At 63.7% G+C, this 47,935-nt stretch carries 45 protein-coding genes (1 of these 45 cut by a window edge); 23 read left to right on the forward strand and 22 right to left on the reverse strand.

Going from position 1 to position 47,935, the window contains the following annotated elements; genetic code table 11:
- The 9 genes from C7455_RS16345 to C7455_RS16385 all read right to left on the reverse strand — a co-directional run.
- Positions 1–109 carry the 5' end (the start) of an inositol monophosphatase family protein gene (locus tag C7455_RS16345; protein WP_109670039.1) on the reverse strand. The gene continues 701 nt to the left of window position 1, outside the view, so 109 of the gene's 810 nt are visible here — the first part of the coding sequence; the start codon lies at positions 107–109; its stop codon lies off the left edge, out of view.
- A gap of 12 nt (positions 110–121) precedes the next feature.
- Positions 122–1,135: an ABC transporter ATP-binding protein gene (locus tag C7455_RS16350; RefSeq protein ID WP_109670041.1), complete on the reverse strand. Its 1,014-nt coding sequence runs from the start codon at positions 1,133–1,135 to the stop codon at positions 122–124.
- Between the two features lie 10 nt (positions 1,136–1,145).
- Positions 1,146–3,332 (reverse strand): ABC transporter permease, encoded by a 2,187-nt coding sequence (locus C7455_RS16355; RefSeq protein WP_245904381.1) that lies wholly within the window; start codon positions 3,330–3,332, stop codon positions 1,146–1,148.
- Between the two features lie 16 nt (positions 3,333–3,348).
- On the reverse strand, positions 3,349–4,368 hold the full coding sequence (locus tag C7455_RS16360; protein WP_109670045.1) for an ABC transporter substrate-binding protein: 1,020 nt from the start codon (positions 4,366–4,368) through the stop codon (positions 3,349–3,351).
- A 132-nt stretch (positions 4,369–4,500) separates the two neighbouring features.
- Positions 4,501–5,313 (reverse strand): phosphonate ABC transporter, permease protein PhnE, encoded by an 813-nt coding sequence (gene phnE, locus C7455_RS16365; RefSeq protein WP_109670047.1) that lies wholly within the window; start codon positions 5,311–5,313, stop codon positions 4,501–4,503.
- On the reverse strand, positions 5,310–6,116 hold the full coding sequence (gene phnE, locus C7455_RS16370) for a phosphonate ABC transporter, permease protein PhnE (protein ID WP_109670049.1): 807 nt from the start codon (positions 6,114–6,116) through the stop codon (positions 5,310–5,312). The genes phnE (C7455_RS16365) and phnE (C7455_RS16370) overlap by 4 nt, the downstream gene beginning before the upstream one ends.
- The gene (gene phnC / locus C7455_RS16375; protein ID WP_109670051.1) at positions 6,113–6,934 is read right to left on the reverse strand and encodes a phosphonate ABC transporter ATP-binding protein; all 822 of its coding nucleotides are present in this window, start codon (positions 6,932–6,934) and stop codon (positions 6,113–6,115) included. Before phnC ends, phnE (C7455_RS16370) begins: the two co-directional genes overlap by 4 nt.
- 75 nt (positions 6,935–7,009) lie before the next feature.
- Positions 7,010–7,960 carry a phosphate/phosphite/phosphonate ABC transporter substrate-binding protein gene (phnD, locus tag C7455_RS16380; protein ID WP_109670053.1) on the reverse strand — a complete coding sequence of 317 codons (951 nt, stop codon included), beginning with the start codon at positions 7,958–7,960 and terminating at the stop codon, positions 7,010–7,012.
- A gap of 175 nt (positions 7,961–8,135) precedes the next feature.
- The gene (locus C7455_RS16385) at positions 8,136–9,032 is read right to left on the reverse strand and encodes a dihydrodipicolinate synthase family protein (RefSeq protein WP_109670055.1); all 897 of its coding nucleotides are present in this window, start codon (positions 9,030–9,032) and stop codon (positions 8,136–8,138) included.
- Positions 9,033–9,184: 152 nt separating this feature from the next.
- Between C7455_RS16385 and C7455_RS16390 the strand changes: the two genes are divergently transcribed.
- The 6 genes from C7455_RS16390 to C7455_RS16415 all read left to right on the forward strand — a co-directional run bounded on the left by C7455_RS16390 (position 9,185) and on the right by C7455_RS16415 (position 14,340).
- Positions 9,185–9,925, forward strand: coding sequence for an FCD domain-containing protein (locus tag C7455_RS16390; protein WP_245904382.1), 741 nt, complete (start codon positions 9,185–9,187; stop codon positions 9,923–9,925).
- Positions 9,926–9,971: 46 nt separating this feature from the next.
- Complete coding sequence (locus tag C7455_RS16395; protein ID WP_109670058.1) at positions 9,972–10,940, forward strand: sialic acid TRAP transporter substrate-binding protein SiaP; 969 nt, start codon at positions 9,972–9,974, stop codon at positions 10,938–10,940.
- 66 nt (positions 10,941–11,006) lie between these two features.
- Entirely contained in the window at positions 11,007–11,486 is a 480-nt protein-coding gene (locus C7455_RS16400; protein WP_109670060.1) for a TRAP transporter small permease, read from the forward strand.
- A complete protein-coding gene (locus C7455_RS16405) occupies positions 11,483–12,757 on the forward strand; it encodes a TRAP transporter large permease (RefSeq protein WP_109670062.1) in 1,275 nt (424 codons plus the stop codon). Before C7455_RS16400 ends, C7455_RS16405 begins: the two co-directional genes overlap by 4 nt.
- Complete coding sequence (locus tag C7455_RS16410; protein ID WP_109670064.1) at positions 12,754–13,434, forward strand: N-acetylmannosamine-6-phosphate 2-epimerase; 681 nt, start codon at positions 12,754–12,756, stop codon at positions 13,432–13,434. Before C7455_RS16405 ends, C7455_RS16410 begins: the two co-directional genes overlap by 4 nt.
- Positions 13,435–13,437: 3 nt before the next feature.
- Positions 13,438–14,340 (forward strand): ROK family protein, encoded by a 903-nt coding sequence (locus tag C7455_RS16415; RefSeq protein WP_109670066.1) that lies wholly within the window; start codon positions 13,438–13,440, stop codon positions 14,338–14,340.
- A gap of 6 nt (positions 14,341–14,346) precedes the next feature.
- Here C7455_RS16415 and C7455_RS16420 read toward each other — a convergent pair whose 3' ends face one another.
- On the reverse strand, positions 14,347–15,297 hold the full coding sequence (locus C7455_RS16420) for a LysR substrate-binding domain-containing protein (protein WP_109670068.1): 951 nt from the start codon (positions 15,295–15,297) through the stop codon (positions 14,347–14,349).
- Between the two features lie 155 nt (positions 15,298–15,452).
- On the opposite strand from C7455_RS16420, the gene C7455_RS16425 reads away from it, so the two are divergent.
- From C7455_RS16425 to C7455_RS16455, 7 genes are all read left to right on the forward strand, one after another.
- Positions 15,453–17,075 (forward strand): ABC transporter substrate-binding protein, encoded by a 1,623-nt coding sequence (locus C7455_RS16425; RefSeq protein ID WP_109670070.1) that lies wholly within the window; start codon positions 15,453–15,455, stop codon positions 17,073–17,075.
- Between the two features lie 93 nt (positions 17,076–17,168).
- Positions 17,169–18,146 carry an ABC transporter permease gene (locus tag C7455_RS16430; protein ID WP_109670072.1) on the forward strand — a complete coding sequence of 326 codons (978 nt, stop codon included), beginning with the start codon at positions 17,169–17,171 and terminating at the stop codon, positions 18,144–18,146.
- A complete protein-coding gene (locus C7455_RS16435; RefSeq protein ID WP_245904383.1) occupies positions 18,143–19,198 on the forward strand; it encodes an ABC transporter permease in 1,056 nt (351 codons plus the stop codon). The genes C7455_RS16430 and C7455_RS16435 overlap by 4 nt, the downstream gene beginning before the upstream one ends.
- Positions 19,195–20,175 carry an ABC transporter ATP-binding protein gene (locus C7455_RS16440; protein WP_109670074.1) on the forward strand — a complete coding sequence of 327 codons (981 nt, stop codon included), beginning with the start codon at positions 19,195–19,197 and terminating at the stop codon, positions 20,173–20,175. Before C7455_RS16435 ends, C7455_RS16440 begins: the two co-directional genes overlap by 4 nt.
- A complete protein-coding gene (locus C7455_RS16445; protein WP_109670075.1) occupies positions 20,172–21,170 on the forward strand; it encodes an ABC transporter ATP-binding protein in 999 nt (332 codons plus the stop codon). Before C7455_RS16440 ends, C7455_RS16445 begins: the two co-directional genes overlap by 4 nt.
- Positions 21,167–22,045, forward strand: a complete 879-nt coding sequence (locus C7455_RS16450; RefSeq protein ID WP_170119111.1) for an N-formylglutamate amidohydrolase — start codon at positions 21,167–21,169, stop codon at positions 22,043–22,045. Before C7455_RS16445 ends, C7455_RS16450 begins: the two co-directional genes overlap by 4 nt.
- On the forward strand, positions 22,042–23,034 hold the full coding sequence (locus C7455_RS16455) for a M14 family metallopeptidase (RefSeq protein WP_109670077.1): 993 nt from the start codon (positions 22,042–22,044) through the stop codon (positions 23,032–23,034). The genes C7455_RS16450 and C7455_RS16455 overlap by 4 nt, the downstream gene beginning before the upstream one ends.
- 69 nt (positions 23,035–23,103) lie before the next feature.
- Here C7455_RS16455 and C7455_RS16460 read toward each other — a convergent pair whose 3' ends face one another.
- From C7455_RS16460 to uxaC, 3 genes are read right to left on the reverse strand one after another with little or no spacing between them, the layout of a single operon-like run.
- A complete protein-coding gene (locus tag C7455_RS16460) occupies positions 23,104–24,546 on the reverse strand; it encodes a mannitol dehydrogenase family protein (RefSeq protein ID WP_425450653.1) in 1,443 nt (480 codons plus the stop codon).
- Entirely contained in the window at positions 24,536–24,739 is a 204-nt protein-coding gene (locus tag C7455_RS16465; RefSeq protein ID WP_109670081.1) for a hypothetical protein, read from the reverse strand. The genes C7455_RS16460 and C7455_RS16465 overlap by 11 nt, the downstream gene beginning before the upstream one ends.
- 19 nt (positions 24,740–24,758) lie before the next feature.
- Positions 24,759–26,165 carry a glucuronate isomerase gene (gene uxaC, locus C7455_RS16470; protein WP_109670083.1) on the reverse strand — a complete coding sequence of 469 codons (1,407 nt, stop codon included), beginning with the start codon at positions 26,163–26,165 and terminating at the stop codon, positions 24,759–24,761.
- 341 nt (positions 26,166–26,506) lie between these two features.
- Here uxaC and C7455_RS16480 point away from each other — a divergent pair, with 341 nt between their 5' ends.
- Positions 26,507–27,397, forward strand: coding sequence for a sugar kinase (locus tag C7455_RS16480; protein WP_109670086.1), 891 nt, complete (start codon positions 26,507–26,509; stop codon positions 27,395–27,397).
- 7 nt (positions 27,398–27,404) lie between these two features.
- Here C7455_RS16480 and C7455_RS16485 read toward each other — a convergent pair whose 3' ends face one another.
- The 8 genes from C7455_RS16485 to C7455_RS16520 form a co-directional block, all read right to left on the reverse strand.
- On the reverse strand, positions 27,405–28,331 hold the full coding sequence (locus C7455_RS16485) for a sugar phosphate nucleotidyltransferase (RefSeq protein WP_170119112.1): 927 nt from the start codon (positions 28,329–28,331) through the stop codon (positions 27,405–27,407).
- Between the two features lie 12 nt (positions 28,332–28,343).
- Positions 28,344–28,910 carry a DJ-1/PfpI family protein gene (locus tag C7455_RS16490; RefSeq protein WP_109670090.1) on the reverse strand — a complete coding sequence of 189 codons (567 nt, stop codon included), beginning with the start codon at positions 28,908–28,910 and terminating at the stop codon, positions 28,344–28,346.
- Positions 28,911–28,984: 74 nt separating this feature from the next.
- On the reverse strand, positions 28,985–31,120 hold the full coding sequence (locus C7455_RS16495) for an AGE family epimerase/isomerase (protein WP_109670092.1): 2,136 nt from the start codon (positions 31,118–31,120) through the stop codon (positions 28,985–28,987).
- Between the two features lie 29 nt (positions 31,121–31,149).
- Positions 31,150–33,285 (reverse strand): glycogen debranching protein GlgX, encoded by a 2,136-nt coding sequence (gene glgX / locus C7455_RS16500; RefSeq protein ID WP_109670093.1) that lies wholly within the window; start codon positions 33,283–33,285, stop codon positions 31,150–31,152.
- Positions 33,282–34,991 (reverse strand): thiamine pyrophosphate-binding protein, encoded by a 1,710-nt coding sequence (locus C7455_RS16505; protein ID WP_109670095.1) that lies wholly within the window; start codon positions 34,989–34,991, stop codon positions 33,282–33,284. The genes glgX and C7455_RS16505 overlap by 4 nt, the downstream gene beginning before the upstream one ends.
- Before the next feature lie 48 nt (positions 34,992–35,039).
- Positions 35,040–35,870 carry a type 1 glutamine amidotransferase domain-containing protein gene (locus C7455_RS16510; protein ID WP_109670097.1) on the reverse strand — a complete coding sequence of 277 codons (831 nt, stop codon included), beginning with the start codon at positions 35,868–35,870 and terminating at the stop codon, positions 35,040–35,042.
- Between the two features lie 59 nt (positions 35,871–35,929).
- Positions 35,930–36,823, reverse strand: coding sequence for an alpha/beta fold hydrolase (locus C7455_RS16515; RefSeq protein ID WP_109670099.1), 894 nt, complete (start codon positions 36,821–36,823; stop codon positions 35,930–35,932).
- Complete coding sequence (locus C7455_RS16520; protein ID WP_109670101.1) at positions 36,824–37,846, reverse strand: alpha/beta fold hydrolase; 1,023 nt, start codon at positions 37,844–37,846, stop codon at positions 36,824–36,826.
- A gap of 297 nt (positions 37,847–38,143) precedes the next feature.
- On the opposite strand from C7455_RS16520, the gene C7455_RS16525 reads away from it, so the two are divergent.
- The 8 genes from C7455_RS16525 to C7455_RS16560 all read left to right on the forward strand — a co-directional run bounded on the left by C7455_RS16525 (position 38,144) and on the right by C7455_RS16560 (position 46,279).
- Positions 38,144–38,893: an EthD domain-containing protein gene (locus C7455_RS16525; RefSeq protein ID WP_170119113.1), complete on the forward strand. Its 750-nt coding sequence runs from the start codon at positions 38,144–38,146 to the stop codon at positions 38,891–38,893.
- Between the two features lie 91 nt (positions 38,894–38,984).
- On the forward strand, positions 38,985–40,523 hold the full coding sequence (locus C7455_RS16530; RefSeq protein WP_211315506.1) for a GMC family oxidoreductase: 1,539 nt from the start codon (positions 38,985–38,987) through the stop codon (positions 40,521–40,523).
- The gene (locus tag C7455_RS16535) at positions 40,520–42,136 is read left to right on the forward strand and encodes a GMC family oxidoreductase (RefSeq protein ID WP_211315507.1); all 1,617 of its coding nucleotides are present in this window, start codon (positions 40,520–40,522) and stop codon (positions 42,134–42,136) included. The genes C7455_RS16530 and C7455_RS16535 overlap by 4 nt, the downstream gene beginning before the upstream one ends.
- Before the next feature lie 42 nt (positions 42,137–42,178).
- A complete protein-coding gene (locus C7455_RS16540) occupies positions 42,179–42,511 on the forward strand; it encodes a hypothetical protein (RefSeq protein ID WP_109670105.1) in 333 nt (110 codons plus the stop codon).
- Entirely contained in the window at positions 42,504–42,812 is a 309-nt protein-coding gene (locus C7455_RS16545) for a Nif11-like leader peptide family natural product precursor (RefSeq protein ID WP_109670107.1), read from the forward strand. The genes C7455_RS16540 and C7455_RS16545 overlap by 8 nt, the downstream gene beginning before the upstream one ends.
- Before the next feature lie 131 nt (positions 42,813–42,943).
- Positions 42,944–43,582, forward strand: a complete 639-nt coding sequence (locus tag C7455_RS16550) for a TMEM175 family protein (RefSeq protein ID WP_170119114.1) — start codon at positions 42,944–42,946, stop codon at positions 43,580–43,582.
- Positions 43,582–43,896, forward strand: coding sequence for a hypothetical protein (locus tag C7455_RS16555; RefSeq protein ID WP_109670111.1), 315 nt, complete (start codon positions 43,582–43,584; stop codon positions 43,894–43,896). The genes C7455_RS16550 and C7455_RS16555 overlap by 1 nt, the downstream gene beginning before the upstream one ends.
- A gap of 76 nt (positions 43,897–43,972) precedes the next feature.
- The gene (locus C7455_RS16560; RefSeq protein WP_109670113.1) at positions 43,973–46,279 is read left to right on the forward strand and encodes an Erv1/Alr family FAD-linked sulfhydryl oxidase; all 2,307 of its coding nucleotides are present in this window, start codon (positions 43,973–43,975) and stop codon (positions 46,277–46,279) included.
- Positions 46,280–46,396: 117 nt separating this feature from the next.
- Here C7455_RS16560 and C7455_RS20195 read toward each other — a convergent pair whose 3' ends face one another.
- On the reverse strand, positions 46,397–47,308 hold the full coding sequence (locus C7455_RS20195; RefSeq protein WP_281269422.1) for a hybrid sensor histidine kinase/response regulator: 912 nt from the start codon (positions 47,306–47,308) through the stop codon (positions 46,397–46,399).
- Between C7455_RS20195 and C7455_RS20200 the strand changes: the two genes are divergently transcribed.
- Entirely contained in the window at positions 47,297–47,797 is a 501-nt protein-coding gene (locus tag C7455_RS20200) for a hypothetical protein (protein WP_170119116.1), read from the forward strand. The two genes, C7455_RS20195 and C7455_RS20200, sit on opposite strands and share 12 nt — an antisense overlap.
- Positions 47,798–47,935 lie beyond the last annotated feature (138 nt).

Consider the following 47,935-nt stretch of genomic DNA (forward strand, 5'->3'; position numbering starts at 1 on the left):
TCTCGATCTCAAGACTGTCGCGGCGGCGATAATAGTCGAGCGCAATATGCCCGGCCCTTTGCGCAAGGTCAGAGGCAAGGGCCGCACGAGCGGCGATAGGGTCGGTCATGGAAAGGGTCTTTCAGCGGACAAGGACAAGGTCTGCGGGATCGATCTGCAGGTCGACGCTATCGCCTGCGGTCAGGCGCGGCTCGGAAATCGGGCGCGAGACGAGGAACTCAAGGTTTTCGTCCTGCACGACATATTCCATCCGGCTGCCCAGATAGCTGGCAGACCGGATCGTGGCGATGCCACCCTTTGCCAGCCGGATGCGTTCTGGCCGGATCGTGGCGGTGACGATGCCATCCGCGGCCCTGACCGGCAGGGCCAGATGGGCGGCATGGAAGGTTCCAGAGGAAACCTTTCCCTCGATCAGGTTCGCATCGCCGATGAAATCGGCAACAAAGGACGATGCAGGCTGTTCATAAAGCTCCGCCGGCGTGCCGATCTGGGCGATCTGGCCCATCTTCATCACCACGATGCGGTCGGAGACAGCCAGCGCTTCCTCCTGATCATGGGTGACATAGACGGCGGTCAGGCCGAAGCGCTGCTGCAACTCGCGGATCTCCGCCCGGACCTTGCGGCGCAGTTTGGCATCGACGTTGGAGAGCGGCTCGTCGAACAGAAGAACATCGGGCTGCTGCACGATGGCACGCGCGACCGCGACCCGCTGCTGCTGGCCGCCCGACAATTCCGAGGGCAAGCGCGCCTCGTAGCCCGCCAGCCCCACCTGATCGAGGATGGCGCGCGCGCGGTCGCGCGCCTCGGCCTTGGGAACGCCACGGATCGTGGGGCCGTAGGACACGTTGTCGAGCACACTCATATGCGGAAACAGCGCGTAGGATTGGAACACCATGCCGACGTTGCGTTCCGACGCAGGGTCGCGGCTGACGTCGCGGCCTGCGATCTTGACCTGCCCCTCGGTCGGCAGCTCCAACCCCGCGATCAGGCGCAGCGACGTAGTCTTGCCGCAGCCCGAGGGACCAAGAAAGGTCACAAGCTCCCCCTTGGCGATAGAAAAGCTCATCTTGTCGACCGCCACGGCACTGCCGTAGCGCTTGAGCACATTCACGAATTCGATCGCCGTTTCCGTCATGCCCTGTCCCTTATTCCGCGGGGTCCGCCGCCGGGCGGCCCTGCAATTCCTGTCTGCGCCCCAGCCTGCGCGTGCCCACCGCCAACTGGATCAGCGCGACGCAGCCGATCATCACGATCATCAGCACCGCCGAATAGGCGATGGCGAGCGCGTATTCCCCCGCCTCGACCCTGCCCATGATATAGGCCGTCGCCATGTTGTGCCGCGCCGAGACAAGGAAGATCACGGCAGAGACCGCCGTCATCGCCGTGACGAAGGAATAGACCAGCGCCGTGAAAACCGCAGGCCGGATCAGGGGCAGGACCACGCGGCGCAGCGTCGTGGCCCCGCCCGCGCCCATGGTCTGCGACGCCTCCTCCATCGACTTGTCGATCTGGGCCAGCGCCGCCAGTCCCGCCCGCATGCCCACCGGCATGTTGCGAAAGACAAAACAGATGATGAGGATGGCCGCCGTCCCGGTGATGTCGACCGGCGGCACGTTGAAAGCCGCGACATAGGACACACCCACCACGGTGCCGGGAACCGCAAAGGACAACATCGTGCCGAATTCAAAGGCACGGCGACCGGCAAAATCCTGCCGCGCGACCAGCCATGCGGTCAGGATGCCCACCAGCGTCGTCAAGGGCGCAGCCAGCCCTGCGACCCAGAGCGTGGTAATCATCGAATCCCAAGCCGAGCCATAAAGCTGAAGGCCGTTCTCGGCGATCTCGAAACGGAAGGCGGTGACCAGATGGCTCAGCGTCGGCGTCAGGTCCCAGCGCCCGATATCGGTGACGAAGCCGCCTGCCGCGATGATGATGTAGACCGCCAGCGTGAACAGGACCCAAGGCAGCACCACCGCAAACACCGCGATCTTGAGGATTGGCGGCAGCGGTGCGGTCAGGCCAGCGTCGGATTTGCCGGTGACCGTGACGTAGCTTTTCTTGCCCATCCAGCGCATCTGCAGCCAGAACGCGATCAGCGTCAGCGCCAGCAGGATCATCGCAAGTGTCGCAGCGTTGCCCAGATCGTAGCGCGCGCCGACCACGGCGAAGAAGATCTTGACCGACAGCACCTCGTAGCCACCACCCAGCACGATCGGGTTGCCAAAATCCGCAAGGCTTTCGATGAAGGCCAGCAGAAAGGCCGCCGCTAGACCAGGACGCAACAGTGGCCATGTGATCTTGCGGAAGGTGGTCATCGACCGCGCGCCAAGAGTGCGCGAAGCTTCCTCAAGCGTGGGATTGATCGCCTCGAGCGTGGACAGCAGCACAAGAAAGGTCACCGGCGCAAAGGCCAGAACCTGCGCGATCAAGATGCCGGGAAGGCCGTAGATCCAGCGGGTTGGCCGCACGTCCATCAGGTCGGCGACGAAGCTGGTGACCAGCCCGGTACGCCCGAAGAGCAAGATGATGGCGACGCCCACGACGAAGGGCGGGGTGATGATCGGCAGGATGGAAATGGCGCGAAGCGCCCGCTTCATCCGGAAATCGGTGCGGTTGACCAAAAGTGCCAGCGCAAGGCCCAGCGCGGTCGCAAACGAGGCCGACAGCACGCCCAGAACCACGGTGTTCACGACCACGCCACAGCGCCCCGCGCCTGCGAAACAGGCCACACCCCAAAGATCAGGCGCCGAGATCCGCGCCCAGAAGGTGCCCAGCGCCAGCGCGCCCGTCGGATCAACAAAAGCAGCAATGCCAAGGCGCAGGATGGGGAAAAAGACAAACAGCGTCAGCAACGCGACGATGGCCGTGATGCAGAAAGCCGGGAAGCGCTCACCCCGGCAGAAGCCGCGCGCGGCGAAAAGGTCGGACAACAGGCCCGTCAGCGCGATCCCGGCCAGAAACCCGCCCCAGCCTAGACCAGTCTGCCCGTCGGCCGCGCGTGGGAAGGCGGACCCGACCCAATCGGCGGAGGGGCCGCGCAAGCCAACGGCAAAACCTTGCCAGATCAGCAGCGCAAACGCCCCCAGCGTCAGGCCCAGCGCAAGATTGGACCTTTGCCAGCCGCGCGTCAGCGCGGCGATGGACAGGGCCGATGTCACCGCGATCATCGGCCAGAGCCAGCCGCGTCCAGCCAGCGCCTCGGTCAGGGCCGAAGCGGCAGGGCCGGCAAAAAGGTTGTTACCCTTGTACCAAGGCACAAGACCCAGCGCTGCGGCCAAAAGACCGAGCCAGGCAAGCCCGGCTCGGTCCGATGTCAGGGAAAAGCGACCCACGGGGATGCGCTGCCGGTTACTGCGGCAGCGACCCGATCTCGGCATCCCAGCGCTGCAGCAGGCGGGTGCGTTCCTCGCTCGACCCGTAGAGGGCAAAGTCGTAGTCGATCAGGTTAACATCCTCCAGCCGCGGGGCGGCATCGGGCGTGACCGAATTGACGTTCGACGGGATCTGGAAGCTGTTCGCCGTTGCGCCCAGTTCCTGCGCCGCAGGCGTCAGCGCCCAGTCGTAGAAAGCGCGCGCGGCATCCGGGTTCGGACCGCCCGCAATGATCGACATGGACCCCACCTCGTAGCCCGTGCCCTCGCAGGGGGCGACGGTCACGATGGGCGCGCCGGTCACGGTCTGGGCTACGGCGTCATGCATGAACACGATGCCGATGGCCGTTTCGCCGGTCGCCGCCGCCCGGATCGGGGCGGAGCCCGACTGGGTATACTGGCTGATGTTGCCATGAAGCTGGGTCAGATATTCGAAAGCCTCTTCCTCACCCATCAGCTGCACCAGCGTGGCCAGCATGGTGTAGGAGGTGCCCGAGGAGTTCGGGTTCGCTACCTGCACGTCATCCTCGAACCGCGCGTCCAGCAGGTCGGCCCAGCAGGCGGGCGGGTTCTCGGTCACGAGATCGGTGTTGTAGCCAAAGCCAAGGCCACCGGCGTAGATGCCGACGGTGCGGTAGCCCGAGGTTTCCGCCTGCTGCAGCGCCCAAGGCTGCAGTTCGGCCAGCATGTCCGAGCGGTATTCCTCGGTCAGCCCCTCTTGCGCAGCCTGCAGATGGGGGTCGCCGGTGCCGCCCCACCACACGTCGCCGCGCGGCTGGCCGCTTTCGGCAGCGATCTGGGCATAGGTCTCGCCCGAGGACCGGCGGGTCATCAGGACGTTGATCCCGGTTTCGCGCTGGAACGCCTCGGACATGGCACGGCACCATTCCTCCTGCACCGAGCAGTAGAGCACAAGCTCGTTGCCCTGCGCGCTGGCCGGAACGGCCGGTGCCAGCATGATGGCCGCCGCTGCCAGCAAAACGGATCTTTTGGTCATCTTTGTCTCTCTCCCTTTGGGTGTGTGGCGGTGCGTTGACCGTCCGGTGCAGGTTCGCCCGCATCCCGGCAGACGTTTGCCGATCCTTGGGCGGTCGTAAAGATATTTACGCAGCGAAGGGCCCTTGCTGCCTCAGATGATGGCATGGCGTACCCTCGCCGAGACCCATTCGCTCAGCACGACAGTGGCAAGGATCAGCAACAAGATCACTGAGACCTGGCTCCAGGCCAGCGTGTTGAGCGAGGCCTCCAGCTTGAGCCCGATGCCCCCCGCGCCCACAAGCCCCAAGATCGCGCTTTCGCGGATGTTGATGTCCCATCGAAACACGGTGATGCCCCAGAAGGCCGGCATGATCTGCGGTACGATCCCGTAAGACAGCACCTGCGCGCCGCTGGCCCCGGTGGCCTCGATCGCCTCGATCTGACTGGCGTCCGTCTCCTCGATCGCCTCGTAGAGCAGCTTGCCGATGAACCCGATGGAGCGCAGCGCGATGGCCACGATCCCCGCCAGCAGGCCCGGCCCGATGATCGCAACCAGCAAAAGCGCCCAGATCAGCGAGTTGATCGACCGCGAGGCGACGATGATGAAAAGCGCGACGGGCCGCAGGAAAAGGGCTGATGGCGTCGTGTTGCGCGCAGCAAGAAAGGCCACCGGCACCGCCATGATGACCCCGCCCAGCGTGCCCAGCGTCGCCATGTTGAGCGTGTCCCACAGCGGCACCCACAACTCGTTCAGGTAGGACCAGCGCGGCGGCACCATGCGTCCGCCGATATCGGCGGCTTGCCGGGGCGCATCGTAGACGAAGGCCCAAATGGTGCGCTCTGTCATGATCTGCCAGCACCAGACGAACAGCGCCACCAGAGCCAGCCAGCCGCCCCAGAGCAACAGGCGCCCGCGCGTCGTGCGGTAGGACCAGACCTGGCTGTAATGCGTGATCTCGGTCATTGCAGGAACTTCCGCAGGTAGCTGGAACTGTATTCGGCGACCATCACGATGGCGATGATGATGAGCAGGATCGCCCCCGCACTGTCATATTCGTAGCGGTCGATGGCGGTATTGAGCGTCGCCCCGATCCCGCCCGCGCCGACGATACCGATCACGGCGCTTTCGCGGAAATTGATGTCGAGCCGATAGAGCGACAGGCCGATCAGGCGCGGCATCACTTGCGGCTGCACGGCGTAATTCAGCAATTGCCCCCAAGATGCGCCGGTGGCGCGCACCGCCTCGGCCTGCGCCTCGTCGATTTCCTCGATGTCGTCGGCCAGCAGTTTGGCGATGAAGCCGATGGTGGCGAAGGACAGCGTCAGGAAACCGGCGAATGTGCCGAAGCCGAACATCGCCACGAAGAAGATCGCAATGATGACTTCTTGCAATGCCCGGCTGACGGCGATGATCCCGCGGCAGATGTAGTAGATCCAGCGCGGTGCGATATTGCGCGCGGCCCCGATGCCGATCGGGATGGAGATGGCCACGCCCACCACCGTCGAGGTCAGCGTCATGGTCAGGCTTTCGATCAGCCCGCGACTGATGTCACGCCAGCGCGTATCGAAATCAGGCTGCAGGAAGCCCAAGACGAAGCGCTGCCCGCGCTCCAGCCCGGTATAGACACGCGCCCAGTTCACCTCGACCGATCCGATGGCGAGGATCAGGTAGACCACGATGCCGATCTGGAACGCGATGCGCCAGCGCCGATCCCTGATGATCTGCGGTGGGCGGCGCCAGGTCGTGGGATAGTCGGGCGCGCTCATCTGGCCAGCGCCGCCATGCGGTCACGGGCGTCGGCTTCGGCGCGGGTCTGTTCCTCGTCGCCACGGCGCATCTCGTTCCAGTCTTCCGCGCCGTAGATCGCGGTCAGCGCCTCATGCGTCAGCTGTTCGGGCGTGCCGTCGAAGACCACGCGGCCCGCCCGCAACCCCACGATGCGCTGCATGAATTGCTGCGCCAAAGGCACGTCATGGATGTTGACGATGGCGGGGAGGCCGCGCTCGGCGCAGATTTCGGTCAGCAGGCGCATGATCTGGCGGCTGGTCTTGGGGTCGAGGCTGGCGGTCGGTTCATCGACCAGCAGCAGTTCGGGGTCCTGCGCAAGCGCGCGCGCGATGCCGACCCGCTGGCGCTGCCCGCCCGACAGCGCGTCGGCGCGCTTGTCGGCCTGTTCCATCAGCCCCACCCGGTCCAGAAGCTGATAGGCGCGCTGGATGTCGGCGGGGGGGTATTTACGCAGGAAACTGCGCCAGAAGGGCACGTAGCCCAGCCGGCCGGACAGGACGTTTTCCATCACGGTCAGCCGTTCGACCAGCGCATATTCCTGAAAGATCATCCCGATGCGGCGGCGCTGGCGGCGCAGGTCGGCCTTGCCCAGCCCCACGAGATCCACGTCTCCCAGAAGCACCTTGCCCCCGCTTGGCTCCACCAGCCGGTTGATGCAACGGATCAGCGTCGACTTGCCCGCGCCCGACGGCCCGATCAAGCCCATGATCTGCCCCTTGGGAACTGTCAGCGACACGTCGCGCAGCGCAGCGTCGCCGGTCTTGTAGGTCTTTGTCAGGCCTTCGAGAAAAAGCATCCGGGGGCACCCTCTCGTGCAAAAACCCACGGGCGGCGCGGGGCCGCCCGTGACGTCATCGTGAAAGATAAGGGCTCAATTGCACTCGTAGACGACGCCGGTCAGCTCGTCGATCGTGCGGATCACGGCCCAGTCTTCCTGGAAGGTGATGGGGATGAACTGCGCCTCGCCGGAGTTGGCAAATTCCGCCTCGAGCGCGCTGCCTTCCCACTCGAAGCTGAAGAAAGCTTCGCGGATCTGTTCTTGCAGTTCCGGGGTCAGGTTGTGCGCCGTGCCGTAGCCCGTGGTCGGGAAGGTCTGCGAGGTGTAGATCGTCACGACCTGATCGGACGTGATCACCTCGCGCTCGATCATGCGGGCCATGACGGAATTGGCGATGGCAGCCGCAGGGTAGTCGCGGTTGGCCACACCGAGGATGGAGGCGTCATGCGCGCCCGAGAACACCGGTTCGAAATCCGTGCCCGCGACCATGCCGAATTCGCCCTCGAGCAGGGCGGAGGGTGCCTTGAAGCCCGAGTTCGAGGTCTCGGAGGTGAAAGCCAGCTGGCTGCCACGCAGGTCTTCCACGGCAGCGATGCCGCTGTCGGGGAAGGTGATGATTTCCATCTCATAGCCGAACGACCCGTCCTCAGCCGCCATCATGGCGAAAGGACGGAAGCCTGCACAGGCCACGGCGAGCGGGTTCGACCCTGTGTTGAAGCCCGCGATGTGCAGCCGGCCTGCGCGCATGGCCTCGATCTGGGCGGCATTGGACTGGACCGGGAAGAACTGCACCTCGCGGCCGGTCACTTCGGCCATGTGATCAAGGAAACCCTGCCAGACCTCGGCGTAGACGGCGGGGTCTTCGACGGGGGTGTAGGCGAAGATCAGCGTGTCGGGATCGGCCAGCTGGGCCGGATCGGTCGGGATGTCGGCGATCAGGTCGCCATCGGCATCCGTGAAGCGCGTATCGAGCGCGAACTCGGCAAAGGCGGGCCCGGCCAGCAGCAGGGCGGCAACGGACGTGAGGGTCGTGAGCGTTTTCATGATGATCCCCGGAGTTGATATGTTCCGGAGCGCGATATGTTCCGTGCGTGACAGGTGCGTGACAGATGGATGAAAGACCCATGACAGTTTGGGCCGCGCACTCATTCGCGGGCCGCGATGACCACGCTGCGGCGGGCGTCATGCCCCTTGAACAGATTTCAGTCGGCCCGACGCCTCAGACCAGCCAGTCACGCACCGACGGGCGCGAGACAAGTTCGCGCATCCGCGCCTCGGCATCGGGAACGCGGGACGCAAGCGGCGCGCGGGTCGGGCCGCAGTCGATCCCGCAGGCGCGCAGCGCGGCCTTCATGCCGGGCAGCACGCCGACGTCGAGCAGGCCGGTGACGAACTCGGCCGACACGTCTTGCAACGCGCGGGCGCGGTCGAGGTCGCGCGCGCCCACCGCCTCGTGAAGGGCGGCATAAAGCCGGCCGAGGATGTTGTAGGTCGTGCCGATCCCGCCATCAGTGCCCAAAGCGGCGGCGGACAGGTAGATTTCGTCGAAGCCAAAGAAATAGGTGCTGTCCGGCCGCTTGACGCGCAGCATTGTCAGCTTGAACAGGTCGGTCGAGGTGAACTTGATCCCCGCCACATTGGGCAGGTCCAAAACATCGATCAGCAGCTCCAGCGGCAAGGGACGGCCGGTGCGGATCGGCACCTCGTAGACGATCAGGGGCAGGTCGGTCTCGGCGGCAAGACCCTTGTAGTAGCCAAGGATCTCACCGTCGCTGAACGGATAGGAATGGGGCGGCAGGGCCGAAAGCCCGTCGTACCCCAGAGACTTGGCGTTCCGCGCCAGCTTGCGCGCATCGGCCAGCGCGGGCACGCCCACATGGGCGATCAGCGTCGCGCCCGAGCCCTTGGCATCGCGGGCGACCACCGCCTGCTGCTCCAGAAGCGCCTCGGTTTCCATGAGGCCCGATTCCGCGCTGCTGCCGCCGACATAAAGCCCCGTCAGCCCCTGCCGCAGCACATAGGCGTTCAAGGCAGACTGCCGTTCAGGACTGAACGCGCCGTCATCGTCGAAGGCGGACATCAGAGCGGCATACATTCCGGACAGGGGTTTCGACATCGGCGCGGCCTTTGGGTTGGTCAGGGTTGTTTGACCAAATTCGTAATATGGCAGTTATTGTTTGTCCATCTGCTTAATCAGGTTTGACAATGGTCGATTCTGGTAATACCAAAAATTGGAAACCAAAGCTGTGGCCATTGGGGGGCCTTGTCTTGCGGGAAACGGATGTCATCGACGCGCCACGCAGCAGCAGCGACGCCATCGCCGAGGTGCTGATTGCCGACATCAAGGCGGGCCGTCAGCCCAAGGGAGAGCCGCTGCCGACCGAGCGCGAGTTGAGCGAACGCTTCGACGCCTCGCGCCCCACCGTGCGCGCTGCCTTGTCGCAGATGCAGATGCGCGGCTATCTTGAGGCGCAGCCCGGCCACCGCCCCCGCGCCAGCAGCCCTTCGCTTGACAGCATCCTGCGCGGGGCCGCCGACCATATCCGCGACATCCTTGGCGATGCCGAGGCGGGCGCGCATCTGGAACAGATGCGCCAGTTCATCGAGACTGGCGCGGCCCGCGCGGCCACCATGCGCGCCGATACCGTGCATCTGGCCAAGCTGAACGAGGCGCTGACCCGCAACGCAGAGGCCATCGGCACCCCTGATTTCGCGCAGACCGACATCGCCTTTCACCGCGCGCTGGTGTCGGTCGTGGGCAACCCCATCTTGCTGACTCTGCACGACATGTTTGTCAGCCGCTTGTTTGCCGACCGCCCGCCGGTCGCCGACCCCATCGCCAATGACCGCATCTCCCACGAGGAACACCGCGCGATCTATACCGCGATCCTCGATGGAGACGTTGCCGCGGCGACCGACGTGATGGAGGCGCATCTTGCCCGGTCACTGCGCCGACGACTCAAGGCCGCGGCGCTTGGGTCACAGGCCCCCGCTGCCCCACAGGCGTGAGGCCGGACCGGGCCGACCCGGACACATCATCAGGAGGAGGACCAAGATGAGACCCTTTACGACAACGATCCTTGCCGGAGGTCTGGCGCTGGCCATGGCCGCCCCGGCGCTGGCCGAACGCGAAGTGACGCTGGGCATGCAGGACAACGAGGTATCGAACCTCTTTGCCGGTGCGCAGGCGATGGCCGAAACACTGGCCGAGGTGTCGGGCGGCGAGATGACGCTGACGATCTTCCCGTCGTCACAGTTGGGCGATTTCCGCGCGATGGTTGCACAGGTGCAGGCGGGCGAGTTGGACATGGTCACCGTCGGCTACCCCGACATGAGCTATGTCATTCCCGAACTGAACCTGATCGGCGCGCCTTATGTGGCCGATGATTTCGCCCATCTGCAGGAAATCGTGGCGGGCGACTGGGGGCAGGAGATGTCGGCCCGGTTCGAGGAACAGGGCATCCGCATGCTCGACCTGTGGTATTATGGCACGCGCCAGACCACGTCGAACCGCCCCATCGAAAGCATGGCAGACATGGCTGGCCTCAGGATGCGCACCCCCAACGTGCCCTTCCTGATCGCCTATGCCGAAAACACCGGTGCAACCCCCGCGCCTGTCGCCTTCGCAGAGGTCTATCTGGCGCTCCAGACCAATCAGGTCGATGCGCAGGAAAACCCGCTGCCCACCATCGAGGCGATGCGCTTTTACGAGGTGCAGAGCCATGTGGCCATCACCAACCACTTCATCGCCTCCATCGCGATGATGATCTCGGACGAATTGTGGGGCAGCCTGTCGGAGGAAGAACAGGGCTGGATCGCCGCCGCCGTCGCCGCCGGCGGTGAGGAGAACAACAGCCGCACCAATGCCGCCGAAGCCGAACTGCTGTCGACCTTCGAGGGGCGCGGCCTGACCGTCACCCGGCCCGATCTCGCGCCCTTCCGCGCGGCGATGCAGCCCTATTACGACACGCTCGAGGCCGAATTCGGCGCAGGCGCCATCGCGCGCGTCCGTGGCGACAACTGAGCCCACACCCCGCGCGCGCCCGGCATGGTCCGGGCGCGCGTTTCCCAAGACCCAAGGACGGACCCCATGAGACCGAGCCGCAAGTACAGTCTCGAAGGGACCATCGCCGCGATCCTGTTCCTGATCCTGATCGCCATCGTCGCTGTGCAGATCCTCGGGCGCACGCCCGTGATGCGCGGCCCGGTCTGGACCGAAGAGGCCGCGCGCTGGGTCTGGGTCTGGATGGCCTTCATCGGCATCGCCGAAGTCGAACGCCAGAACCGCCACCTGCGCATGGGGTTCATAGGGGCGATGCTGCCGCGCCGTATCCGCACCGTCGTGTTCACAATCGTCGATCTCGCCTATCTCGGCGTCATGGCGCAGCTGTGCTGGATCGGCTGGAAAACGGTCGACCGCACATTGGCCGCGAGCTCGGTCACCCTGCCCTTTCCGACGGCGGCGCTTTATGCCTCGGCCTTCCTCTGTTCGATCCTCGTGATCCACCGCATCCTGCGCCGCATCCTTTCGGGGCGCAGCGGTGACATCGAAGGGACCGAGGCCCCATGACCCTCATCATCATCGGCGGCCTGTGGCTGCTTCTGGTTCTGGTCGGCGTGCCGATCGGGATCGCCATGATCTTCGTCTCGGTCGGCTATTTCTGGTATATGGATCGGGGCATGTTCCTCGCCGTGCAGCGCATGGTCGACGGGCTCGACAGCTTTCCGCTGCTGGCCGTGCCACTGTTCATCCTCGCCGCCGCGATCCTGAATTCCGCGGGCATCACGCATCACCTGTTCGGCTTTGCCCGCGCCCTTGTGGGCCATGTGCGCGGCGGGCTGGGTCATGTGAACGTGCTGGCCTCGCTCTTCTTCTCGGGCATGTCCGGATCGGCGCTGGCCGACGCCGGGGGCCTTGGCAAGATGGAGATCGAGGCCATGCGCGAGGCAGGCTATGACGATGATTTCTCGGGCGCCATCACCGCCGCCTCCTCGCTGATCGGGCCGCTGGTGCCGCCCTCGATCACCATGGTGCTCTACGGCGTCATCGCCAATGTCTCGATCGGGCAATTGTTTCTGGGCGGAATTGTGCCGGGTGTGCTGTGCGCCGTGGCGCTGATGGTCATGGTGTACATCGTGGCGGGGCGCAGGAACTACCCGCGCGACCCGCGCCAATCCCTGCCACAGATCACGCGCCTGTTCTGGCGGTCGCTGCCCGCGCTGCTGACGCCGCTGGTCATCATCGGCGGCATCTTCTCGGGCTATTTCTCACCTACGGAAGCCGCGGCGGTGACGGTGCTTTACGCCATCTTGATCGATCTCGTGTTCTACCGCGAACTGACATGGCAGAGGCTCTGGGATGCGGTCTACGAGACCTCGGTCACCTCGGCCTCCATCGCCACAATCGTGGCGGGCGTGTCGCTCTTCAGCTTCATCTTCGCCCGCGAACAGGCCCCGCAGCAGATCGCCGACATGTTCCTTGCCATCGCGGACAGCCCGTTGATGTTCCTGATCGCGGTCAACCTGATGATCTTTGTGCTGGGCTGCTTCATCGAGGCGTTGGTGATCTTGCTGGTGATCGTGCCGATCCTCGTGCCGGTCGCGACAGGCTTTGGCATCGACCCGGTGCATTTCGGCATCATCGTGATCTTGAACCTGATGATCTCGATCATGACGCCGCCGATGGGCATGGCGCTGTTCGTGGTCAGCCAGGTGGGCAACATCCCCTATCAGAAACTGGCTTGGGCGATCTTGCCGTGGCTGATCCCGCCCATCGTGGTGCTGATCTTGGTCTGCGCCTTTCCGGTGCTGGCGACGGGCTTGCCGGGGCTGATGCGATGACGGGCGTCCTGACGAGACTGAAAGGCGGGCTTGTCGTGTCCTGCCAGCCGGTGCCGGGCGGCCCGATGGACCGGCCCGAGATCGTCGCGGCGATGGCCGCCGCCGCCTTGGCCGGGGGCGCCTCCGGGGTGCGGATCGAAGGGATGGCGAACCTGCGCGCCACGCGCGCCGCCACAAGCGCGCCGATCATCGCCCTGATCAAGCACGACCTGACGGGCAGCCCGGTCCGCATCACACCCTTTGCGCACGATGTCCGCGATCTGGCTGATGCAGGCGCCGATCTGGTCGCGGTGGATGCGACCGACCGCGCCCGTCCCGAAGCACTGGCTGATCTTGCTGCTGCTGTCCGCGCGGCGGGTGTCCTCGGCATGGCCGATTGTGCGAGCGAGGCCGACGGGCTGCGTGCGCGCGACTTGGGCTTTGCTATCCTGGGGACAACACTTTCGGGCTATACCGAGGCTACCGCAACCGCAGGGGATGGCCCTGACCTGAACCTTGTCGCCCGGTTTCGCCAACTGGGCGGTTTCGTGATGGCCGAGGGGCGGTTCCACACCCCCGAGGCCGCCGCCGCCGCGATCCGGGCCGGGGCCGATGCGGTCACGGTCGGCACCGCGCTGACCCGGCTGGAGGTCATGACCGGCTGGTTTTGCGATGCCGTGACCGACCCGCGGGGCTGAGCGATGCTGGACCCGGACTATGCCCCTGACGGGTTCGCCGTCGATCTGGGCGGCACCAAGATTGCAGCCGCCCGCATCGTGCAGGGCCAGATCGTCGCGCGCGCGTCCTGTGCGACCGACGCGCATGCCCCCCCGGAGGCGCAAGTCGCCGTGATGGCAGAGCTTGCCCGGCAGGTCGGATACCAGACCGGCGCGGCTCTGGGCGTCGCCGTGGCCGGGCGCATCGACGACAGGGGGCATTGGCATGCCGTCAACACCGGCACGCTGAGCGCGATTGTGGAGGTTCCGCTGACCGATCTGATCACCCGCGCCTTGGGACCGGCCAACTGCATGAATGACGCCGCCGCCGCCGCGCTGGCCGAGGCGCGGCTGGGTGCGGGTCGAGGGCTGCGCAACTTTGGCTACCTGACCGTCTCGACAGGGGTTGGCGGGGGCTTCGTCCTCGGCGGACGGCTCCTCGAAAGCCGGTCGGGTCTTGCGGGCCATGTCGGCTTCACCACAGCGCCGGGTGCCGATGAGCCTTGTGGCAGCGGCAGGCGCGGCACCGTCGAAAGCCTGGCAGGCGGTCGGGCATTGGCCGAGGCCGCCCGGAGGGCGGGACAAGTTGCCGACGCCCGCACCATCTGCGACGCCGCGACCCAAGGCGAAGCTTGGGCCCTGCACATCGTCACTGTGTCCGCCCGTGCCATCGCCACACTGATTGCCGACCTGACCGCGACCCTCGGGCTTGATGCCGTCGCGATCGGCGGAAGCATCGGCTTGGCGGATGGGTATATCGACTTGGTTCGGGACGCCCTCGACGAAGCGCCCGCCGTGTTCCGCGTTCCGATCACGCCCGCCGCACTGGGCACAGACGCGCCGCTGTTCGGGGCTCTGCTGCGGACAACAGACAGGCAGGGCGCATGAAGGCCCTCAAGCGGCAGACCCGCTGGTCAGGACAGCCGAAGGGGTCGTCCGGACCGCAAGCTGCACATGCCGCATGAAGGCCCGCACCGGTTTCGACAACGGCCGCACTGTCGAAACCGCAAAGGACGCGCGATAGACGAATTCCGGCACAAAGGGACGGATCACCAGATCGGGATCGTGCTGGCGCAGCAGCGGGAAGGGGCAGATCACCGCGACGCCCACGCCCGCGCGCGCCAGCGTGATCGCGCTGACACCGGTCGCCACCTCGGCCACGGTCTTGGGCCGGACGCCCGCGCGGGCAAAGACCTGATCGAGACGCGTGCGCACCATGTGGCGCCGCATCAGCGCGATGTGGTCCTGCCCATGCAGGGTTTCAGGGGTGATGACCTCATGGCGGGCCAGCGGATGGTCGCGCGCCATGACGCAGACGGCCAGCGTCTGGTGAAACGGGATCAGTTCCATCGCCGAATGGGTCAGCTCGGCCAGCGTGAAGCCAAGGTCGATCGTGTCATCCACCAGCCGGCTGACCAGCCCGTTGGAGGTGCAGGTCTCGAGCGAGATCATCTGTCCCGGGTTCTGCTTCATGAAACTGGCCATCAGATTGGCGAGAAAGCGGTGGCCCAGCGTCGGCGGCGCGGCCAGCCGCAACGGCTGGCTGGCCGGGTCGGCGGGATCGGTTCCGTCCAGATAGGCCAGCGCGTCGAATAGTCGGTCGAGCTTGCCGTTGAGGCGAATGGCCTCGGCGGTCGGGCGCAGACGCCCACCGCGCCGTTCGAACAAGGTGACGCCGACGTTGGCCTCAAGCTGTGCCAACATGCGGCTGACGGCGGGTTGCGAGATAGCCAGACGATGCGCCGCTGCCGTCACCGAACCCGAGGTGATGACGGCGCGCAGAACCTCGTATTCGCGGATGGACGCGCGTGGCCGCATCGAAACAACCTCCCTTTCAGTGGTCATGTCATTTGGTCATGGGTCCATAACATTTGTGCATGCTGTTTCCAATTCCCGCGTGGCGCCCATCGGATACGGTGCCGATCGTCATAGGACAAAACGATACCGGACGCCGTGTCCTGCGCGACAAAGCCGGTGCGCCAACAGAGGAGTTACCAAAAATGTCCAGCCCCGTCTTCCGCGGCCTTGCCGTCGCGGCCCTTGCCGCCGCGATCCCGGCGCTGCCGCTCGCCGCGCAGGAGCTGCGGATCGGTTTTGCATCCGAACCATCCTCGGCCGATCCGCATTTCCACAATGTCGGCCCCAACAACCAAATGCGCCGTAATCTCTTCGAATCGCTCGTCGGCACGGACGAGGCGCAGCAACTTCTGCCGCTTCTGGCGACAAGCTGGGAACCGATCAGCGACACCGCCTGGCAGTTCAACCTGCGTCAGGACGTGACCTTTTCGGACGGATCGCCCTTTGATGCCCATGACGTGGTCTACACCGTCTGCCGCATCCCCGGCGTGCCGGATTCGCCCTCGCTCTTCACCACCTATACCGGCGGCATCGTCGACATGGAGGTGCCCGATCCCCATACCCTGATCGTGCACAGCGCCGAACCCTATCCGCTGATGCCGACCGAGTTTTCGACCTTCGGGATCATCTCTGCGCGCGCCAATGGCGTCGACGGCGCGGCAATCGAGTTCAGCCCCGACGGCTGCGGCGACCTGAACTATCCCGGGACGCAGGCCTTCAACGACGGCTCAGCCGCGATCGGCACGGGCCCCTTCCTGATGGAAAGCTTCCGCCGCGGCGAAGGCATCACGCTGGTGCGCAACCCCGATTACTGGGGCGAGCCCGCGGCCTGGGAAAGGGTGACCATGCTGCCGCTGACCTCGGCCGGGCCGCGTGTGGCCGCGCTCATCGCGGGCGACGTGGACCTGATCGAGAACCCGCCGCTGCAGGATCTGGAACGCCTGCGGTCCGATGACAGCCTGCGCGTGGTGCAGGGCATTTCCAACCGGGTGATCTACATCCATCTCGACCACGAACAGGTGCCTTCGCCGATGATCACCGGCACCGATGGCGTGAACCCGCTGCAAGACATCCGGGTGCGTGAGGCCCTCAGCATCGCCGTCAACCGCGACGCCATCGTGGAGCGTATCATGGGCGGCGTGGCCGTGTCGGCGGGCGAATTGCTGCCCCCGGGCATGTTTGGCGCGCATGAAGAGGGCGACCTGCCGCCGCAGGCCTTCGATGCGGAACGGGCGCAGGCTCTGTTGGCCGAAGCGGGCTATCCGAACGGGTTCGGTATCACGCTGGGCACCCCCAACGACCGCTACATCAACGACGCGCAGGTCTCTCAGGCTGTGGCGCAGATGTGGTCGCGGATCGGCGTGACGACCGAAATCGACGCCTCCACCGCCTCAACGTTCTTCTCGCGGCGGAACGCGCAGGAATTTTCGGCCTATCTTGCGGGCTGGGGTGCGGGCACGGGCGAGATGTCCTCGCCGCTCCGCGCGCTGCTGGCGACGCGCAACCCCGACACAGGCATGGGCGGCACCAATGCCGGGCGCTATGCCAACCCCGAGATGGACGCCATCTTGATGGAGGCGCTGCGCACCGTGGATGACGCCGCGCGCGAGCAACTGCTGCGTGACGCGTCGCGGATGGCGATGGAAGATTTCGCCATCATCCCTCTGCACTACGAGGTCAGCCCCTGGGCGATGGTCGCCACCGTGGACTACACCCCGCGCGCCGACCAGTACACCTTGCCCTATGACGTGCGCCCGGCACAGTAAGCGCTGAAAACCCTGTGCCCCGCGGGCCCCATCGCCCGCGGGGCACACCCTTTCGCCCTTCGCCTCACCCTTCGACACCGGGATGCACTGACGATGCTGGTTTTCCTGCTGCGACGCCTTGCGCAATCCGTCTTCGTGCTGATCGCGATGATGATCGTCGTGTTTTTCGGCGTCTACATGGTTGGCAACCCGGTCGACATCCTGATTTCGCCCGATGCCACGCCGCGCGAGATCGAAGAGACGATGGCGCGTTTCGGCTTTGACCAGCCGGTGCATATCCAGTTCCTGAGCTTTGTCGGCAACGCGCTGCAAGGCGATCTGGGCCGCAGCTTCGTGCATGGCGAAAGCGCCGTCTCGCTGATCCTGTCCTACATGCCCGCGACGCTGGAACTGGCGCTTTTGGGCCTGATCTTTTCGGTCCTGATCGGCGTGCCGCTGGGCGTCTATGCCGGCTACAAGGCCGACCGCTGGCAAGGCCGCGCGATCATGACCGGGTCGATCTTCGGCTTTTCGCTGCCCAACTTCTGGGTCGGCATGCTGTTCATCCTGATCTTTGCTGTAGAACTGCGCTGGTTGCCCTCCACGGGCCGTGGCGACACCGTCGAGGTGCTGGGCCTGCGCCTGTCGATCTTCACCGCCGATGGCTTGAGCCACATGATCCTGCCTGCCCTCACGCTTGCGCTCTACAAGGCGTCGCTGGTGACACGGCTGGCGCGCGCGGGCACGCAAGAGGCCTTGATGCAAGATTACGTCAAATTCGCCCGCGCCAAGGGCCTGTCGGAAACACGCATCCTTGTCGTGCATGTGCTGAAAAACATCATGATCCCGATCATCACCGTTCTGGGGCTGGAGCTTGGGTCGATGATCGCCTTCGCGGTTGTCACTGAAACCGTCTTCGCCTGGCCGGGCATGGGCAAGCTTTTGATCGACAGTATCCTGACGCTCGACCGGCCGGTGATCGTCGCCTACCTGATGCTGACGGTCATCATCTTCATCGTCATCAACCTGATCGTCGACGTGATCTACACGCTGCTCGATCCCCGTGTCCGGGTGAAGGGGGAAGCGGCATGAGCGTGACCGATCAACCCGTTGCAACCGCCATCGCCGTCGATCCCGGCAAACGCTGGCGCATCGCGCGGACCGTGGCGGGCGTGGCCGTTCTGGGCGCTCTGGCGCTGCTGTTCAGCGGGTTCGGCGTGGCCTCTTTCGCGGTGCGGGTCGTGCTGCTGGTCGGGCTGGTCGTTCTGGCCGCAGGCCTGTTGCAAGGCCGGATGCACAAGTTCTTTTCCAGCCCTTCCGCCTATGTCGCCACGGCCTGCCTGCTGCTGCTTGTGATTTTGGCGATTTTTGCCACCGAGATTTCGCCGCAGAACCCCTATGACCTGCGCCAACTCGACATCATGGATGGCCGCCAACCGCCGGGATCGACCAATTTCAGCGGCACGATGACCTATCACCTCGGCACCGACGAACAGGGGCGCGATATCTGGTCGGGCATCTTGTATGGGCTGCGCGTCTCGCTGTCGGTGTCCATCGTCGCCACGCTGATCGCCATGGCCATCGGGGTCGTCGTCGGAATTTACGCCGCATGGGCCGGCGGGCGGATCGAGGCGGTTCTGATGCGGATCGTCGATTTCCAGCTGTCCTTCCCCTCGATCCTTGTGGCGCTGATGCTGATGGCGGCCTTTGGGCGCGGCCTCGACAAGATCGTGATCGCGCTCGTCATCGTGCAATGGGCCTATTACGCCCGCACCGTGCGCGGCACCGCCCTGTCGGAGACGCGCAAGGAATACATCGATGCCGCGCGCGGTCTGGGCCTGCCCGATTGGCGGATCGTCTTCGGGCATTTGTTGCCCAACTGCATCCCGCCCTTGATCGTGATTTCCACTGTGCAGGTGGCCAACACCATTGTGCTGGAAAGCTCGCTGTCGTTTCTGGGCGTCGGCGTGCCGATCACCCAGCCCTCGCTCGGTCTGCTGATCGCCAATGGCTATGACTACATGCTGTCGGGCCAATACTGGATGAGCATGTATCCCGGCGTGGCCCTGCTGGCCATCGTCGCCTCGATCAACATGGTCGGCGACCGGCTGCGCGACACCCTGAACCCGAGGTTGACCCGATGAGCGTTCTGGATGTGCGCGATTTGCAAACGCATTTCTTCACCGATGCGGGCGTGGTCAAGGCGGTGGATGGCGTCAGCTTCTCGCTCGACGCGGGCGAAGTTCTGGGGCTGGTCGGCGAAAGCGGCTCGGGGAAATCCGTCACCGGGTTCTCCATCCTGCGCTTGGTCGATCCACCGGGGCGCGTGGTCGGCGGGCAGATCAACTTCAAGGGTCAGGATCTTGCGACGCTTTCGGCCCGCGAGATGCGGAGCTTGCGCGGCAACCGCATCGCGATGATCTTTCAGGACCCGATGATGACGCTGAACCCGGTGCTGCGGATCGAGACGCAGATGGTCGAGGCCGTCCGCGCCCATGACCGCGTCAGCCATGCCGCCGCGCGCGACCGCGCCATCAGGGCATTGTCCAAGGTCGGCATCCCCTCGCCCGCCGAACGGCTGGCCGCCTATCCGCACCAGTTTTCCGGCGGCATGCGCCAGCGCGTCGCCATCGCCATCGCATTGCTCAATGGCCCCGATCTGATCGTCGCCGATGAGCCGACAACCGCGCTGGACGTCACGATTCAGAGCCAGATCCTGGCCGAGGTTCAGGAACTGGCGCGCGAGACCGGCACGGCGCTGATCTGGATTACCCATGATCTGGCCGTGGTGGCAGGATTGGCCGACAAAATCTCCGTCATGTATGCAGGGCGGATCGTGGAAACCGGCCCGACCGATGCGGTGCTGACCGCGCCGGGGCACCCCTATACGGAGGGGCTCTTGGGCTCGATCCCCGGCCATGGGCGGCGGGGCGAGCGGTTGACGCAGATCCCCGGCATGGCGCCCAACATGGCGCGCCTGCCGCAAGGCTGCGCCTTTGCGCCGCGCTGCCCGCGCGTGAGCGATATCTGCCGCAAAGACGCGCCCGTGATCACCGACATCGGGCCGGGGCGCGGCTTGCGCTGTCACCATCCCACCTTGGCGGCGGAGGGTGTGGCATGACCGCGATGCTTGAGCTTGATGGCGTTTCCCGCCGGTTCGAAAAGAAGCTCGACGGGGTCGAACGCTTCGCCCGCCGTCTGGGTGCCGATCTGAAAGAGACCTGCGTCAACGCCGTCGACAGCGCCAGTTTCAGCATCGCGCGTGGCGAAGTGGTGGGACTGGTGGGCGAGTCGGGCTGCGGCAAGTCCACGCTGGGGCGCATGGTGGCGGGGCTTTTGCCGGTGTCGGATGGAACGATCCGGTTCGAAGGCACCGACGTGACCGATGCCAAAAGCGCACAGGCCCGCGACAAGCGGCTGCGCATCCAGATGATCTTTCAAGACCCGATGTCGTCGCTGAACCCGCGCATGAAGGTGGCCGATATCGTGGGCGAGGCTGCGGTCTATCACGGCCTGACCACGCGGGCCGGGGTGACGGGCTATGTCGATGCGCTGCTGGCCAAGGTCGGGCTCGATCCGGCCTTTGCGCATCGCTACCCGCACCAGATGTCGGGCGGCCAGCGTCAGCGCATCGGCATCGCCCGAGCGCTGGCGGTGCAGCCCGAATTCCTGATCTGCGACGAAAGCATCGCGGCGCTCGACGTGTCGATCCAGGCGCAGGTCATCAACCTGTTCCAGGACCTGCGGCGCGAGCTGGATCTGACCTATCTGTTCATCAGCCATGATCTGGGTGTGGTCGAACATATCGCCGACCGCGTGGTGGTGATGTATCTGGGCCGCGTCGTCGAGATTGCCCCGACCGAAGCGCTGTTCGATGCCCCCCGCCATCCCTACACCCAAGCGCTTCTCGATCAGGTGCCGCGTCTGGGCGCGGGGCGTCAGACCTTCCGCACGGTGAAGGGGGAAATCCCCTCGCCGCTCAACCCGCCGCCGGGCTGCCATTTTCACCCGCGCTGCCCGATGGCCGGCCCCCGCTGCTCGCGCGAAGTGCCGCGCACCATATCCCAAGGCGGCCATACCACCGCCTGCCACCTGCATGACGGGGGAACCGCATGAGAGAAACCATTGCCGGCGTCCTGAGCGTTGCGGGCGCGGACAGCCAGCGCCTGCCGCTGATCTTTGACAGCCCGCATTCCGGCACCGATTACCCCGAGGATTTCGGCCACATCGCCGACCCCTCGATCTTGCGCAATGCCGAGGATACGCATGTGGCCGACCTTTGGGCCGGGGCGGTGAATGCGGGGGCGCTGCTGCTCGAGGCGCATTTCCCCCGTTCCTACATCGACGCCAACCGCGCCCCCGACGACATGGACCCCGACCAGATCGACGGCGCCTATCCCGGCACGCTCAACCCAACGGTCAAAAGCCAGCTTGGCATCGGCCTGTGCTGGACCCGCGTGCCCCCCGAGGGAGGCCCGATGTATGACCGCCGCCTGACCGCCGATCAGGTTGCCGCCCGCATTGCGCGCTACCACCGCCCCTATCAATCGCGGCTACGCCAGCTTCTCGATGAGGCCCATGGCCGTTGGGGCGGGGTCTGGCACGTCAACTGCCATTCCATGCAGGAAGTGGCCTCTGCCATGTCGACGCAGGATCGCGGCACGCCACGGCCAGATTTCGTGCTGGGTGACCGGGATGGTGCCGCCTGCGAGGCGGGTTTTACCGAAACCGTGCGGGCCTTTCTGACCGCGCGGGGCTATTCGGTCGCCGTCAACGACCCTTACAAGGGGATGGAATTGATCCGCGCCAATGGCGACCCGGCCAACGCCCGCCACTCGATGCAGATCGAGGTCAACCGCAAGCTCTACATGGATGAGACGACGCGGGTGCCCAATGCCGGCTACGCGGACCTCAAGGCCTGTTTCACGGCACTCGCCGCGCATCTGGCAGATCACGTCGAAGCCCGGCTCGAAAGGACACCCGCACAATGACCCAATCGCGCAAAGGATCGGCCACCGGGCTGCCCAACCCGTTTCCGGTGGAACTGACGCCGCCCGACATCAGCGCCTATGCCAAGGGCACGGACGGCATCCCCTATATCTGGACCTTCGACAGCGGCCTGCCCGGCCCACATGTGGCGATCACCGCCATCGTGCATGGCAATGAGCCCTGTGGCGCGCTGACGCTGGATTGGCTGATGCGCCACGAGGCGCGCCCCGTTCAGGGCAAGCTCTCGCTCGCCTTCATGAATGTCGCCGCGCACGAAGCCTTTGACCCGGCCGTGCCTGACGCCTCGCGCTGGATCGACGAGGATCTCAACCGCCTCTGGTCGCCCGCCATGCTGGACGATGCCGACAAGCCCTTGACCGAGGAATTGCGCCGTGCGCGTGAGGTGCGGCCATGGCTCGACACGGTCGACATGCTGCTCGATATCCATTCGATGCAGAACCGCAACGCCCCCCTGACCATCGCGGGGCTTTTGCCAAAGGGCCGCGATCTGGCGCGCGGCGTGGGCTACCCCGATCTGGTCATCAATGACCACGGCCATGCCGAAGGGATGCGGATGCGCGATTATGGCGGGTTCTCGGACCCGGCATCGTCGCGCAACGCCATGCTGGTCGAATGCGGCCAGCATTGGGAGGCGGCGGCCGAGGCCGTGGCGATGGAAACCGCCATCCGCTTCTTGCGGTCGACAGGCGCCGTGGCCCCCGATTACGCCGCCGACTGGATGGCCGACCGCCCCGCGCCCGATCCGATACAGTTCTTTCAGGTCTCGCGCGCTGTCACCATCGAAACCGACGAGTTCCGCTTTGCCGAGAACTGGACCGGTCTGGAACGTCTGCCAGAGGGCACGTTGATCGGCCATGACGGCGCAACCGAGATCCGTGCGCCGCATCCGGTGACGGTTCTCATCATGCCCTCGCGGCGCTTGTGGCGCGGCAAGACGGCGGTGCGTCTGGCTGAACCCGTTACAGCCTGACGCCACGCGACGATGCGATCGCTGGGCTGAGGCAGAGCGAAGCACCGAAGCAAAAGGCCGCGCCGGGCGTCAGGTCTGGGTCAGGGTCTGCACCATGGCGCGCGCGCCACGTGCGCACAGCCCCTCGGTCGCTACGGTCAGCGCCTGTGACAGGCGCGGGTCACGGGCGAGGGCGGGGGCAAAGACCTTGTCGATGGCGAGAAAGGCGGCCACGCGACCACCGGCGCTGTCTGACCCGGCCCACGCAGCGGCGAGGCGCGGGGCCAGCGGATCGCGGACATCGATCGTGCCCCCCGCCTCGTCGGTGCCGCCCGTGTAGCGGAACCAGGCCGCAACGACGAGCGCGAGACCGGCGATCGGCCGGTTGGCGGCAAGCTGGTCAGCCACGGCGCCGAGCAGGCGCTGCGGCAGTTTCTGGCTGCCGTCCATGGCGATCTGCCATGTCCTGTGGCGAATGGCGGGGTTGGCGTAGCGTTCCAGCAGGGCGTCACAATAGGCAGGCAGATCCTCGCCCTCGGGTTGGGGCACGGTGGGAAGGATCTCATGGTGCCACAGGTGTCGGCAAAGCGCCGCGAAGGGTGGGTCGGCGACGCTGGCGGCGATGGTCTCGTGCCCGGCCAGATAGCCCAGATAGGCCAGCGCGGAATGGGTCCCGTTCAGGCAGCGCAGCTTCATCGTCTCGAAAGGGGCCACGTCGCGGACCAATTGCGCGCCCGCCAGATCCCACGCGGGGCGCGCGCCGCCAACGAAATCATCCTCGATCACCCATTGGCGAAAGGGTTCATGCACCACGCAGGCCGGGTCGTGATATCCTGTCGCGGCGGCCAGAGCCGCGACATCGGCGGGCGTGGTCGCAGGGGTGATGCGGTCCACCATGGTGGCGGGGAAGCGGCCGTTTATGGCGATCCAGTCGGCAAGCGTCGCGTCACGGGCGCGCGCCATCTCGAGCACGACGGCGCGCACAAGCTGACCGTTGTGAGGAAGGTTGTCGCAGGACATGACCGTGAAGGGGGCAAGGCCTGCGGAGCGACGGCGGGCCAGCGCCTCGACCAAAAAGCCCGGTGCCGTGATCGGGTTTCCCGGCGTGGCCAGATCGGCGAGAATGCCCGGATGATCGAGCCGTAGCCGCCCGGTGGCGGGTTCATGGCAATAGCCCTTCTCGGTCACGGTCAGCGAGACGATGCGCACCTCTGGCGCAGACATGGCATCCAGCACAGCCTGCGGGTTCTCGGGCGCGACCAGCACTTGCGCGACCGCGCCGATCACCCGATGAGACGGTCCATCGGGCGCCAGCGTAACCGAAGTATAGGCACAGCCTTGCGGCGCCAGTTGGTCGCGCACCGAGGCGCTGTTGAGCGAGACGGCGCAGATGCCCCAGTCGCCGCCTGCCGCCGCTACCGCGTCCTCGGTATAGGTGGCGTTGAAGGCGCGGAAAAACGCGCCGGGTCCAAGGTGGACCATGCCGACACGGGGCGCGGGTGTCTGGCGCGTCAGGCGCGGTTCAACGGGCAAGCAAGCCTCCATCGGCTTTGGCAACGGTAGATGCGACATGGCGCCGGCGAGCGAAGCGGGTCTTTAAAATCTTGTATATGATCTGCGGCACACTGGCGAATTCGATGAGGACGCCGGATCGCATCAGCCGGAAGCTCGGACCCTGCATGTCCCCGGTAGCGGCCAGCCCGGTTTTGAATGCAGATACGGTCATTGCTCCCCTCGATTTCGGTTCACAGGCGATAGGCCTCTTTTGCCAGCCGATGGGTGAGGTCATGCGCGACCTCGAACGCCTCGGCCTCCCTCAAACGGCCCGTGCCGACGAGAGTGGCCAGATAGGCACAATCGGACCGTCGCGCCACGTCATGGCGGGCGGGGATCGAACAGAAGGCACGGGTGTCGTCGTTGAAACCGGCGGTGTTGTAAAAGCCGCAGGTTTCCGTCGTCAGCTCACGGTAGCGCCGGATGCCCTCGTAGCTGTCGAAGAACCACCATGGGGGGCCGAGCCGCAGGGCGGGATAAGCCCCCGCCAGCGGCGCAAGCTCGCGGCCATAGGTGGTTTCGTCCAGTGTGAACAGGATGACGGTCAACTCGCGTTCCATGCCGACGGCATCAAGCAGCGGCTTGAGGTTGCCCACGAAATCCGTGCGGCGGGGGATATCGAAGCCCATGTCGCGGCCATGGGCCTCAAGGACCGTGCGGGAATGGTTGCGCCATGACCCGGGGTGGATCTGCAGCGTCATCCCATCCTCGAGGCTCATCCTGGCCATCTCGGTCAACATCTGCCCGCGGAACGCTTCGGCCTCCTCCGCCGTGCAGGTGCCGCGCAGCGCTTTGTCGAAGAGCGCCGCGGCATCGGCCTGTTCGAGATTCTCCGTGCGCGCAGTCGGGTGGCCGTGATCGGTCGCCGTTGCCCCATGCGCACGGAAGAACGCCCGCCGCGCCCGGTGCGCGTTCAGGTATCCGGGCCATGTGTGGGCATTCTCGCCGGTCGTCTCGCCCAGCCGGGCGATGTTGTCCGCAAAGCCTTCGAACTCCGGGTCAACCACGGCATCGGGCCGGTAGGTGGTGATGACCCGGCCGTGCCAGCCGCTTTCGGCAATCATCTTGTGCCACCGCAGATCGTCGAGCGCGCCTTCAGTCGTGGCCAGTGCCTCGATCCCGAACCGTTCGAACAGCGCACGGGGGCGAAACTCGGGCCGGGCAAGGCAATCTTCTATACGATCGTAAACCACATCGGCATTGGCGGGCGTCAGCGGGTCGGTCAAGCCAAAGACATGCTCAAAGGAATGGTCCAGCCACATCGCCGATGGCGTACCGCGGAACAGGTGGATGCCGGCGGCAAACCTGCGCCAGATCGCGCGCGGGTCGGCCTCGACCGGGCCACCGTCGCTGCGCGAAACCCCCAGCTCGGGCAAGGTCGCGCCTTGGCTCACGAGCATGCGAAACACGTAATGATCGGGCACGACGAACAGTTCGGCCGGATTGGGAAACCGGGCGTTCTCGGCGAACCAGCGCGGATCACAATGGCCGTGCGGGCTGAGAATAGGCAGGTCGGCAACGCTGAGGTAAAGCGCGCGGGCGAGGTCACGCAGGCGCGGCTCGGGGGGAAACAGTCGGTCGGGATCGGTCAGCGCCATCGGCCTTGGTCCACTGAAATCGGGGCTCGATGTATCGGTATTCTGTTATGTTAGTTGTTGAAAGCGGGGATTTCCGCTAGAGCCGAGGCCATCATGTGCGGCAAGGAATGGACTCAAGACGAGGCTCATGCCGCTTGTGCAGGCCCCGTCCCCATGGGGCCTGCGCGGTGCCTGTTGCTGTCTTTCAACCACGGCGCAGACCATGTGGGCATTCTCCGCGCGCCGGACGCAGTCGCGGCGCCTCTCGCCCTAGGGTATCTCGATCGTCACCTGAGCAAGCTGCGTGCAAACCTGCCCCGGATCCACGCCGCCCGCCCCGACCATTTGGAAGAGAATTTGCGATGACGCGCCTGCTTTGCATCGGTGAGTGCATGCTCGAACTGGCCCCCGCTGAGGCACCCGAGACCTTTCGGGCGGGCTTTGCGGGCGACACGTTCAACACCGCGTGGTACGCCCGCCGTCTTGCGCCGGCGGGGCTGGAGGTCGCCTACATGACCGCCGTCGGGCAGGACACGGTGTCCGAGCGGCTGGAGGTCTTTACCCGCGCCGCAGGGATCGTGCCGGACTTTATCCGGCGGCCCGATCGCACATTGGGTCTGTACATGATCGAATTGACGGAAGGTGAACGCAGCTTTGCCTACTGGCGCGGCCAGTCGGCTGCGCGCACGCTGGCCGATGATCTGGACGACCTGCCGGGGATCGGGCCGGGCGACATGGTCTACCTGTCGGGCATCACCTTGGCGATCTTGCCCGAGGCGGGGCGCGCACGCCTGCTGGCGGCGTTGGACCGGGCGCGGGCTGAGGGTGTGCGTGTCGCCTTCGACCCGAACCTGCGCCCACGGCTCTGGCCCTCGGCGGATGTGATGCGCGCGGTGGTGATGGAGGGCGCGCGCCGGGCCGATATCGCCCTGCCCTCCTTCGATGACGAGGCCACATGGTTCGGCGACAGCGATATCGCGGCCACCGCCGACCGTTATGCGACGGCCGGGGCGCGCATGATCGCGGTCAAGGACGGACCGAGGCCCGTCCTGCTGCGGACGCCGGATGGTGCGGCTTGGGTTGCCCCCCGGCCCGTGGACCAGATCGTCGATAGCACGGCGGCTGGCGATGCCTTCAACGCCGGTTTCCTGATCGGACTGGAGGCGGGACTGCCCCCGACCGAAGCCGTGCAGCAGGGCTGTGACATTGCCGCCAAGGTCGTTGCCCGACGCGGGGCGCTTGCCGACATCTGAGCCGCCGCTATCGCGCGGGCGACATCAATCGTTCATCCGGCTTACCGGCAACAACTGGAAAAACCGGAAGATCGAACGGCCGGGTTTCCGCAGAGAAATCAGCACGTGTGTGTTCGAGTGCGCTCAGTGTCCCGACGTCCCTCCAGTAGGGGGCCGGACCAGTAGCCGGTTCCATGAAACAATACACGCTGACCTCGCCCCGGGTGACCGCGGCGGGAAGAACATCATGTCCGAAATCGAGCGGCCGATTTGGGTCGTCCGGACGGTCGCACCCGAGCACATTACGTAGCCACAGCCAGTCGAAAACGTATATCCCCATGCTGATGAGGGCGCGATCTGGATCCCCGTACATCGCTGGCGGCTCTGCCGGTTTTTCCAGAAATCTACGGGCATGGCATGGCCCTTCCGTCTCGAAGACGCCAAAACCGCTCGCATCGGAGCGCGGCACTGGCAAGGCGGCGACAGTGACCGGCAATCCGACCGCGCGATGTGCCGCGATCATCTTGCGGTAGTCCATGTCATAGACGTGATCGCCCGCAAGAACCAGCAGCTCGCGGGTGCCGGCCGCCTCAAGCTCGGGCGCGTTGCAGGCCACCGCATGGGCCGTGCCACGGTAACCATCGGGCGCGGCCAGCCGGTTTCCGTCCCGGTAGACAAGACCTTGAGAGAACCCGGCCCGCCAGTTGCATTCGAGATGGGCAACAAGGGTTGCGGGATGCCATTGCGTGCAAACGAGCATCGACGAGATGTTCGACCGATAGGCATTGTGCATCGCAAAGTCGACGATCAGCCGCCCCTCGGCGAAAGGGACCGCCGGTTTTGCTTCGGTTCGGGTCAGCGGACCGAGCCGCGTACCCTTGCCGCCGGCCAGAAGCACAGCGACCAGCCCGTCCGGGCCGGCCGCTATTGTGTCGTTGGGTTCAGGTTTGGACACGGACAGACCAGCCTATTGCCGCGCGTCGATCATCTTGATCAAGGTCGAAGCCAGAAGATGGGCATGTCCCCCGGTCCGCGCGGTGACGAGATCGCCATCGACGACCACATCCTCGTCAACAAACTCGGCACCGTAGGCAATCGCGTCCCCGTGCAGGTTCGGATGGCAGGTGAGGCGGCGACCGCGCACCACCTCGACCACCGGTGCCGCAAGCCAGAGCCCATGGCAGATGATGCCCTTGAGTAGGTTGGGCTTGGCAAAAGCGCGCTTGAGCAGATCGGAGGCGGGCGGGATACGGGTAAGGTCGTCGGTATAGCGCAAGCGGTCCGATACAATGCCCGAGGGGACAATCAGGGCCGCGTAGTCATCCAGCGCCTTGTCGTCCAGCGCCTCGAGGTCGCCGCGGCACTCGAATGGGGCATGATACTCATGCCCCTTGAAGGTAATGGCTTCGTTGCCCCAGAGGCGCGTCACGAATTGTGCATCGTAGCCGGCCTCGAGAAAGCGATAGTGATAGTACCAGATCTCGTGTTCGTAGAAGTCGCTTTCGATGAGGATGGCGATCTTGGGCGCAGGCATGGGGACGAACTCCGAAATGGGGCGCAGGAAGGGAAAGCCTGGCGACGCGGAACCGCCAGGCGTCTTGTGCGAAATCAGAGAAGCGTGATCTCTTCGTCGAATTCCGCCGCCTTGATGGCGGCAGTGACGACCGGGTTTGCAGCCGTGATCGAGATCGCGAAGTCACTGCCCGCTTTTTGCTTGCGGAAGATCAGGTAGCGCAGACCTTCCGAGCAGATGCTTTCGAGCTTGGACGCGTCAATCGCGAGACCGGTCGCCCCTTGGCCCATGGCATCATTGACGGCCTCGTCCAGGTACTTGAGGTCGAGCGGCGTCAAATTTCCGATCAGCGCGATATTCCCGATGGCGTCGGTCACCCCGAGCAGATCAGCGTCGAAGCGGATAGAATTGGGCGCCAGCCGGACGCGGACACGGATGTCGTCGTGGCCTGCCGGCAGGTTGACCGTCAGACCCTGCGCGTCAAAGTCCTCGTAGGGATTGCCGTCGATCCAGACCTCGTCGATGCGGACGGAGCCCACAGGCAAGATATCGGGCTGAACCCTCAGCACGCCATCCTTGAAGCCGCCGGACTTTGGCCGGAAGTGGAAATCCATCGGTTCCATGTGGACCAGCAGGTTGGTGTAGACCGAGGCGAGGTAGCACAACTCGAACGAGTGGTAGCCCGCCATGGAGTGACTGCCCTTGCCGCGTTCGGTGCCAAGCGAGTAGGGCTGGCCGTTTGCGAGAACGTTGAAGTAGATCCCGCCTTCCTCGACATCGAGGAAGAACGCGTTGTAGAAGGCCGACCCTTCGCGCGCATACTGCAGGTACTCGTCCTTGCCGAGGACACCGTGAAGGATGAGGTAAGCCAAAATACCTTGTTCTTGCTGCCACCAGGCCTTGCGGTCATGCCAGGCAAAACGGTGGAAGGTCTGGCCGGGTTCCAGAACACGATCGACCACATCATACCACCCGCCGCGCTGCCGGTCGGTGCCATGATCGGGGATCAGGCCTGCGATCTTCTCGGCGAGTTCGACATAGGTGTCTTTCGGGCGCAGGCTGTTCATGCGCATCAGGTTCCACGCGATCTTGAGGTTGTGACCAACCACTGCGCGGTTCTGCTGCCAGCCCCAGGTCTGGTCCTTGGACCAATCGTCGTAGAACTTCTCCTGCACGAAGGCGCTTTCCGCGTAGTCGGGGAAGCGGGTCGCGATCGTGTCGAAGGTGTATTCGAGGAAATCGGCGTGCGCTTCCTCGCCGGTGGCGAGCCACAGGTTGATCAGGTAGGCCGGCGCGTGGTCGCCCACCGAATTCCAGTTCTTCCGGGCGCGGTTATGTCCCAGCGTTTCAGCGTGAGCGTCCAGCGTGATCGGGTCGATGTGGCTGTAGTAGCCCCCCGCCGCGCTGTGGTCCTTGTAGAACCGGTTGAACAGGTTGATCGTGCGGCGCGCGTCCTCGTGGATCGCGGGGTCGCCGGTGATGCGATACGTCTGCACCGGGCCGGCGAGAGCATAGATCTGCTCGTAGCACGGAAGGGCATCGTAGTCGTCGCCAAATTCCGAGGCGAGGATCTTCTGCTCGGTGCCGTCATGCTTGATGTCGACGGCGTGGTACCAGTACACGATGTCCTCGCCCGCATCGGCGAAGCGAAGGTGATCGCGCAGATACTCGGTACCCTTCTGAGCGGCCTCGAGATACACGTCCTTGCCGGTCAGCATGTAGGCCGAGGCAAAGCCGTAGACGAGGCGCGAGATGGTGTCGGTTTCTTGCCGACCGCTCTGCTGGTGGGCACCAGAGGACGACAGGTTGGTGCGGTAGTTGCGGTAGTCGATCGGCCCGTCACCGAATTCCGCGTTGATGTAGAACTTGCCCAGCTGGTCGATCTGCTTGACCCACCAATCCGGCTTTTCGAAATCGTAAGACGTCTCGGAACGCCCGGCAAAGACGATGTGCTTGGCGTCGAACAAGACTTTTGCATCCGGACCGTCGGGATAAAAGACGCCATAGGCGAACACGAACCGTCCAGGCGACAGCATGTCTCTCATGTGGTCGGTGGCATTCTTGAAACCTTCGCCGAGGTTGCGGATCACCTCGGCATAGGTGTTGCCGGTCAGGCCGATCTCGTAATCCCTTCCATCGCTGGTCTTCAGCGTGAAACGATCCGTTTTGGCATCGTACTGGACTACGTATCCGGCAATGAGATCGGAGAACGTGAAGTCGATGTTGTTCATGTTGGCACTCTCTGTTCGCGGTTTATCGGTCATTTCGAGATCAAGACGATGATCGATCGTCCCTCTGCGGTAATTCTCTCGTCCGCGACCAAGGTTTCGGACCCTGGTTTCAGGATGTCGTCGGGCGAAGTCTGGAAGGTGTCGATGGCGCGGTACCAGTTCCGACCAGTCTGGTGGGGCACCGCGAAGGACAGAGCGTCCCAATACATGTTCGCGATCACATGGATGTCCGCGCCGCCGTCAAAGGCAGCAACCGTCCACGAAAGGGCTCGTGATTGCGGATCATCCCAGCCCGGCTTGCCCAATTCGGTGCCGTGCCATGCGATGTCCACCAGTCCGCGTTCGTTCAGCGCCCCGGTGAAGAACCTTCCGCGATGCACGGCGGGATGAGCCTTGCGGAAGGCGATAAGTTCGCTCCAGAAGCGCAACTGACCTGCGTGGCGATCCGGCAGCGACCAATCGAACCAGCCGATCTCGTTGTCCTGGCACCAGGCATTGTTGTTGCCGCCCTGACTGCGCCGCACCTCGTCGCCCATCACGAACATCGGGACACCTTGCGACAACATCAGGAGCGTCGCAAAGTTCTTTACCTGACGATCGCGGAGCGCTTCGACAGCCGGGTCATCGGTCGGACCCTCGACGCCGCAGTTCCAAGACATGTTGTCGTCGACGCCGTCCCGGTTGCCTTCCCCGTTCGCATCGTTGTGCTTGCCGTTGTAGCTGACGAGGTCGTTGAGGGTGAAACCGTCGTGGGCCGTAATGAAGTTCACGCTGTTTACGGGCAGGTGTCCGCTGGACTGATAAAGCTGAGCACTTCCCGAAAGGCAGTCGGCCACGTCACCGACAAGCCCAGCGTGACCGCGCACGAAACGGCGGATGTTGTCACGGTAGACGCCATTCCATTCAGCCCACCGGAAGCCCGGGAAATGGCCCACCTGATAGAGTCCGGCGGCATCCCAAGCTTCGGCGATCACCTTCGTGGTGGCGAGCGCCTCGTCGAGCTCAACCTGCCAGAGCGCCGGCGGAAACTCCATCGGGGCGCCGTTCGGACCGCGCGACAGCACTGAACCTTCGTCGAAGCGGAACCCGTCGACATGCATGTGCTCGACCCAGAACCGAAGGCAATCGAGGATCATCTTCGAGCCGATCGGGTGGTTGCAGTTGAAGGTGTTTCCGCAACCCGTGTAGTCGAAATAGAAATCCCGGTTCTCGGGGACGAGGTAGTAGTAGTTCAGGTTATCGAGGCCACGGAAGCTGAAGGTCGGGCCTTCGTGGTTGCCTTCGTCCGTGTGGTTGAACACGACGTCGAGGATGACCTCTATCCCGGCCTTGTGCAGAGCCTTGACCATTTCGCGGAATTCGTCGAGATGCGCGGCCTCGCCGGGAGCTTCGCAATATCCGGCATGGGGCGCGAAGTAGGCCATGGTCGAATAGCCCCAGTAATTGGCGAGTTTCCGGCTGTCGAATTCCCAGGACTGCTTGTCATCGAACTGGAAGACGGGAAGCAATTCGACAGCGGTGACCCCGAGTGACTGCAGATAGGGGATCTTTTCGATCACCCCCCTGAAGCTGCCCGGTGCCGCAACCTTCGCCCCGTCGGAACGGGTGAAGCCGCCCACGTGCATCTCGTAGATGACCGTGTCCTGCATCGGCCGGTTCAGCGGACGATCGCCTTCCCAGTCATAATCAAGCGGGTCGATGACCACCGAACGCATCGAGCAATGCATGTTGTCGCCGGGCCGGCAGGCGGCCGCGCGATCCCACAGCTTCATGGAATTGCCGAAGGCATAGGGGTCGATCAGGATCTTCTCGGGATCGAAGCGCAACCCTTGGGCGCGCGCATCCGGCCCGGCCACGCGATAGGCGTAGTGCAGCCCCGGCGTCGCGCCCTCGACGAAGACGTGCCAGAAGTGAAACGACTTGTTCGCCTCCGAGGTCATCGGGACGACCTGCATCGGATCAAGTGCATCTTCCGACGCGAAAAGAAGCAGTTCCATCGACAGGGCGTGCTCGGAGAAAATCGAGAAGTTCACACCGTCGGGAAACACGGTCGATCCCAAAGGATGGGGAATGCCCGCACGAACGCTGAACCCGGAAGGTTTGGCGGAAGTCTTTGTCCGGGGAGCTCGGGCGGGTGCGCGCTTGGCGTTGATTTCGACGGTCATTGGCCGCATTTCACTCCGATCAATTCAGGATGGACGTTGCTTTCAAGCAAAACGTCGAGAACGAAGGGCCCGTCATGCGCGAGCGCTCTCTCGATGGCGGGCACGATGTCGGCAGCCGTTTCGATGCGGGCGCTTTCGACGCCAAAGCCCCTCGCGAGATGCGCGAAATCCAGCACGGGTTTCGACAGATCAAAGCTCAGCGGGAACGGGCGGTCCGTGATCCCGCGCTCGGCCCAGAACTGGCTGATATTTGCCTGCAAGAGCCTGTAGGATCGGTTGTTGCAGACCACGAACTTGATCGGAAGATCGTGCCGCGCCGCGCTCCAGAGCGCTTGCAACACATACATGCCGCCACCATCGCCCGAGACGGAGACAACGGTACGCCCCGGCGCCGCCGATTGCAGACCAAGCCCGCCGGCGATCGCCGTGCCCAAAGAGCCGCCGCGCGTCTGAAAGAACTGCCCGGGAACCGAGGGTTCCAAAAAGGAGGTCAACGCCGGAGAGTTCGTCAGGGCTTCGTCGAAGACGATGGCATCGGACGGAAGGCGGGCAACAAGTTCCTTTGCAAATGTCCCGAAATGCAGCGACCCCGGCGTGTCGCCCACGCCTTGGGTGGTGCTGGCGCGGACCGCGTCAAACTCGGCCGTGCGGCGCGTGGCCCCGACCTCCATCCGTTGTGCGGAAATGCGCGCACGTTCCGGGGTAACACGCTTTGCCAGAACGTCGTGCAACGCCGCCAGCACAAGCGCGGGATCGCCCAGCAGACCAAGATCGACCCCATGGTTTTTCGCGATCGAGCCGGTATCGAGGTCGATATGGATCGTGCGGGCGTCGGGCGCGTAGATCGGACCCAGCTCAGGGAATACCTCGGGCAGCATGTAGGTGCCGACGACAAGGTTGACGTCTCCCGACTGGGTGATGGGGAGGCTGTGGCTGCCGAACATGTGGCCGGTCTGACCCCGCCAGAGGGGGTGACGATAGGAGAAGTTCAGATCCCCGCCATCGACGCCCCAGACATCCGCGCCCAGCAATTCGGCCAGCTTTGTAAGAGCGGCCTGCGCGCCGGACCATGCGATACCATCGCCGATGTAGAAGGTCGGGCGCTCGGCCTCCAGAAGCATGTCGGCCGCACGCTCGATCTGCACATCGCGCGGCATGACGCGGCAGTCAGGGACCGACGTCGGCTCGACCATCTCGGTCGAGATCGCGTCCAGCACATCTTGCGGGAGGCAGACATAAACCGGGCCCATAGGCGGGGTCTGCGCCACCTTGATCGCCCGCCGAAGCACGCGCAGCAGCGAAGCGGGATCGCTGACCATCGTGGACCATTTCGTGACGGGTCGTGCGATGGCCACCAGATCGGCGGCCATCTGAGCATCCATCGCCTGATACTTGATGCCGGAATCCCCGCCGAGCACCAGAATGGGGCTGTTGCCCCGCATTGCCTGATACAGGGCACCCACGGCATTGCCGAGGCCGGGGCTGGAATGGATCTGCGCGACCGCAAGCCCCTGGGTCGCCCGGGCATAGGCATCAGCCGCATAGATCGCGATGCTTTCCTGAAGCGTCAGGACGTAGTGCAGTCCGCCCCGGTCGCCAAGCGCGTCCAGCAAGCCCTGTTCGACGGTCCCCGGATTGCCGAAGATCTTCGTTACACCATCGGCCAGAAGCTGGTCGAGGACTGCATAGTGTCCGGTCTGCTGCATACGATTTCTTTCCATGAAGGAGACTTGCTGGAAGAAGGTCGGCGACTGTTACCAGCCGGACCGGGTCACGCCCTTGGTCAGCACATCCACGAAGCGATCGCCAAATTCGTGCGAACACTGCAGCGACCGCGCGGTGATGAACGGATAATCGACGATGACCGAGGTGCGCTTGCCGAAGTTCCCGTGATATTGGCCGGTCGGGCCCACGGCGTCGGACAAGATGTGCTCGAGACAGTAGGGCGGCGGACCCATGTTGAAATCGGTTCCCATGAACCCGGTTCCGTCGTGGTAATCGTACTCGATGCAATGGCCGGTCACGTGCTTGCCAGCGATGATCGATCGCCGCTCGTTGAAGTCGCGGGCGAAGACGAGCGTTGCGACGCCGTAGCAGATGGCGCCGATCGCGCGTCCGCCGGCATGGAACCCAAGCACGAGGTCATGCACACGCTGGTTGTTCACCATGTCCACGATGGGGCCGGACCCACCGACCAGAAGCACGGCGTCATAGGTTTCCAGCGCCTTTTCCTGCGCGGCCTTGCGCGCCTCATAGTAGGCTTCAAGTTCGCGCAGGAAATTCGGATGCGAATAGTAGGGCCGCTCGGGGAACATGGACGACAGGTTCAGGGTCGCCTCAAGCGCGTCCGTAGCCTCGAACGCATCGACAAGGGCTTTGTCCTCGGCCGTAGTCACGCATGTGCCAAGCGGAGGATCGACATAGGTCGTGTCACGGCTGGGCGGCAGGCACGGCGCGCGCGTTCCCTTGGGCGTGACGAAATCGACGGAATAGCCCGCAGCCTCGAGCTTGCGCAGCGGTCCCACGAGTTCGACGCCCCAGTAGCCAAACTCGGACATCACGGCCAGAATGCGCTTTGTAGTCATTTTTTCTCCTATCCCGCAGATGCGGTCATTAAGTCGGTGGCGATCAATCTGACGGGCGGTCAGCCTTTGATCGGATGGCGCTTCAGGAATTCGACGACCGCCTCACCGACGGCTTTGGGGTTCATGCTTTGCAGTCCGTGCGTCGCGCCCGGAATGCCTGCACGCTCCACGTTCGGAAGCCAGCGCATCAAGAAGTCCTGCGTTTCTCGGAAGCCGGGCATCGCCGCCTCGCTTTGCAGGCCCATGCAGGCAAGCACCGGAACGGTGGTCTTGTTCGGCGCATAGTCATCGGCCTTGCTGGGCACGAACCCCCAGCCTGCGATCGCCGGAAAGTCGATCTCGAAGGTGGTCTGCATCGCAGCAGCGGCGCGATCCCACACATCGAGGGGGCCGGTCATCTGAACAGCAGACAGGAAATCGGGGCCGCAGACGGCTTCCATGTATTTGAGCCCGGCGCCCAGCTTGTCACCCGCCCGGTACAGCTCCATCGCGTCCATGTAGGCGCGCGTGTTCGCCTCGATTGCGGCTGCACCTTCGCGCGGAAGATAGGCCTCGAGCAGAACTGCCGACGCGAAGCGGTCAGGGTATTTCAGGATCGCGTCGAACCCGATGACGCCGCCGAAGGAGAAAGCGACCAGATGCGCCTTCGCAATCCCAAGATGGTCCAGAAGGGACACGGCATGCCGTGCGCCATCGGCAATGCTGACGGCACCACCAGAGCAGGTGGAGCCGTTGTAGCCGGCCCGATAGTAGCTGATCACGCGGTGTCTGGCGTAGAATTCCGGGTAATGGCCCAGCGGCGCCGCAAGGCTGTCGGCGAGGCTGGTACCGTGGATCAAGAGAACGGGCTCACCTGCACCGCGATCGAAATATCGCAAGTCCGCATCGCCAAGTGATGCGGTCTTGTCGGGCTCAATGGTGTAATCCTTGTATGGGCCAAGCGCGTGTTGCATTCAGACGTCCTCTGCAAGGATTTCAGCAATCACGCGGTCGATGCCCTCGCGGTCGGCATCGGACAGCGAGAACGTGCCCAGATGCCCACTGTTGCTTTCGATGTGACGGAAGATCGCGTTGGGCATGGCGGCGCAGTCTGCCTCGCCCTCTTCGGGCGGGAACATCGCGTCGCCGGTCAAGGCCGCCACCATTGCCCGCGCCCGGATGCCTGCCAGTGTTACAGCGAGATCGCCGCCCCCCGACGGATCCGCCAATTGCGCCTTGCGCGCCTGAAGCACCAAGTCGTTGGCGTCATGTGGCAGCCAGAAAGCTTCCCAGAACCGGGCAACGAAATCATCTACCGACGAGAACCCGAGGTTGCGCCAAAGCTCCAGCCGATAGAAGACCTTAGGCGGCAATGTCAGCGCCGCAAGGTGACCCACGCGCCGCTTGCCGACCTGCAAGGCCCCCGGGTCGGTGTAGTTTCCCCCGGCCCAGTGCGGGTCCGACGTGAGCGGCTCCTCTATCACCGACCGTAGCCAGAGGCGGGTCCATGCCGAGGGGCGCGGGGCACCGGCGATCGACGCCATGCGCCGCACCATGGCCGGAAAGCGCGTTGCCCATTCATAGGTCTGAAGGGCACCAACCGACCAACCCAGGACGAGCTGAAGTTCCGTGATCCCGAACATCTCGCGCAGCATGCGCTCCTGAATGATCACGTCATCAGAAATCCGTGCCTGCGGGAAGCATGAGCCATTGTATGGCGCGTCCGTGTTTGACGGCGATGACGACGGCGGAATACCAAACTGACCCGGAAGAATTATGAAATACTTCTCAGGATCAAGCGGCCGCCCCTCCCCAATCCAAATCTCCAGAGCTTCGGGAGCCCCCCCGAGAAACCCCGGGAACAAGATGGCGTTTGACTTGTCAGCGTTCAGCTTGCCGTGTGTCCGCACTGCCAATTTGCAATTTGGCAATGTTGCACCACTGGAAAGCTGCATTGAATCGATTGAGAAAATTGCGTCTTGCATCAGCGTAGCCATCCCACCCACATGTTTAAGTATGCACATTGTATTAACGAACTGTCCGCGGATTAACCCGAAATCGTTAAATAAATCAGTTATTTACTAATTATGTCAATGTGTTACGCGATGCTTGCCCGGATCAATCGCTGGATTTACAGTTCCGTTGTGTGCTACCAGATCCGCAACCTCATTGGAAATACTATTTAGATTGCCAAATCGCGCTAAAGTTTAACTATTACATCTAAAAAAGCTTTGACAATCATCGCACGATTTACAAGAGTTGACGAAAGTCGTGGGATCCCGCCGGGAGTCGGCATGATCTTTTTCGAAATTTCCGAAAATAAGGCAATACGCAAAATCATGATCCATCAGCACATTTTCGCTGCGCCCAAACCCGGCATGACGGAGAGCGATTTCCAGGACTACTGGATCAATCTTCATGCACCGCGCTATGCGATGAAGATACCTCAGATAGCGAAATACAGGCTGAACCTCCGTCTGTCATGCAGCGTCGATCCCGCTCCCATCTGGTCTGGATGCGCCGAGATCTGGCTGCGCAATGATGCGGAACAGATTGCGTCGATGCAGACGCCTGAGTTTTTGCAGGGTGCCAGGCTGGATGAGCCGAATTGGGCCGCCTTCTGGATGACCGCGGTTCTGGATTGCGAGACCGAAACCTTGCTTGACGGCACAGTGCCGGACGGCGCCGTCAAGCTGATCGTCATGTCCAAGCGCGATCTGGCGCACGACGTGACCGATTACAGGATTCTGCGCAGGGCGGATCTCAAGGAACATGCTGAGAGCGTCCCCGGCCTGCTGCGCGTCGACATGGCCTCTGCGCGGGACGGGCTCTACGCGGTTGGCGAAGCCCGCTTTGACGAGGTTGCGCATTTTTGGTTCGCATCGGTCGAAGCAGCAGAGCGCGCTTTCGCGGCGCCCGAGCGTGACGTGATGCTGCCAAGCACTGCCGCGAGGGGTCTCAACCCGGCTCAGGTCTTCCCGATGCTCGTGCAGCCACACTGGCTCATCGGACCGGAAGAAAGACCGTTGGCGGGGGCGGCCTGACTCCGTCGCCGCTGGACTAAGTGCAAAAGCGAAAACGTCGCGCATGTCCTCAACCCAGTGAATGGCAGCGCCGGCCATAGGAGAGCAGTACGTGGACAACGTGGATTTCATCATCGTTGGAGCGGGCGCGGCAGGCTGCGTTCTGGCCAACAGACTGGTCAGTCTTGGCGGTGCGAGGGTCGCGCTGATCGAGGCGGGTGGGCGCGACGATGCGCCGACGATCCACGCCACCGACATAGGCTCGATGACATCGATGTGGGGGCCGTGCGATCAGAACTGGGCGTTCCAGACTGTTCCCCAAGCCGGCATGGGCGGACGCCGTGTGGACATCGCGCAAGGGCGCGGACTGGGCGGTGGAACATCCATCAACGCAATGATGTATGTTCGCGGAAATCCGAAGGATTTCGATCGCTGGGCCCAAATGGGCGCGCGCGGTTGGGCGTATAAGGACGTCTTGCCCTATTTCATGCGTGGGGAAAGCTACGACGGCGGTGATGACGCCTATCGCGGGCGCTCGGGCGGCCTTCGGGTGATCGACATGGACAAGAAGTCCGCGGCGGCGGCGGCCTTCATGGCGGCGACACGCGACCTTGGACACTCTCGCGCGGAGGGCGATTTCAATGGCGCTCAGCACGAGGAAAATGCCTTCCTCTACCAATCCACTCGGCTGACCACGTCTGAGCGGTGCAGCACCGCCACGGCATTCCTCGATCCGCTGCGCAACGATCCGCGCTTGATCCTTGTCACCGACGCACAAGTCTCGCGCATTGTGATCGAGGGTGGCCGGGCGGTGGGCGTCGAGTATGTCACGGGCGGGCGCCGCGAGGAGATCCGAGCGTCGCGCGAGGTCATCTTGACGGCAGGCGCCTTCCTGTCACCACAGTTGCTGATGCTTTCAGGCATCGGGCCTGCCGATCATCTGCGTGCGCACGGCATCAACGTCGTGTCGGATCTGCCGGGCGTTGGTCAGAACCTGCACGATCATCTGCTTCTGCCCGTCTGCTATCGCGCTTCACTGGTGCTGGACGCGCCACAACTCTTGTCGGAGGCGGGGATATTTCTTTACACCGGCGTGTCCGACCGATCGACCAGTTCGCCTGATCTTCAGTTCTTCTTCGGACCCATACAGTTTGCCGATCCGCAATATGTCGACGGCGGGCCCGGCTTCACCTTGGTACCGATCCTTGCCCAGCCCCGCAGTCGTGGCACCGTGCGGCTGGCGTCGGCGGACCCGATGCAAAAGCCGGTGGTCGACCCGGCTTACCTCACCGATCCCCGCGATGTGGAGGTGTTGTTGCGCGGTCTGCGGATCGCCCGCGATCTGGCAGCGGACAAGGCATTTGACGGCATGCGCGACAAGGAACTTGCTCCGGGTTCGGACGCCACGAGCGAGGAGTCGCTGGTGGCCTATATCCGGGCTTCGGCGTCGACGGTGTGGCACCCGGTGGGCACCTGCCGCATGGGCGACCCGACAGACGCGACGACGGTGCTGGACTCAGCTTTGCGCGTGCGCGGCGTCTCGGGCCTGCGCGTGGCAGATGCATCGGCCATGCCGATGATCACTTCAGGCAACACCAATGCAGCCGCCATCATGATCGGCGACAAGGCGGCCGTCCACATACTCGCATGATCACCGCGACAAGTTTTCAAAAGGCTGGAATGACCATGAATACATTTGACTACATTATCGTTGGTGGCGGCACTGCCGGCTGCGTTCTTGCGAACCGGCTGACGGCCGACCCCTCAGTTTCCGTGCTCGTGATCGAGGCCGGCGGCGACGCGATCACCGACGCCGTCGAAAGCCCATCGCGCTGGAATGAGCTACTTCTGACTGACCTCGACTGGGCCTACATGGGCGTGCCTCAGCCTGGCCTGAACGGACGGCAGGTCTATTCCGCCTCGGGTCACGGCATCGGCGGCACATCGAATATCTATCACATGATCCACACCCGAGGCCGTCGCGAGGATTACGACAGTTGGGCCGCGCAAGGCGTGGAGGGCTGGTCCTACGATGACGTTCTTCCCTACCTGCAGCGCCTTGAAAACCAGCATGACGATACCAACCCGACCGGCGGAAAGGGCGGCCCGATCAACGTCACGAATGCGGGCGACCTCGGGAACCCGGTCTCGCGCGGCTTTATCGAGGCCTGCACCGAGTTGGGCTACCAGGAAGTTGCCGATTTCAACGTCGATAACGAAGGGGCCGGCTGGCACCATGTCGACGTCGTCGATGGCAAAAGGTCCGGCGTCTATGCCGGATACTTCGAGCCGATCCGGGAACGTCCGAACCTCACGGTCGTCTGCCGTGCCATGGCATCGCGTATCGTGCTGGACGGCAAGCGTGCGACCGGGGTCGAATATATCAAGGATGGCATTGCCGTGACGGCCTTGGCCGAACGGGAGGTTCTCGTCACGTCAGGGACGATCCAGACCCCCAAGCTCTTGATGCTCTCGGGGATAGGCCCCGAGGAGCATCTGTCGTCGCTGGGTATCGAGTTAAAGCACGCCCTTCCGGGTGTTGGCCAAAACCTGCAGGATCATCCGCTCGTGATCGGTCCGATCGGGTACCTGGCGGAACCCGCCGATCCGCCGCGTGGAAATGTCACCGAGGTGGCGCTGTTTTGCAAAAGCGACGAAAGCCAACCGGTTCCGGATCTCGAGATCTGTCTGGTGCACCGCGCACCATTTGGTCCGAAGTTTTTCGAAAGCGTGATCCAGCGCGTCCAGACGGGCCAGCCGGTCGGCAACGCCACCGAGCTTGTGGATCCGCATGTCGTGTTGATGCTGCCGGGTCTGGTGCGTCCGGTTTCGCGGGGCGCGATCACGCTCAAGGACGCGGATCCCGCATCCTACCCGAATGTGGATTGCAATTACTTCGGAGACGAGACCGATCTGGAGCGCACGGTCGACATGATCGAAATCTCGCGCAGGATCTTCGCCACCAAGACTTTTGCCGAGGGCTTTGGCCTCAACGAGCTTTCTCCGGGACCCGAAGTCACGACCCGCGACGCGCTGCGGTCATGGGTCATCGAGAACGTGGGTTCGTATTACCACTTCGTTGGAACATCGAAGATGGGAGCGGATCCGCTTTCAGTGGTTGATGCCCGGCTCAAGGTGCACGGGATCGAGGGTCTGCGGGTTTGCGATGCATCCGTGATGCCGACGATCGTATCGGCAAACACGCACACGACCACGGTCATGATCGCAGAGCGTGCGGCAGACTTCATCCTGGGACGCGGCTGATGGAAATTTGGTCCGGACGACGGGCAGAAGGGGGCACTTGCAATGTCAGAAATTGAACTCGGTCGTTTCTTCGAGGCGTGCGCAGGCTCCGAAACGATGATGGCCCGATACGAGGCCATGCCGCTTCCGGACCTGATCTTTGCCGCGCGGTGTTCAGGTTTCGACATCCGCGGCCAGGATTTCGGCAAGCTTGTTGGCGGCATGGAAGTCTGGCGCATCACTGTTGCCGACGGCGAGGATATCGCCGCGGCCAGTAAGCTTTGGCGCCACATGTGGGGGCGTTCGCACCTTGCTTATGTGGTGAAGGAACTTTGGGGCGGTATGGATCCCGAGGCACGCACAGCGCTTGTGACAGGGAACGGCAGCAATGGGTAATTCCGACGTCCTCCGGTTCCTGAGCGAACTCGGCCACAACCCTGCCCTTCTGGCAGAGTATGCCACGGCACAAAAAGAAACCGTGCTCGCTCTTGCCGCGCGGCAAGGCTACGGCTTTGACGAAGCCGAATTCAACGCGACGATTTGGGAAGCCGAAGCCGCCCTCGCGGCGCTGATCGGCGAGCCCTTCGATTTTTCATGCTCCCTGTGGGAAATCATGTGGGGCAAATCCTACCTCGAGTTTCTTGCCCTGACCGTCGCGCCCTTGGCTCTCGGTGCGAAACTTTCCGAGAAAGCCTAACCGGTGCGCACAAGCTCCCACATCTCAAGGCGGGCGGGCCGTTCCCGTGGGTCGAACAATCCCCCCGCTGCAAGGCGGCACCATCACCATGTCACCCCGCGGATCGCGGGCGGAACCAAGAGGATCACGCTGTGAAAAGCATTTCCAAGGAACGGGTCGGCGCTCTGTCTGATGGCGTCATCGCCATCGCGGTGACGATCCTTGTGCTTGAGCTGAAGGTCCCGGAGGATCATTCATTGTCGAGAGACGATGTGGAGCACTGGGTACTGCTATTTCTGGGATGGGTGGTGAGCTTCATCATGATTGCGGTCATGTGGCTCGAGAACCACCGCCAGCTTGTCCTTGCGTCGGTCTGGACCATGCCACTGATGATCGTGACCTTTGCGCAGCTTGGACTGATCTCGTTGATACCCTTTGGCTCCAACCTCATCATGGACCAGCCCGACAGCCTGGCATCTGCCATTACCTTCAACGTCATCATGTTCGCCAACGGGCTTTGCGCCGGGGCCGGGGGTCTGGTGCTTGCGCGCGACTTGCGCATGCAAGACGAACCGGAGGTTGCTGCCACATTGGTTCGGCGTTCGCTGCTTCAGGTGCTGGTTTATGCATCGATTGCTGTGATCGGCCTGCTCGGCGCCATATTGCATCACCCGTTCCTCGGCGTGATCCTTTGGTTGTCCATGCCTCTGGTCGCGTGGTTCTGGTTGAGCGGTGCAGAAAAATCCGCGTCGTCACGCGCCCATGGTCGCACAGCAAAGGGAAATTCCTGATGAAAACCAAAGCCAAAACATCCGGAGGCAATTCCTTCCGCAACCGCGCCACCCGACTGCTGCGAAATCCCCGGTTCGAGATGGGGCTCGGGATCGCCGTGTTCGTTATCGGAATGGCTGAGTTGATCGAAGAGACATTCGTCATCCTTTTCCCGTCACCCGATGTGCATCACGCGCTGCTGCTTTTCGGTGCGGTGACGGCTCTGCGCGGCCTCGTGGACGTGGTCGAAGGGATGGAACAGGTCGCCGAGGGCGAGCTGCATTCGGCACATTCCAAGAAGGACGGCTTGCCCGAAACCGAAGGCGAGATCTGATCTATGGGCGCGGGACCAAGACCGGTCCGCGCAAAGAAGGATGGCATGAACGCTAATTTCTCTGGGGGTTTTGACATTGCCGAAGCTGGAAACATTGGCCGACGCGGACCGGCTGTTTCGCGACTGGTGTGAGACGTGCTCCGGCAACCTCGATCAGCGCGCCATCATGGTGTTGCGCGACCTTCTCTTGCAAGGCGGCACGTCGGTGTCTGTGTCGGAACTCCGGATGGCCTTCGGTAACCCCGTCCGCCCAGAGGAAATCTCGCTCAAGGCGTTCCGAGACCGCGCCGTCGCTCTTTTTGGTGACGCTTCGCTGCGACGGGGTCATGCCTTTCACTACCTCGCCGATGGCGCAGACATGGTCGCAACTGATCTGCTGACACGGCGGCTTGCACTTCTTGGCGTCCCCGATGCCGAAACCTTGGTCTCTGAACTGGATCGCAATGGCGACACTGTCGTCGATCTCTCCGACATCGAGCATGTTTTTGGCACCGGAGGCGTCGTTCCATCCGGGTACCGTGCAACCAGCGTCGCGCCGCATCGCCTTGGGGCGGCCGTGTCGGCAGATGCGTCCGACATGCCCGCCGTGGCGCGCGCTGTGTCGGATAGGCCGCTTGCTTTGGGCAGGGATGCCCGCGCTGGTTTCCGCCCGATTTCTCCGCTGCAACTGCAGACCGGCTTTTTCAGGCTTCTGCAGGGTGCCGCCTATCGTAGCTTCCGCGACAACTACTCGGCCAATTCCGAAACCCATCTTCGCGCGCGCGACCTGCCGTATACGATCCGCGATTTCCGGGTGTTCGCCGAAGCTCTGGTCGAGTTGTACCTCGCACTCGGACTTGTCCAGGGCGACAAGGCACGCGCCGAATTCCAGCTGCTGGTCGACGACATCAACGCGGCATGTTCCGATCTCGACCATCGGATCACACATTGGCGCGACGTGACCCTCACCCCTCAGATGGCTGCCGCAGAGCGCGCGATCGCAGCTTTCCGCGCCGAAGAAATCGATGAGCGTCGCCATCTCGCGGAAGCTCTCGAAATGGCGCTGGTGATGCAACAGCATGGCATTCCCCCCGACGAGATGCGGACGGAACTGCTGACCCAGCATGAACTCAACCGCTTGCGGCATCTGGAACTCGCAACGGAGGACGGGCATCACCCCTCGGCCGGAGTGAACGGCGATACGGCAGCCTGGCTTGAAAGCTGGCAGCCCATCATCGTGGATGCCGACGGCCCGCGTCTTGACGGGTCGATCATGCCCGTCCGCTTCTGGTACGAGAGCTTCATGCCACGATTGCTGCGCTGCGCTTCGGTGCGACGTGACGCCGACGTAGACGCCCTTGAGGCGGAGGACGCCCTGTCGCTTGCCGCCTGGCACGCCGAAACGGCAGCGCGCGGCGAATTTGACAGGTATGCCACCGATATCCGCGATGGCTTTGCGCAATGCACTCCAAAGGTTCAGCAGGCCCTGAAACAAGCATGGCAGCTCACCGGTCCGTACCTCACGGGCGTTCAGAAACGGCGCGAGCGCGAGGAGTTCGGGCGCGAGACAGGTGCGCTCTCCCAGTATGTCGCGTTCATCGACAGCTACCTTGGTCGGGCGGATGTCGAGGCTGCCGACATGCGGCTGAGCTTCCCCTATTATATCGGCCCGGCGGTCTGGGCCTTCCTGCATTCCAGCGCGGAGTTGATCGAAGCGATGGCGCCAGCGCAAAAGTCGCAGGCGATCGCAGCTTTCAAGACCTTCTTCCGGGCCTTCGCAACAATGTACCCCTGCCCGTATTGCCGATATCACCTGAACCGTTTCGTTGTCCGCAATGGCGAGACCCAATTCTACCCGGTGGAATTCCTGCTTCTGGGCCAAAAGCCGGACAAGGCGATCTTCGACATTTCGCTCGATGACCGGCTCGACACGATTTCCGCCGATACGCCGGGATCTCTGCGGCTGTTCGTGTGGAAACTTCACAATGCGGTTTCGTCGTCGATCGCCCGCACCGAAGCATGGTACCATGCGATGTCGAACCCGCTTTACACGAGCCGCCACTGGCCAGATCTGTCAGAGGAACTCGCCCATGCCCGGGCACTCGGTCAAACCGAGATCTCGGTAGACCGGGTGGACGCGATCTTCGACGTCACGAAAGCCGCGGCGCATCTTGCAACTGTGCGCGACGAGATCCTTGAAGCTGTATCGGCAGGCGACAATGCGGCCTTGCCACAGCTCGTCGACCGCGCCGGGCCCCTCATCAGCACGTTGGAGGAGGCGATCACCACCTCGCAATACCTTCATCGCAGCTATCTTGTAGATGAGGCATCCGGATATGACGGCGAGCCGTTGAACCCCGCCAACGAAGATTTTGCGCGCGGCGGCCTGTTCATCGAACGGTGAACGGGCCGCCCACGGGAAGCCAAGGGGCAAAGCTGGCGCGCAGACCGGCACAGGCACAATCGCGGCGGCAATGTCGGTGTGACGATCTTGCCACCGCGGGAGGGTCTGAAGTCACGGTCAGTCGGACGATGTGCCTTGAGAAGATCTTTCCTGCCGAATGCCTTCCTGAGAAGCTGCCGCACGCAGGACCGCGTTGACCAGTTGCGCCCCTGAAACGGGCTTTTGCAAAACCGCGGCAAAGTCCCGGAGGCTGACCTCGTCCAAAGTATCCGTGCGGGCTGTCACCAGTACGACTGGTACCGGCGGGTTCAGGGTGGCCGCAAAGCGTGCCAGCGCCGCGCCATCCGTTCCCGGCATGTGCAGGTCGGTCACCAGCACTGACCAGTCCGAAGGCGCATCGGCGAGAACTTCCTTGACGAACTCCGGGTCGGTTTCGCAATAGACCTCCGCCCCCCCGGCCTCGAGCATCGATGCGAGGACCAGCGCGACATCTGGAAGATCATCAACCACGAGCGCCTGCAGCCCCTTCAAAAGCGTCGGGTCGATAGGGACCTTGAGATCAATACCCTGCGGCAACTTTGCCGCACGCGCGGCTTCGGCAACGGCAGGCTTGCTGGGCCATGCCACGGTCATGGTTGTCCCGGATCCCGGAAGCGTATCGACCCAAAGGGCCGCCCTGTTATCTTGCAGGATGCGGGCAACGATCGGCAGACCAAGACCGGTTCCCATCGATCCCTTGGTGGTGAAATTGCGTTGGAATATCCGCTCTCGCACATCTTCGGTGATGCCTGTCCCAGTGTCGGTGATCTTGAACAGCACGAACTCGGAGTTGTTCCGCATCAAGAACCCAGCATCGGGATGCCGCGCAGGCGCGTCGGTTTCCCGAGGCATGGCCGCAATCTCGACGGTCGCCGGATTATCCTTCGTGCCCGCATCGCAGGCGTTGATGACAAGGTTCACGATCACTTGCAGAATCTCGGTCGGATTGCACCAAATCGGCAAGACGTCCTCAGGCAGATGAACCCGCACATCGTGACGCTCGGCACGGGGCCGTCCGATGAGTTCAACGGCTGTCGGGATCAGTTTGCCAAGGTCCTCACCCGAACGTGGGATATCTGGGCGGACAAGCTCGTCCAGCCCCGATATCAGATCGCGCGACATATCGATGGCACGGCGCATCTGGTTCAGGCTTTCCGCGATTTCGGCATCACTTTCGCCCAAAGGCTCCAGCTTTTCGAGGTTCCACAAGACGAGGCCGATATGGTTGTTGAGGTCATGCGCGATGCCTCCTGCGACCTGAGCCACGGTCTCGCGCTGGTGGGCGCGCTGCAGATCCTCGCGCAGCTCGGCCTGGATGTCTTGGCTGCGAAGCCGCCGCTCCTGGTCCTCGGTCACATCAAAACTGACACCCGAAAGAATGCGGACCGACCCATCGGCATCCCACCCGCTCACGCCGGCAAAAACCTCCATCCAGCGCCATTGCCCCGGTGTGAGCTGACGCCGAAGCGTGATAGTTGAGCTACTCCCCAACTCTTGGACAGATTCCGAGGGTGATTTAAGCTACTGCCTGGACCTGCTGATCGGTTTGGGTTGCGTTGAAGTAGACCACGGCGGGCGGCTGTCCGCCATGGGCGGCATGGGGCCGCTGGTGGTTGT

Origin of the sequence: Roseicyclus mahoneyensis (assembly GCF_003148775.1) — a bacterium.
Taxonomy (GTDB): domain Bacteria; phylum Pseudomonadota; class Alphaproteobacteria; order Rhodobacterales; family Rhodobacteraceae; genus Roseicyclus; species Roseicyclus mahoneyensis.

Excerpts from the sequence above, each read along its gene's own strand:
- C7455_RS16465 (WP_109670081.1), bottom strand. The coding sequence starts at position 24,739 with ATGACCGTATCTGCATTCAAAACCGGGCTGGCCGCTACCGGGGACATG.
- C7455_RS16425 (WP_109670070.1), top strand. The coding sequence starts at position 15,453 with ATGTCCAGCCCCGTCTTCCGCGGCCTTGCCGTCGCGGCCCTTGCCGCC.
- C7455_RS20200 (WP_170119116.1), top strand. The coding sequence starts at position 47,297 with ATGAACCCGCACATCGTGACGCTCGGCACGGGGCCGTCCGATGAGTTC.
- glgX (WP_109670093.1), bottom strand. The coding sequence starts at position 33,285 with ATGACCGTCGAAATCAACGCCAAGCGCGCACCCGCCCGAGCTCCCCGG.
- C7455_RS16540 (WP_109670105.1), top strand. The coding sequence starts at position 42,179 with ATGTCAGAAATTGAACTCGGTCGTTTCTTCGAGGCGTGCGCAGGCTCC.
- C7455_RS16555 (WP_109670111.1), top strand. The coding sequence starts at position 43,582 with ATGAAAACCAAAGCCAAAACATCCGGAGGCAATTCCTTCCGCAACCGC.
- C7455_RS16525 (WP_170119113.1), top strand. The coding sequence starts at position 38,144 with ATGATCTTTTTCGAAATTTCCGAAAATAAGGCAATACGCAAAATCATG.
- C7455_RS16410 (WP_109670064.1), top strand. The coding sequence starts at position 12,754 with ATGACGGGCGTCCTGACGAGACTGAAAGGCGGGCTTGTCGTGTCCTGC.
- C7455_RS16545 (WP_109670107.1), top strand. The coding sequence starts at position 42,504 with ATGGGTAATTCCGACGTCCTCCGGTTCCTGAGCGAACTCGGCCACAAC.
- C7455_RS16490 (WP_109670090.1), bottom strand. The coding sequence starts at position 28,910 with ATGCCTGCGCCCAAGATCGCCATCCTCATCGAAAGCGACTTCTACGAA.
- phnD (WP_109670053.1), bottom strand. The coding sequence starts at position 7,960 with ATGAAAACGCTCACGACCCTCACGTCCGTTGCCGCCCTGCTGCTGGCC.
- C7455_RS16520 (WP_109670101.1), bottom strand. The coding sequence starts at position 37,846 with ATGGCTACGCTGATGCAAGACGCAATTTTCTCAATCGATTCAATGCAG.
- C7455_RS16445 (WP_109670075.1), top strand. The coding sequence starts at position 20,172 with ATGACCGCGATGCTTGAGCTTGATGGCGTTTCCCGCCGGTTCGAAAAG.
- C7455_RS16415 (WP_109670066.1), top strand. The coding sequence starts at position 13,438 with ATGCTGGACCCGGACTATGCCCCTGACGGGTTCGCCGTCGATCTGGGC.
- C7455_RS16395 (WP_109670058.1), top strand. The coding sequence starts at position 9,972 with ATGAGACCCTTTACGACAACGATCCTTGCCGGAGGTCTGGCGCTGGCC.
- C7455_RS16535 (WP_211315507.1), top strand. The coding sequence starts at position 40,520 with ATGATCACCGCGACAAGTTTTCAAAAGGCTGGAATGACCATGAATACA.
- phnC (WP_109670051.1), bottom strand. The coding sequence starts at position 6,934 with ATGCTTTTTCTCGAAGGCCTGACAAAGACCTACAAGACCGGCGACGCT.
- phnE (WP_109670047.1), bottom strand. The coding sequence starts at position 5,313 with ATGACCGAGATCACGCATTACAGCCAGGTCTGGTCCTACCGCACGACG.
- C7455_RS16430 (WP_109670072.1), top strand. The coding sequence starts at position 17,169 with ATGCTGGTTTTCCTGCTGCGACGCCTTGCGCAATCCGTCTTCGTGCTG.
- C7455_RS16420 (WP_109670068.1), bottom strand. The coding sequence starts at position 15,297 with ATGACCACTGAAAGGGAGGTTGTTTCGATGCGGCCACGCGCGTCCATC.
- C7455_RS16440 (WP_109670074.1), top strand. The coding sequence starts at position 19,195 with ATGAGCGTTCTGGATGTGCGCGATTTGCAAACGCATTTCTTCACCGAT.
- uxaC (WP_109670083.1), bottom strand. The coding sequence starts at position 26,165 with ATGGCGCTGACCGATCCCGACCGACTGTTTCCCCCCGAGCCGCGCCTG.
- C7455_RS16495 (WP_109670092.1), bottom strand. The coding sequence starts at position 31,120 with ATGAACAACATCGACTTCACGTTCTCCGATCTCATTGCCGGATACGTA.
- C7455_RS16385 (WP_109670055.1), bottom strand. The coding sequence starts at position 9,032 with ATGTCGAAACCCCTGTCCGGAATGTATGCCGCTCTGATGTCCGCCTTC.
- C7455_RS16480 (WP_109670086.1), top strand. The coding sequence starts at position 26,507 with ATGACGCGCCTGCTTTGCATCGGTGAGTGCATGCTCGAACTGGCCCCC.
- C7455_RS16405 (WP_109670062.1), top strand. The coding sequence starts at position 11,483 with ATGACCCTCATCATCATCGGCGGCCTGTGGCTGCTTCTGGTTCTGGTC.
- phnE (WP_109670049.1), bottom strand. The coding sequence starts at position 6,116 with ATGAGCGCGCCCGACTATCCCACGACCTGGCGCCGCCCACCGCAGATC.
- C7455_RS16505 (WP_109670095.1), bottom strand. The coding sequence starts at position 34,991 with ATGCAGCAGACCGGACACTATGCAGTCCTCGACCAGCTTCTGGCCGAT.
- C7455_RS16455 (WP_109670077.1), top strand. The coding sequence starts at position 22,042 with ATGACCCAATCGCGCAAAGGATCGGCCACCGGGCTGCCCAACCCGTTT.
- C7455_RS16515 (WP_109670099.1), bottom strand. The coding sequence starts at position 36,823 with ATGCAACACGCGCTTGGCCCATACAAGGATTACACCATTGAGCCCGAC.
- C7455_RS16360 (WP_109670045.1), bottom strand. The coding sequence starts at position 4,368 with ATGACCAAAAGATCCGTTTTGCTGGCAGCGGCGGCCATCATGCTGGCA.
- C7455_RS16435 (WP_245904383.1), top strand. The coding sequence starts at position 18,143 with ATGAGCGTGACCGATCAACCCGTTGCAACCGCCATCGCCGTCGATCCC.
- C7455_RS16400 (WP_109670060.1), top strand. The coding sequence starts at position 11,007 with ATGAGACCGAGCCGCAAGTACAGTCTCGAAGGGACCATCGCCGCGATC.
- C7455_RS16350 (WP_109670041.1), bottom strand. The coding sequence starts at position 1,135 with ATGACGGAAACGGCGATCGAATTCGTGAATGTGCTCAAGCGCTACGGC.
- C7455_RS16450 (WP_170119111.1), top strand. The coding sequence starts at position 21,167 with ATGAGAGAAACCATTGCCGGCGTCCTGAGCGTTGCGGGCGCGGACAGC.
- C7455_RS16510 (WP_109670097.1), bottom strand. The coding sequence starts at position 35,870 with ATGACTACAAAGCGCATTCTGGCCGTGATGTCCGAGTTTGGCTACTGG.